The organism is Vibrio misgurnus (genome assembly GCF_029635775.1).
GTDB classification, from domain to species: Bacteria; Pseudomonadota; Gammaproteobacteria; order Enterobacterales; family Vibrionaceae; genus Vibrio; species Vibrio chanodichtyis.
In genome coordinates, this window is record NZ_CP113242.1 from 457,562 (window position 1) to 515,232 (window position 57,671).

Annotated in this window: 45 protein-coding genes, 1 pseudogene and 1 riboswitch (2 of these 47 running past the window's edge); of the genes and pseudogenes, 21 read left to right on the forward strand and 25 right to left on the reverse strand. The window is 47.0% G+C overall.

All coding sequences use genetic code 11. From position 1 onward, the window contains the following. A protein-coding gene (locus OOK74_RS13840) for an ABC transporter ATP-binding protein (RefSeq protein WP_278183321.1) crosses the window boundary here: on the forward strand, positions 1-1,224 show its 3' portion. Its footprint begins 159 nt before the window's first position; the window shows 1,224 of its 1,383 coding nt (coding positions 160-1,383); the start codon falls outside the window, past its left edge; it ends in the stop codon at positions 1,222-1,224. A gap of 83 nt (positions 1,225-1,307) precedes the next feature. Here OOK74_RS13840 and OOK74_RS13845 read toward each other — a convergent pair whose 3' ends face one another. The 8 genes from OOK74_RS13845 to OOK74_RS13880 form a co-directional block, all read right to left on the reverse strand. Further along, complete coding sequence (locus OOK74_RS13845) at positions 1,308-2,684, reverse strand: sensor histidine kinase (RefSeq protein WP_278183611.1); 1,377 nt, start codon at positions 2,682-2,684, stop codon at positions 1,308-1,310. A gap of 61 nt (positions 2,685-2,745) precedes the next feature. After that, positions 2,746-3,402, reverse strand: a complete 657-nt coding sequence (locus OOK74_RS13850) for a response regulator (RefSeq protein WP_278183322.1) — start codon at positions 3,400-3,402, stop codon at positions 2,746-2,748. Positions 3,403-3,425: 23 nt separating this feature from the next. Next, on the reverse strand, positions 3,426-4,055 hold the full coding sequence (locus OOK74_RS13855; RefSeq protein WP_278183323.1) for a tetratricopeptide repeat protein: 630 nt from the start codon (positions 4,053-4,055) through the stop codon (positions 3,426-3,428). 297 nt (positions 4,056-4,352) lie between these two features. Further along, entirely contained in the window at positions 4,353-5,150 is a 798-nt protein-coding gene (locus tag OOK74_RS13860; RefSeq protein WP_278183612.1) for an SDR family oxidoreductase, read from the reverse strand. Positions 5,151-5,171: 21 nt separating this feature from the next. Continuing rightward, complete coding sequence (locus OOK74_RS13865) at positions 5,172-5,843, reverse strand: iron-containing redox enzyme family protein (protein WP_274721654.1); 672 nt, start codon at positions 5,841-5,843, stop codon at positions 5,172-5,174. 10 nt (positions 5,844-5,853) lie between these two features. After that, positions 5,854-7,344: an AMP-binding protein gene (locus tag OOK74_RS13870; RefSeq protein WP_278183613.1), complete on the reverse strand. Its 1,491-nt coding sequence runs from the start codon at positions 7,342-7,344 to the stop codon at positions 5,854-5,856. A gap of 9 nt (positions 7,345-7,353) precedes the next feature. Beyond that, positions 7,354-7,956: a thermostable hemolysin gene (locus OOK74_RS13875; RefSeq protein ID WP_278183324.1), complete on the reverse strand. Its 603-nt coding sequence runs from the start codon at positions 7,954-7,956 to the stop codon at positions 7,354-7,356. Between the two features lie 279 nt (positions 7,957-8,235). Continuing rightward, positions 8,236-10,248, reverse strand: coding sequence for a GNAT family N-acetyltransferase (locus tag OOK74_RS13880; RefSeq protein ID WP_278183325.1), 2,013 nt, complete (start codon positions 10,246-10,248; stop codon positions 8,236-8,238). 218 nt (positions 10,249-10,466) lie between these two features. On the opposite strand from OOK74_RS13880, the gene OOK74_RS13885 reads away from it, so the two are divergent. Then, positions 10,467-11,498 carry an ABC transporter substrate-binding protein gene (locus OOK74_RS13885; protein ID WP_278183326.1) on the forward strand — a complete coding sequence of 344 codons (1,032 nt, stop codon included), beginning with the start codon at positions 10,467-10,469 and terminating at the stop codon, positions 11,496-11,498. Between the two features lie 74 nt (positions 11,499-11,572). On the opposite strand, the gene OOK74_RS13890 is transcribed toward OOK74_RS13885, so the two are convergent. Continuing rightward, entirely contained in the window at positions 11,573-12,544 is a 972-nt protein-coding gene (locus tag OOK74_RS13890; RefSeq protein ID WP_277206407.1) for a ParB/RepB/Spo0J family partition protein, read from the reverse strand. Between the two features lie 7 nt (positions 12,545-12,551). Beyond that, positions 12,552-13,769 (reverse strand): ParA family protein, encoded by a 1,218-nt coding sequence (locus tag OOK74_RS13895; RefSeq protein ID WP_274721659.1) that lies wholly within the window; start codon positions 13,767-13,769, stop codon positions 12,552-12,554. A gap of 768 nt (positions 13,770-14,537) precedes the next feature. On the opposite strand from OOK74_RS13895, the gene OOK74_RS13900 reads away from it, so the two are divergent. The 7 genes from OOK74_RS13900 (at position 14,538) to OOK74_RS13930 (ending at position 20,361) form a co-directional block, all read left to right on the forward strand. After that, positions 14,538-14,735 (forward strand): hypothetical protein, encoded by a 198-nt coding sequence (locus tag OOK74_RS13900; RefSeq protein ID WP_278183327.1) that lies wholly within the window; start codon positions 14,538-14,540, stop codon positions 14,733-14,735. 285 nt (positions 14,736-15,020) lie between these two features. Next, positions 15,021-16,997 carry a replication initiator protein RctB domain-containing protein gene (locus tag OOK74_RS13905; protein ID WP_278183328.1) on the forward strand — a complete coding sequence of 659 codons (1,977 nt, stop codon included), beginning with the start codon at positions 15,021-15,023 and terminating at the stop codon, positions 16,995-16,997. A 481-nt stretch (positions 16,998-17,478) separates the two neighbouring features. Then, a complete protein-coding gene (locus tag OOK74_RS13910; RefSeq protein WP_274721662.1) occupies positions 17,479-17,676 on the forward strand; it encodes a PA3496 family putative envelope integrity protein in 198 nt (65 codons plus the stop codon). Between the two features lie 165 nt (positions 17,677-17,841). After that, positions 17,842-18,051: a DUF3283 family protein gene (locus OOK74_RS13915; protein WP_274721663.1), complete on the forward strand. Its 210-nt coding sequence runs from the start codon at positions 17,842-17,844 to the stop codon at positions 18,049-18,051. Between the two features lie 88 nt (positions 18,052-18,139). Then, positions 18,140-18,859, forward strand: a complete 720-nt coding sequence (locus tag OOK74_RS13920; RefSeq protein WP_166015220.1) for a YebC/PmpR family DNA-binding transcriptional regulator — start codon at positions 18,140-18,142, stop codon at positions 18,857-18,859. A 71-nt stretch (positions 18,860-18,930) separates the two neighbouring features. Next, the gene (locus tag OOK74_RS13925) at positions 18,931-19,791 is read left to right on the forward strand and encodes an NAD(P)-dependent oxidoreductase (protein WP_274721664.1); all 861 of its coding nucleotides are present in this window, start codon (positions 18,931-18,933) and stop codon (positions 19,789-19,791) included. Between the two features lie 213 nt (positions 19,792-20,004). Then, positions 20,005-20,361 (forward strand): YibL family ribosome-associated protein, encoded by a 357-nt coding sequence (locus OOK74_RS13930; RefSeq protein ID WP_278183329.1) that lies wholly within the window; start codon positions 20,005-20,007, stop codon positions 20,359-20,361. Between the two features lie 67 nt (positions 20,362-20,428). Here OOK74_RS13930 and malT read toward each other — a convergent pair whose 3' ends face one another. Next, on the reverse strand, positions 20,429-23,137 hold the full coding sequence (gene malT / locus OOK74_RS13935) for an HTH-type transcriptional regulator MalT (protein ID WP_274721665.1): 2,709 nt from the start codon (positions 23,135-23,137) through the stop codon (positions 20,429-20,431). 579 nt (positions 23,138-23,716) lie between these two features. Here malT and OOK74_RS13940 point away from each other — a divergent pair. From OOK74_RS13940 to glgB, 3 genes are all read left to right on the forward strand, one after another. Then, the gene (locus OOK74_RS13940) at positions 23,717-26,170 is read left to right on the forward strand and encodes a glycogen/starch/alpha-glucan phosphorylase (protein ID WP_277206411.1); all 2,454 of its coding nucleotides are present in this window, start codon (positions 23,717-23,719) and stop codon (positions 26,168-26,170) included. A gap of 88 nt (positions 26,171-26,258) precedes the next feature. Further along, a complete protein-coding gene (gene malQ, locus OOK74_RS13945) occupies positions 26,259-28,439 on the forward strand; it encodes a 4-alpha-glucanotransferase (RefSeq protein WP_166015225.1) in 2,181 nt (726 codons plus the stop codon). A gap of 208 nt (positions 28,440-28,647) precedes the next feature. Further along, positions 28,648-30,837 carry a 1,4-alpha-glucan branching protein GlgB gene (gene glgB, locus OOK74_RS13950; protein ID WP_274721667.1) on the forward strand — a complete coding sequence of 730 codons (2,190 nt, stop codon included), beginning with the start codon at positions 28,648-28,650 and terminating at the stop codon, positions 30,835-30,837. A gap of 113 nt (positions 30,838-30,950) precedes the next feature. Here glgB and OOK74_RS13955 read toward each other — a convergent pair whose 3' ends face one another. Further along, positions 30,951-31,907, reverse strand: a complete 957-nt coding sequence (locus OOK74_RS13955; RefSeq protein ID WP_274721668.1) for an AEC family transporter — start codon at positions 31,905-31,907, stop codon at positions 30,951-30,953. Positions 31,908-32,202: 295 nt separating this feature from the next. Here OOK74_RS13955 and OOK74_RS13960 point away from each other — a divergent pair, with 295 nt between their 5' ends. Further along, positions 32,203-33,594, forward strand: coding sequence for an SLC13 family permease (locus OOK74_RS13960; protein WP_278183332.1), 1,392 nt, complete (start codon positions 32,203-32,205; stop codon positions 33,592-33,594). A gap of 87 nt (positions 33,595-33,681) precedes the next feature. Here OOK74_RS13960 and OOK74_RS13965 read toward each other — a convergent pair whose 3' ends face one another. Beyond that, positions 33,682-34,317 (reverse strand): DUF2057 family protein, encoded by a 636-nt coding sequence (locus OOK74_RS13965; protein WP_274721670.1) that lies wholly within the window; start codon positions 34,315-34,317, stop codon positions 33,682-33,684. A gap of 300 nt (positions 34,318-34,617) precedes the next feature. Then, a riboswitch (FMN riboswitch) is annotated at positions 34,618-34,756 on the forward strand. A gap of 105 nt (positions 34,757-34,861) precedes the next feature. On the opposite strand from OOK74_RS13965, the gene ribB reads away from it, so the two are divergent. Continuing rightward, positions 34,862-35,518 carry a 3,4-dihydroxy-2-butanone-4-phosphate synthase gene (gene ribB / locus OOK74_RS13970; protein ID WP_274721671.1) on the forward strand — a complete coding sequence of 219 codons (657 nt, stop codon included), beginning with the start codon at positions 34,862-34,864 and terminating at the stop codon, positions 35,516-35,518. A gap of 70 nt (positions 35,519-35,588) precedes the next feature. On the opposite strand, the gene trmY is transcribed toward ribB, so the two are convergent. Then, positions 35,589-36,194 carry a tRNA (pseudouridine(54)-N(1))-methyltransferase TrmY gene (gene trmY / locus OOK74_RS13975; protein ID WP_274721672.1) on the reverse strand — a complete coding sequence of 202 codons (606 nt, stop codon included), beginning with the start codon at positions 36,192-36,194 and terminating at the stop codon, positions 35,589-35,591. Positions 36,195-36,266: 72 nt separating this feature from the next. Next, a pseudogene (locus OOK74_RS13980) lies at positions 36,267-36,455 on the reverse strand (LysR substrate-binding domain-containing protein); the annotation flags it as partial. Between the two features lie 251 nt (positions 36,456-36,706). Between OOK74_RS13980 and OOK74_RS13985 the strand changes: the two are divergent. After that, the gene (locus OOK74_RS13985; protein ID WP_274721673.1) at positions 36,707-37,138 is read left to right on the forward strand and encodes a YccF domain-containing protein; all 432 of its coding nucleotides are present in this window, start codon (positions 36,707-36,709) and stop codon (positions 37,136-37,138) included. Positions 37,139-37,303: 165 nt separating this feature from the next. Here OOK74_RS13985 and OOK74_RS13990 read toward each other — a convergent pair whose 3' ends face one another. The 3 genes from OOK74_RS13990 to OOK74_RS14000 all read right to left on the reverse strand — a co-directional run bounded on the left by OOK74_RS13990 (position 37,304) and on the right by OOK74_RS14000 (position 41,138). After that, a complete protein-coding gene (locus OOK74_RS13990; protein WP_274721674.1) occupies positions 37,304-37,834 on the reverse strand; it encodes an MltR family transcriptional regulator in 531 nt (176 codons plus the stop codon). Between the two features lie 98 nt (positions 37,835-37,932). Continuing rightward, a complete protein-coding gene (locus tag OOK74_RS13995) occupies positions 37,933-39,087 on the reverse strand; it encodes a mannitol-1-phosphate 5-dehydrogenase (protein ID WP_278183333.1) in 1,155 nt (384 codons plus the stop codon). 101 nt (positions 39,088-39,188) lie between these two features. Next, positions 39,189-41,138 carry a PTS mannitol transporter subunit IICBA gene (locus OOK74_RS14000; RefSeq protein ID WP_278183334.1) on the reverse strand — a complete coding sequence of 650 codons (1,950 nt, stop codon included), beginning with the start codon at positions 41,136-41,138 and terminating at the stop codon, positions 39,189-39,191. Positions 41,139-41,746: 608 nt separating this feature from the next. Here OOK74_RS14000 and OOK74_RS14005 point away from each other — a divergent pair. Both OOK74_RS14005 and OOK74_RS14010 read left to right on the forward strand, forming a co-directional pair. Then, entirely contained in the window at positions 41,747-42,688 is a 942-nt protein-coding gene (locus OOK74_RS14005; RefSeq protein ID WP_277206421.1) for a M23 family metallopeptidase, read from the forward strand. A gap of 2 nt (positions 42,689-42,690) precedes the next feature. Further along, positions 42,691-42,999 carry a bactofilin family protein gene (locus OOK74_RS14010; RefSeq protein ID WP_319946300.1) on the forward strand — a complete coding sequence of 103 codons (309 nt, stop codon included), beginning with the start codon at positions 42,691-42,693 and terminating at the stop codon, positions 42,997-42,999. Between the two features lie 101 nt (positions 43,000-43,100). Here OOK74_RS14010 and OOK74_RS14015 read toward each other — a convergent pair whose 3' ends face one another. Further along, on the reverse strand, positions 43,101-44,804 hold the full coding sequence (locus OOK74_RS14015) for a phospho-sugar mutase (RefSeq protein WP_278183335.1): 1,704 nt from the start codon (positions 44,802-44,804) through the stop codon (positions 43,101-43,103). 322 nt (positions 44,805-45,126) lie between these two features. Here OOK74_RS14015 and aroG point away from each other — a divergent pair, with 322 nt between their 5' ends. After that, entirely contained in the window at positions 45,127-46,179 is a 1,053-nt protein-coding gene (aroG, locus tag OOK74_RS14020) for a 3-deoxy-7-phosphoheptulonate synthase AroG (protein WP_274721680.1), read from the forward strand. Between the two features lie 400 nt (positions 46,180-46,579). Here the strand turns inward: aroG and lldD are convergent, their stop codons facing one another. Both lldD and OOK74_RS14030 read right to left on the reverse strand, forming a co-directional pair. After that, positions 46,580-47,716: an FMN-dependent L-lactate dehydrogenase LldD gene (gene lldD / locus OOK74_RS14025; RefSeq protein ID WP_274721681.1), complete on the reverse strand. Its 1,137-nt coding sequence runs from the start codon at positions 47,714-47,716 to the stop codon at positions 46,580-46,582. Positions 47,717-47,837: 121 nt separating this feature from the next. Continuing rightward, positions 47,838-49,532 (reverse strand): L-lactate permease, encoded by a 1,695-nt coding sequence (locus tag OOK74_RS14030; RefSeq protein WP_274721682.1) that lies wholly within the window; start codon positions 49,530-49,532, stop codon positions 47,838-47,840. Positions 49,533-49,732: 200 nt separating this feature from the next. Here OOK74_RS14030 and OOK74_RS14035 point away from each other — a divergent pair, with 200 nt between their 5' ends. After that, positions 49,733-50,632, forward strand: a complete 900-nt coding sequence (locus tag OOK74_RS14035; RefSeq protein WP_277206426.1) for a LysR family transcriptional regulator — start codon at positions 49,733-49,735, stop codon at positions 50,630-50,632. A gap of 5 nt (positions 50,633-50,637) precedes the next feature. Here the strand turns inward: OOK74_RS14035 and OOK74_RS14040 are convergent, their stop codons facing one another. Further along, positions 50,638-51,150: a L,D-transpeptidase family protein gene (locus OOK74_RS14040; protein WP_430741982.1), complete on the reverse strand. Its 513-nt coding sequence runs from the start codon at positions 51,148-51,150 to the stop codon at positions 50,638-50,640. A gap of 301 nt (positions 51,151-51,451) precedes the next feature. On the opposite strand from OOK74_RS14040, the gene OOK74_RS14045 reads away from it, so the two are divergent. Beyond that, the gene (locus tag OOK74_RS14045) at positions 51,452-53,524 is read left to right on the forward strand and encodes a sensor domain-containing diguanylate cyclase (protein WP_278183336.1); all 2,073 of its coding nucleotides are present in this window, start codon (positions 51,452-51,454) and stop codon (positions 53,522-53,524) included. A 254-nt stretch (positions 53,525-53,778) separates the two neighbouring features. Then, on the forward strand, positions 53,779-53,991 hold the full coding sequence (gene cspE, locus OOK74_RS14050) for a transcription antiterminator/RNA stability regulator CspE (RefSeq protein WP_166015239.1): 213 nt from the start codon (positions 53,779-53,781) through the stop codon (positions 53,989-53,991). Positions 53,992-54,126: 135 nt separating this feature from the next. Here cspE and OOK74_RS14055 read toward each other — a convergent pair whose 3' ends face one another. The 3 genes from OOK74_RS14055 to OOK74_RS14065 all read right to left on the reverse strand — a co-directional run. After that, positions 54,127-54,843 carry an SIMPL domain-containing protein gene (locus OOK74_RS14055; protein ID WP_274721685.1) on the reverse strand — a complete coding sequence of 239 codons (717 nt, stop codon included), beginning with the start codon at positions 54,841-54,843 and terminating at the stop codon, positions 54,127-54,129. A 139-nt stretch (positions 54,844-54,982) separates the two neighbouring features. Further along, positions 54,983-56,623: a BatD family protein gene (locus OOK74_RS14060; protein WP_278183337.1), complete on the reverse strand. Its 1,641-nt coding sequence runs from the start codon at positions 56,621-56,623 to the stop codon at positions 54,983-54,985. Beyond that, on the reverse strand, positions 56,617-57,671 hold the 3' portion of the coding sequence (locus OOK74_RS14065) for a VWA domain-containing protein (protein ID WP_278183338.1). 877 nt of this gene lie beyond the right edge of the window; the window shows 1,055 of its 1,932 coding nt (coding positions 878-1,932); the start codon falls outside the window, past its right edge — the gene reads right to left on this strand; the stop codon is at positions 56,617-56,619. The genes OOK74_RS14060 and OOK74_RS14065 overlap by 7 nt, the downstream gene beginning before the upstream one ends.

The window sequence follows — 57,671 nt, forward strand, 5'->3', positions numbered from 1 at the left end:
CTACCGGCCGAGCTCAACGGCCAAGGTCAGATCCGGTTATTTGATCAATATCAGCATCAGCGTACACCAGCACAACGTGAAGCGCTATGGGGTAAACAACTGGCGGTACTGCCGCAAGAGCCTTGGCACGCGTTAAATCCGATCATGCCCGCTGGCGAACAAGTTTCAGAAGTGCATCAACTGGTGATGGGCAATCGAACCAGCCATGAAAAACTAACCGCCGAGGCTTTTCAACACGTTGAATTAGAGGGCGATCAGCGTAAATACCCTCATCAGCTTTCCGGTGGTATGGCGCAGCGAGTCGCCTATTTATGTGCCACCCAGACCGCAGCGCCGATTCTGATCGCCGATGAACCGACCAAAGGCTTAGATGCCAGCCGCCGCGATCAAATCATCGCTCTGCTACAAGCGCAGTTGACCCATGGCGCGTTACTTACCATTACCCATGATATCGAAGTGGCAGAAAAACTGGGCGGGACGATCATGGTAATGCGTAAAGGGGTGATCCAAGAACAAGGGCCTGCACATCAAGTATTAAACCATCCGCAATCGGATTACACCAAAGCATTGATTAATGCCGACCCAAGACACTGGCCAAACACGCGATTGACACCAGTTGGCGAACCCTTGCTGAGGGTCGAAAAGCTTGCTATGCAGCGCGGGGATAAACGCTTATTTGATTCACTCAACTTCACTCTGCATGCGGGGGAGATTCTTGGGATTAGTGGCGACAGCGGTTGTGGAAAATCCACCCTTGCCGACCTATTACTTGGGCTCTTCAAACCCAGCGAAGGCGCGGTACATCGCTTAGCCTCAATCCCTACTGGCAAAGCGCTCAAACTGTATCAAGATCCGCCGAGTGCCGTCACCAAAAGTGTTAGCTTACGCACCTTATTGGATGATGTTTGCCAACGCCATCGAGTCGATGACAGCCAAATTCCGTACTTATTGCAGCGCTTAAAACTGTCGCCTGATTTGTTATCCCGTAAGGCCGATCAAGTATCTGGCGGTGAGTTACAACGCTTTAATATTTTGCGTGCGTTGCTCGCTGAGCCGAAAATATTGGTCGCCGATGAACCGACCTCACGACTTGATCCGATCACCGCGGCCAGCACCTTGCAGTTGATTGTCGAATTAACCCAAGAGATTGGTTGTGCTTTGGTTCTGATCAGCCACGAACCAGTAGCACTGGAGAAAAATTGCCATCGGGTGATCACCTTGTAAGCCATATCACCGTGTAAACCATATCATCCGCTAGACCATACCACGCTTCAACACCAACGCCCTTGATCGAGCCCGACGCTTGATCAAGGGTGTTGGATTTGTGGTTTACACTGTAAATGCTGACCTTCAGCAAAACGCACCACAAACTGATTACGCCCTTCAGCTCGTGGCAACAGTATCACTTGCCCATGATGCGCCGCAGCAATATCGCGGCAAATCGACATCCCAAGCCCGGCACCATCGCCTTTTGGTGGGTTGGCCCGATAAAAGTTTTCAAACATTTTGTCACGGGTCACATCATCGATGGGCGGCCCGCTGTCGCTAACCGCAACTTCTATTACCTCCTGTTGCTGAGAGAGTAATACCTCAATCTGGCTAGCTGGACCCGAATAGCGGATCGCGTTGTCGAGCAGGTTTTTAAACAACACTGCGAGTAACAGTTCATCGCCCCATACCCAGAGCGTGGTTCCACTAAAACTGAGTTGTTGCTGCTGTTTAAATGCCATCGGAGCTAAGTCACTCATTACTTGCTTAATCACTCGACTTAAATCAACCGGCTGTTTGACCAAGTTAGTGCTACTTTCCACTTTAGCCAGCATCAATAGTTGCTGGATCAATCTATCCGTGCGTTGAATGCCTTTTAAAATACGCTGTAAATCCTGCTTAAGTTGCTCAGGGCTCGTGCTGGATAACGCATTTTCCGCATTCAGTTTCAGCACCGTTAATGGAGTTTTCAGCTCATGAGCCGCCATACGGGTGAAACGCTGCTCTCGCTGCCAAGCTAACTCTAATTCACCGAGCAGTTGATTGAGGGTTTCAACTAAAGGGGTGAGTTCGAGCGTTGGCTGCTCAACATAAATTCGGTCCAGTTTATGCACACTGCGCAGTGCCAACGCCGATTTGAGATCTTGAATCGGCTGAAAACTACGCTCAATCAGCAGCATGAGTACGCCAATTAAGCAAACAACTAGCATCAGTTGTGGCAGTGCTGTCGACAAGGCAATCTGATTTATCGCTTCATCACGAATACTCTGTTTTTCTGCAACTAAAACATACGCTTTACTGTGATCTTCAATCGGATGGCTCAGTTGAAAAGAGCGCCAGCGAGTCCCCTCTAACCAAAGGTCGGCAAACCCTATCGAATCACGCCCTTTACTCAAAGCCGGCAAATTAATATCGGAGCTAAACAATAGCTGGCCATCACGATAAAACTGAAACAGCAGGTATTGCTCATAAGGATGACCAAACAGGGTGGCAGTATCGTCATCGGCTTTAGCTAAGCGCTGAATATGCAGCATCCATAAATCAAAATATTCACGCTGCTGATGATCAAGCAATGGACTGGCGGGATCTGCGGTGGCCATCAGCAGTAACTTAGCCGATTGTCCAAGACTGGCATCATATACCTCTGCGACTTCATGCCGAGCATTGAAATAGCTCAAACAGAGCGAAACCAGCATCAGCCCAAGACTCATCAACACTGATGTCAAGGTAAGGCGGCGTTTAATTGAAAATACGCGTTTATTTTTCAATCATATACCCCACACCACGCAGGTTTTTAATCACATGTTCTGGTAATTTTTTACGCAGATTATGGATGTGCACTTCCACAACGTTATCGCTGCTGGCTTCATCCCATCCATGTAACGCCTGTTGCAACTGCTCCTTGCTCAGCACTCGCCCAGCTTGGGTAATTAAGCTGGCTAAAATTTTATATTCATTGCGGGTTAATTTTAGCGCCTGCTGCGCATAGTAAATCTCTTGCTTGGAGAGCGACAGACTAAGCCCAGCAACTGAGATCAACGCTTCCGCGTTGCCAGTGCTGCGGCGAATGATCACCCGTAAACGGGCGAGCAACTCTTCCAACGCAAAAGGCTTACCGATGTACTCATCGGCACCACTATCTAAGCCTTTGACTCGGTCGCGAATATCATCACGAGCAGTGAGGATCATCACCGGCAATGTGTAACCCGCACGCCGGATCTGGCGCAGCACGTCTAAGCCATCCATATCCGGCAGGGTGAGATCCAATATAACGGCAATGAATTGCTCAGTTTTCAAGGTGCTGGCGACACCAGCTCCGCGCACTAGCCAATCCACGGTATACCCTTGGCGACTTAACGCAGCTTGCATCGATTCGCCGAGTAGCGTGTCATCTTCCACCAATAATAAACGCATAGGTTATTTTAGGCTGACTAACATTATTTTAGACTGGCTAACAGCTGCGCAATTTCTTGTTGGCGACCCGCATCAGCCACCGCTCGATTAGGTCTCGCGGGGGCTTGCTGTGCTTGTTGCAGATAACGTTTAGCTTCTGCTTCACGCCCCTGCTGGATTAGAAAATCGCCGTAAAAATAGTTAGCATCAATTCCGGTAGGATTAATCGCCAACGCTTGCTTTAATAATTGTTCCGCCTGATCGGTATCCCCAAATGATAGCGGCCAGCCCGGCACTTTATAGTACAAAATACCTAAACTGGTGAAAGCCGAACCGTCTAAAGTATTGGGAGCTTGTTCAATCACCTGTTCTAATAAGCTTTTGGCTTCTTTGACTAACGATAGTGCGCCAAGCCCACTGCTAACGCCAGCCAATGAGGATTGATTGATCGCCAGCCACACTTTCAGCTCCGGATTATTACTGTCGTGAGTCAGCGCTAATTGAGTCTCGGCGATGGTTTGTTCATAACAGCTAACTTGCTGATCGATACTAGGGGTTTGATATCGACATTTGGCCCAATCGGCCTGCACTTGCTCTAACGGTGTCATGGCATACGCACTACTGAGCGGCCCGAACAGCAGCGTGAGACTTATCCATTTGCTTATCGTTTTCATCACTCGATCTCCTGTAACTATGCTATCCCCTTCCGACTTGCAGCGGCAGCGGTGTTGGCGAGGTTGATTCACCCCAATCACATCGTTTGTCTATGCTCATGGGAACTCACTCACTTGCCGCCTACCTGCAACTCCAATTGGTTTGGCTATATAGATGTTGAATATGGGACTTTAAACATCGCGCTTTGAGCTCCGCACTCCAAAACAAGCTACTTAAAGCTTAGATGATTTAACAACTTTGGTGAGCAACCATTTGCGTCCACAATAAAATCGCTGAGCTTGTGATCGTAAATAAACTTAGCGATCTAAAAACGACCATAGGATCGGCTGCTGTTTTTTGATCGCTCGCGATATCAAGCTCGGCCATAGTTGATTTAACCGCACTAACAGCTTCTCCGGCCAGCCCATCCACACGACCGCTTGCTCGCTGTCGATGATGCTGGCGACTTGCTCTGCCACCACGGCGGGCTCATCGCTGTGATTGCCTAAGTTTCGATTTAATTGCTGCACCATCGGACTATTTAAAGCCGTATTGGTCGCCCTTGGCGCAAGGTAGAGCACTTTTATGCCTGAGCCTTGTAGCTCACGATTCATCGCTTCACTAAAGCGGTGCAAACCGGCCTTCGCCGCACAATAAGCCGCGTAACCCGGATAACCAATCGCTGCAAAGCTCGAACCAATATTGATGATCAACTCCGGTTTACTGACCCACTGCAATGCCAGATGAGTGATCTGCATTGGCGTCAACAGATTGAGCATCATTTCATGCTGCCATGATGCCTGCGTGCGCCGTGCAAACAGGCAAAACTGATTGCTGCCCGCATTGTTAATAATCACTCCGATCCGTGGCTGAGATTGGTCTAGTTGCTGGATAAACTGTTGCAATTGCTCAATACCGGTTTGCTCAGTCAAATCGACACTCAATACTCGATGTTTTTCTGAGTTTGGTAGTGATTGATGCAGCCGCTCCAATTTTTGTCGATCGCGAGCCACTAAAATCAACCATGCGCCACGCACCGCTAAGCTATGCGCGATTTGTTCACCAATACCACCGGATGCTCCGGTGAGCAGTACATATTGCTGACCAATATTCATCATGAACTCCTAAGCCGAGATTTACTCAGCCAATCTGGTGAGCTGACGCAACATTTGACCATACAGTTCAAATACGCGATTGGCGGCATCAATGATCGCTTGCTGATCTTGTACTGCGGTGATTTTATCCATCAGCGCAGCAAAAAATCGAATATGGTCCTGATCGAGTTGACTATGGGAAGCGAGATAACTGATGGCATGATCTGGCAGTTTGAGCTGCTGCTTGACTAACTGAGCGATATTGCCGCCCACCGCCACACTCGTGCCTTCCAAGACCCACACCATCCCAAATAGACTCAATGGATTATGCCGATCAATTTGGTGATACAGATAAGCCACCATCAACTCAATCGGAAAGCCAACCTGCCCTTGAGCTTGGTTATGGCGTACCGCTTGCGCATCACCGCCACAGGCCTGAATATCATTGAGGATCCATTCCTGATGCCCTTTTTCTTCATCAATATAGTTTGCAATCGCGGTTCTGACCTCTTCATACTCTGCACTCAAGCGACCACCGCAGGCCATTAACAAGGGTACCGTATGTTTGACATGGTGATAGGCTTGGGTCAGAAAACGAATGTACAGATCAAGGCTAATGTTGCCCTGCGCACAAGCAGCAAACACCGGGGCTTGTAACATCTGCTGCTGGGCAACTTGGGTTTCTTGTTGTAAACGTTGGTAAAATCCACTCATGATCATTCTCCTAACCGTGACTAGGCGTGCCATTCACTGGCAGATACTGCCAATCAACATCGCCACTATTCAAACCGCTGCGCACAGTGCGCGACGCTTGCTCAATCAATCCGCGTTTAGGTCGACCATTGGCGGTTAACCAAGCTTGCCAAACGCTCGCTTGACTCACTAACAGGACACTTTGGATCTGCGCATAATCGGGCAAGTGACGATTAATCTGCTCGATACGCGCGGCTAAATCGGGCAATCGCCGATCAATCACCGCGGTAATGCCCCATTCATCATCCCCTACCACCACGACTCGGCACTCTGGCATCCAAACCTGCGCATGAGATTCAACCCATTCCGGCGCAATGTTGCGCCCAAACGGGGTAATAATGAGATTTTTTTTACGGCCAATAATCGCTAAAAAGCCGTGTTCATCGATCGTCGCAATATCACCGGTAGCCAGCCACTCATCGCTAAACGGCTCACCGATATAGCCTAATGCTTGGTTACCACGCACCAATAACTCACCATCGGCAGCAAATTGGATCTGTAAGTGGCCAAGTGGCTTACCACAACTACCAGGTTGGTTATGCTGCGGAGTATTCATACTCACTACCGAGGCGCATTCAGATAACCCGTAGCCTTCATACGCAGCAATCCCTAACTGACGGGCGGTATTAATCAGCTCACTCGCCACTCGCGCACCACCGACCGCTACCCACTGTAATGAAGCGGCTAAGCTCGGGGTTTGTTGCACCACCCGGATCAGTGCCACAAGCAGAGCAGGCGTTAACACTAAGCTTGCCGGCTGATAGCGCGCCAAAGCCTGAGCCAATTTCACTGGCGAAAATTGGCTCGAGCCCGCTAAACCGACTTCCTCACCAAACACCACCGTGACTGTCGCTCCTAGCAGGAGCGGCACATAAATCCCAGTGACATTTTCCAATAAGGTTGATAATGGCAGCATCACTAAATGCTGCTTAATTTGGCGATTCATCTGCTCAGCAATCGACAGGCTGACTCGCTCTAGATTTTGTTCACTCAAACACACCCCTTTCGGTGTACCGGTTGAGCCAGAAGTAAACGTCACTTTCTGAGTTTGCGCTAAGACCTGACTGGTACTCTCGGCTGGATAATACCAAGCAGAAAAACCCGCCAAACGCAGCGCGGCCAAGCCCAATTCAGGCCAATCGCCAACACACAGTTCAACATGTGCTTGCTTAAGTAAATGCGCAACCTGCTCAGCCGTAAAAAATGTCGGAACCGGCACCATGACTTTGTGTGCCGCCATTGCGGCTAAATCCAACACTACCCAATCGACACTGTTTTCGGCACGCAGGGCAATGCAATCAACCGGCAACTGCTGCAACTGGGAGACGGTTTGCTGCACTCGATCCAATAGTTGTGCGTAACTTAAACTCACCTTTTGCCGTGCGGCATTGTCGCCAACAAAAGCCAACTGATGAGGTTGGTGCTGAGCATTCTGGTGTAGTGCCTGAATAATTCGATTCATCATGCTTACTCATGCTTGTTTTTGCGTCACGGATAATTGATTTAACCGCGCACAACCTTGCAATAAATTACCGGCCAAAATACGAGGGCGATACTGATAGTAAGTGCCCCACACTTGGCTGGCGTTAGGAATACGCTCAGGGGAAGCTTGGGCGATTAAACTGGGTTGCAAGCCAAAGCGCCGCATTAGCGCATGCAGTGGATCGGTCGCGGTAAAAATGCACCACTCAAATCCCATCGCGACTAACTGCTGGGCGATCAGTTGAAAGTGATAGACCGAGAGACCACGCCCAAAAGAAGCAAGATGACCAAATTCAATCAATTTGCTGCGCGGGATTGCACAAGCAAAACGCTGGCTAAGGATTTGATCAGCCAGTTGATCCAGATACTGTTCCAAAAACAGCGGCTCTTGCTGAGCAATCCGAAATCCACATACCGATTTCATCTCATTTTGCTCCAACAGTGCCAAGTAAGCGGGCATATAGCTGGTCAGGTGCGCATCAAAGGCGCGTTGGTAACGCTCATGCACCAGATGAGTGGCCTCATGCCAACGAGCATGGTTAGCCGTGATGAGCTCTAATTGGAAATCAGATAGACAGGGTAAGTGTTTCATTGACGTTTTCCCTTTGCTTACTCGATAACTCAACAGTAAACGGCATAACTTAAGAATCCCTTAAGACCTAACCCAAAGTTTGAAAAAAATTAGTTAGTCGTGACTGCTATGCAACTAAGCATGGCAACGATATGCATAGAAAACAATTTATGTGGCAAGAATTTATGCCGTAATAAGGCATGTAGCGACGATACGTCTATGTCTAGAAACGATGCGTGCACCCACTATCTGCACAGAAGATAATGTGCCAAGTTTACAATTTACGAATAGGGGAAATGCTTATTTACAGTGTAAATTGGCCAGCAAGAGTAACAGTTCACCCCGCAGCGCTTGCTCAACCTGCCGCTTACCACTGAACTGAAATTGTTCAGCACATTCAGCCCAGCTCTTACGTTGTAAAATTTTGCTGATCAATAGCCCAGAAATGGGCAATTGCGCGGCTGGGGCGCAACTCAATAGCCAACTGAATAGCCAAACTGCGACACTTTCGTAATTGGATCCGCCATGCGCATAACACTCAATCAACGCTAAATTAGGCTGGGGATAATGTGTCAACTGACCAGTTGGTAATAGTTGCTGAACGATGGAGGGCTCTAGCGCGCGCAGTGTGTCACTGAGTTCAAAAATCCAATGGGCGCTGAACTGTTGTTGGGCTTGGGCAAGCCAAGTCAGGGATTCACCACGCACCATGAATAACGAATAACAGCCACTGGCTTGATCCCGCTGTGAGCCTAATTTAAGTGGCACGAATTGGTTGGCTAACCAAAATGGTAATAATTCATCGGTGACACCAAAACTGGTCGCGTAGTAATCCGCCTTGTGCTCTGCAATAAACTGACTCAACAGTTGCTGACCAATCCCCTGCCGTTGACCAGCCGGATGAACCGCAATGCGTAAAATTCGCCAGCAAGATTGACGGGCAGCCTCACGAATTCCGAGCTGATTCGCCAAGGTGACAGGCGCTAAATGCCCTTTCGGACGCCGCGTACCAAATTGGATTGCGTCAATTAATCGATCATCTAACTGCCCCTCCTGCACCGCAAGTAAACAACCAACACACTGCTGCTGTTGATACACCACGAACAGCGTCATCGCCTCATCATTGAGTAACGAGAACAGATCATTCGGAGAGGTTTGATAATGCGCGTTGACCAACAGTGAAAAAACTGACGCCAAACGTTGCGGCTGCTGAACGCATTCCGCGCGGGTTAAACGAGTAAAAGTTAACGCGGCACCAGCGTGATCACTGGTTAACTCTGGTAATTCGCTTTGCAACAAAAACGCTTGATTTTGCCACCGCTCAAGCTCATCGCCCATCGCCCAGCGAATCGGCTGATCAAGGTGGAGCGTGCGCATTTGTGGGCGTTGTTCGTGTAGCCATTTTTGAAATTTGAGTGAAAAACCACGCCCACACCCTTCATAACCATGAATGGTTGATGCAAATACCGTGCGGTGATATTGCTCAACCAAGCGTTGCAATAACGGCAATGGCAGCGCTGCTGCCTCATCAACCAAGAGTAGATCGCCCTTGGGGTGGGTGCGCAGCAATTCATCGGGGGCAATAAAACGCAAGCTTGATTGTTGCCACTGCAAATAACCACGTTTGCTCTCCGCCTGCGGCAAATAACGCTGCGCATGCAAAAATAGCGGTTCAACCGCGGCTAAAGCTGAAGCGGTAACCAAAATTTGTATCGGACGCGACTGCATCAATTGAGCTGCCGCCATCCCTAACGCACTGGTTTTGCCCCGTCCGCGATCGGCGGTCAGCAGCAAAGGCCGTTTACGGTGCCCAGTCACCACTTTGATAATTTGCTCAATGGCTAACGTTTGCTGTGGATAGCCACAGGTGGAGACTTGGGGCGGCAGCTTAGGTAAAGCAGGAACCGTATCTGGAGTGATCACCAATAAGCGATGGCACGCCTGCTCTAACCAAGCTCGCGCGGCACAATTGAGTGATGTAGCCTCGCCAATCATCACCAGTAAACCACCACCGACCAGCGTACCCAACGCCGCATTAAAGCTATTGGCATCCCAACCTTGCGATAAATCGACGATCAGCAGTTGGCACTCTTGTCCTAACCATTGCTGACCTTGCCGATAGTCGACCGCCATCACACCCTCTAGCTCAGTATCGCCTAACATCAAAATGGATGCGCCTGCAAACTGACCGACCAATGCCCCCAGTAAATGCTGTTGCCATTGGCGATCGCCACGTAGCCAACATCCAAAGCGAGTATGTGCTTGAGTGGCGAGTTGATGAAGTTGCAGTAAATAGGTAATTGGCTGAGTCATAACACGTGCGATCCCAAAATGATGCGCCATGTTAGCACAAGCCCTGCCAAACCACGTAACCTCTAAAACCCCCTGATTCAGCGAGGTAACTGATGTTGGCTAAAGGCAAAATATTTTTTCTTAACGACAAATTATATTTGCTTTATCCAGGTAAAAAATTCACTAATTATGCACTCTAACCTCAGCATTCGGCTGAACTTAAAAGGAATTAAAATGCAATGAAGACTTTGATTAAAGGATGGATATTTTCTGCCGTAATGGCTTGTAGTCAGGCCTATGCACAGCCAGTGCTGAACGTATATGCATGGGGTGGCTATTTACCAGAGCAGTCACTAACAGCGTTTCAGCAACAAGAAGGGGTGACTATTAACTATTCAACCTTTGAGAATAATGAGTCAATGTACACCAAACTCAAACTGCTCAAAGGCACAGGTTACGATGTGGTGTTTGCCTCTGCGTATTTTATCGAAAAAATGGCACGTGAAGGGCTACTGGCCAAAATCGATCATACGCAAATTCCGCATATGCAAGATACCTTACCAGCGTTACTGGGTCTGGCTCACGATCCCGACAACACCTATTCATTGCCCTACATTTGGGGAATTACCGCTCTTTACTACAATTCGGCCATGCTGCCGAATGGCATTACTCGGTGGGCTGATTTGTGGGATAAGCAATATCAACAACAAGTGATGCTGATTGATGATATGCGCGATGTGTTTGGGATGGCGTTAAAGCTCAATGGCTTTAGTGTCAATAGCCGCAATGAAGCAGAGATCGAACAAGCCTATCAATCACTGCTCGCGCTGAGAAATAATATACTGCTGTATAACTCAGATGCGCCACATGTGCCTTATGTCTCTGGTGAAGCAACGCTTGGTATGCAGTGGAACGGTAATGCTTACCAAGGCCAAGTAGAGATGCCGGAGCTCAAATTCGTGATGCCAGAAGAAGGTGCCGTGTTATGGATGGATAACTTCACCATCCCTGCTGGCAGCAAAAATATCCCATTGGCACACAAGTTTATCAACTTCATGTACCAACCGGAAAACCAAGCAGAAATCGTAAAAAGCCTAGGCTACGCTTCAGCAACCAAGGCTGGCCGAGCGCTGTTGCCACCAGAGTTACGTGATAATCCAACCATCTTCCCATCGGGCGCTGAGATGCAGAAAGGCGAATTTACTAATGATGTCGGCCCAGAAACTCTAGCGATCTACGAAAAATATTGGCAGCGGCTCAGAAATCAATAAAACCGCGTTAATCAATCCAAACGCTAATACGCATCAAGCCCGCATTACGCGGGCTTGATGGTTAACAACAGCGATTAATTCAGTTTGTGCTGCACAAAATCGAGAATTTCTTGCATCAGTTGATCATCCACTTTCTTCAAATTCAGCACTAAATTACTGCCTTTACGTGCATAGCTTGCACGGCCTTTAATCAACTCGACTTTCGGTGTTTCACTACGTTTCGGTGGTAACACATCTTGAATCCAACTCTCGATGGTTTCCGTCACCTCTTTGGTAATACGTGCCACCCCTTGTGCTTGTGAACGCTGCCAAACAAAACCATTTTCTTGATGGCATTTCGCCAGCAATTGTTGACGTTGGTTCTGATCCAACTCATTAAATTGCTTGTGCAATTTCACAATAGTAGGACGGCCTAACTCCACGACACTCGGGTAAGCTTGCAAAAGCTCCAGCGGTAATACTGCCGCTTTGAGTGCACCACTGACTAACGCTTCGCTGCACTGAAACATTTTGGCTAACGCTTTTTGATCTTCCGCTTCACCACTATCGAGTTTGGCCTGCATCTCTTTGCCTTTCTCGTAAAGTGACAAAGGCTTATGGGCATTGGCAACATCCGATAAAAATTTGGCATGTTCGGTATTAATGTTGTCGGCCACATAAATCAAAAACTCTTTGCCAGCCAAAATACAAGACATACGGCGACGGCTACCATCAAGCACTTCAATTTTGCCTTGCGCCGTTTTACGGCCTACCGCTGGATACTGCTGGCCTCGCTCACGCAAGGTGGTTAATACATCGGAAAGCGCATGTTCGGTCAAAAAGGCTTGTTCACGGGCATTTTGCGCAAATACCACGGTCTGATCCGCCACTTGGTCGGCGGCAATCCGCATTAATTCAAATGTGACCACCTCTTCTCCAGCCACCGCCAGCTCAATCAACTGAGCTTGTGCTTTAGCGGCCGATTGCGCTTCAGCCGGTGTAGTCGCTCGGCGTTTATCCGCTTTCCCAAACAGTTTTGCGTTCAGTTCAGAAGTTTTAATTGCCATTCGTTAGTTACCCCTGATTAAGTGAAGTCCAATGGGAATGAAGTACTCGCTCTAGCTCTAAAGCGCTTTTTTGCACCGCATCCTGCGCGGTGGCTAAGGTTTTTTTTCCGCCTTCAAAATCATTCACCGTCAAATCAAACACCGTGCTGTAGGTATCGGCACAAGTCTCAAATGCCCGGCTACGTGGAATGGTTGCCATCATCACCTGATCACCCAACAAATAGTTCATTTCGGTCAGGACCGAGACCTGCTTTTTGTTGTCATCTTCGAACATGGTCGGCATTAAACGGACAAACTCCAGCCCCTTCCAATCTTCAGGAAACATTTCATACACGGTCGGTAAATGCTGGAAGAAATTGACGGTCGATGCCCAATCGAGTCGTTTCGCAGCGCACGGGATCAATAACGCATTAGAGGCGTACATCGCGTTCCATACCAAGGGATCAACGTGTGGACCGGTATCGATCATGATGATGTCAAAATCATCCGCGATCTTATCGATCAGCTTCTCTTTCAATAGACGCACAATGTCTAGCGATTGATTTTGTGATAGGTATTGCCACGCTTCTGCGTTAAACATTGCATCTTCAGGAAACGCAGAAATGGTTTTCAAATTGGGATATTGAGTCGGCAACATGACATTTTTGCGTAGGAATTCGGCATCCACTTGCACACCCTCTGGCACGTTATCCAGCATAATGTCCACCGCAGAATAGATATTGGTATGCTCAGCCAAACTGATTTGTGGATTAAGAAATAGGCGCAATGAGCCTTGCGGATCCAAGTCAATCAGGCAAATTCGGTAGCGTTTATCCAAGTTCAGCGCTAAACAGGCCGCTAAATGTACCGCGGTCATTGACTTACCTGTACCACCTTTTTGGTTCTGTACATTAATCACCCACGGCTTGCTGTCATGGTTAATTTTGCGCTGATGAAATTTCGCCACTCCTGCCGCATCCATTAGCATATGCGCTTCAGAGAGAGTGATAGAGTAGTGGTTGGCATTATTTTTAGTAAATTGATGCCCCGCCTGTTCCACCTTCGCGATCGCTTCATCAAGCTTACGTCGAGTTAAGCCAGAACGTGTCTCCATCAGCGCTTTCGACATCGGCGGAAAATGCTCATCGCGGCGTTCCTCTAATACAATCTCAATCCGATCCGCTTGCACTTGCTGGGTTAGCTGTGCCAGTTGGTAGAGATTGTCTATCGTCTGTTCTCTTTTCATTGCCAATTTCCGTTTTTAGGGCTTAAAACCAATTGTACAGCACTAACAAACAAATACAATAAAAAGGTGAACATTGGATGATTAATCAAAATACTGCAAATATTACGATTAACAGAAAATTGATCACTAAGTGGCGATACCCAACCCAATTGAGCCGGAAGGGGATAAACCTTGAGCAAAATGAATCTTTTTCTAGACTGTAGGATTGCTCTAACAAAACCAAATATTAAAAATATTACAACGTCACTTATTTACAGTGTAAAACCAATCACCAAGCTTAACAGCGTTATCATACTACGGAACGATTAAATAACGCCGCTAACTTACGGTAAGTGCTGTTTTAACTACCCTCGACATCAGATCAGCGCTGAATCGCATAAAAATGCCCCTCGGCCGTTTCTGCTATCGATTACCGAAACGATGATCAAGAGCAGTATCATGATCATGCTTCCAAGGCTAATCGAGTCGATAGGAAACATGATCAAGAGGCTCATAGCGCTCAAATTGAATTGAAAAAGATCATCAATACAAGATCCTTTCATGGATCAATGATCAAGAGAGAGAGACCATCGGAAGCATGTAAAACTAAGATTAGTTTACGGTAGATGTCAGATAGAATAAGGCTTTGACCGGTGACAAGGGAAAATTTACGGATTTAACTGACCAACCACATCAAACGGATACTCAAACCAACAACCATGATCATGCTTTCAAGTACTGCTCTCACTACAGCGACATCGCGAATCAGCCAGATTACTGGTCAATCGAATGTTTAATTTCACCAATTGGGTCAAATTGGGTAAAATATTCAGCCACCTTGATCATCTTTCCGTGGCTAAAAACGCCGAATTTTCAGCAGAAGGTCAATCCATCACCGAGCATTCGATCCACACTGTGGATAAACTGTGTAGCGGCCTTGATCATGCTTGGCAGACTGCATTGATCATTGATACGACATCACGTTGATCATGCTTTAAGCATTAAATGATCATGCTTTCGATCTTACATTGATCATCCTTTCATAACCCTGATGATCATGCTTCTTGAAGTGAAAAAATAACTTATTTAAATAACAATGGGTTGCGTAAAAAATAGCAGCCGGATCATTAGATCACTCTAATCATAATTAATCATTTAAATCAAAAAGATCAGTTATTTAAAAACAATAAATTTTTCTTTATTTATGATCTTTTTTTCTTTATCCTCTTGGAACTATAGTGATATTACGGTAAGTGTGATACGGATCTAATCATGAGCTCAGAACAAAAACGCTTGATCAAATTGCCAAGAACTCACAAAGATGGCCATCTTTTTGAAGTTTCTGAAGCCGCAATTGACTGGATCGAACAGTATCAACACTTTAAAGGTGTCACCAAAAGTATCGTGGAATTATTAAACCTGATTTCACTGCGTGGCTTACGTAGCAAAGATGGTTTAGTGTCAACCACTGAATTGATTGATGCAACCGATGGACAATTAACCCGCGCTGCCATTCAGCAACGTTTAAGAGCCGCTGTCGCGATTGGGTTGTTTAAACAGATCCCAGTCCGTTTTGAAGAGGGATTAGCAGGCAAAACCATGCTGCATCGCTTTATCAATCCTAATCAATTGATCTCGGTATTAGGCTCGACCAGTTTAGTCACGGAAACCGTTAAGCAAAACGAAAAACAAAAACGCTCTAAGGCGTTAGCGCAAACTCAAGTTAACCAACGCTTACTGCACGAACATGGGCTTAATACGCCACCAGCCATGAAAGATGAAGCGGATCAATTTGTCGTATCACCGACCAACTGGGCCGGGATCATTGATCAAGCATTAGCGCCACCGCGTACTCGTAAAAGTTACCAAAAATCGATGGTCTCCATTTCAGGCACCCGCGCGGTGATTGAAACCCGATCGTCAAAAAACATTATGACCGTCGACGATATGATGACCTTGTTTGCTCTGTTTACTTTAACGGTGCAATATCATGATCATCACCAAGATGATTACCATTTCAGTGCTAAACAAGCGCCGAATAAAACCCCGCTTTATATCACTGACATTCTCGCTTTGCGCGGCAAAAAGGACAGTGGCCCTGCGCGTGACTCGATCCGCGATAGCATTGATCGGATCGAATTTACCGATTTTCAATTACATGAACTGACTGGGCGTTGGTTGAGTGAAAACATGCCTGAAGGGTTCAAAAGTGATCGTTTTCGCTTTCTCGCGCGCACCATTACCGCTTCTGAAGAAGCGCCCGTTGAAGGCAGTGATGGTGAGATCCGCATCAAGCCCAATCTCTATATCTTGGTTTGGGAGCCATCATTTTTTGAAGAGTTGCTGACTAGGGATTACTTCTTCCTGTTTCCACCGGAAATCTTGAAACAACACACGCTAGTGTTCCAACTCTATTCGTATTTTCGTAGCCGTATGTCACGTCGTCACTCGGATGTCATGCTGCTCAGCGAATTAAACCAAAAATTGGCCAGAAATATTGAGTGGCGTCGTTTCTCGATGGATCTGATCCGTGAATTGCGCCGTCTTTCCGAAGGGAAGGGGAGTGAGGATCTGTTTGTGGTCAACTTATGGGGTTATCACTTAACCGTCACAAGTGTCGCAGAGAAAGGCAAACTGATCGATTATCAAGTGGATATCAAGTGTGATGTGGAAGAGGTGCTGCGCTATTCACGAGCCAAAACTACCAATGCAGGCAAACGTAATATGGCGCCAACGTTACCGAACCCACTGCGTAATGAGCTGGTTTCCAAACAAAAATTGGCTGAACTGTCGAGTATTATTGATGGTGAGTTTGAGCCGATCCAGCGCAAAGCTCCCTCACCAAGAGGTCGCTTGGGGCGGCGGGTCAAACTGCGTAAACATCTGGTGGAGATCAATGCTGATGAGATTACTATTACCCTATCGCGCTATACCTCACCAGAAGCGCTAGAACGCAGTATAACCGCTTTAGCCGCGATGACTGGACATGCACCTTCATCAATCAAAGAAGAGTGCGTAGAGCTGATTGACAAGCTCGATTGGCTGCGAGTTGAAAACGAGGTGATCCAATATACGACCTTGAGCAAATTGTTGGAGTTGTATAATAGCCAGAATGAGCATAAGCACCTGTCGATTGAAAAGCTAATTGCCGGGTTAGCTGTACGGCGTAAAGTGTGTAAAGCCGTACAAGAAGGGCATCTCGATCCGACCCTTTTCCGTGCTTTGGATGAGATGGCGGCGGAAGTTTGAGTGATGATCAGCTGTGCTAATGCTGATTTTGTGACCAAACGCTGACAAAAGATTGACATCTCACTCCAGTGGCATGAATAAACTGCTTAACGAATAGACAACCTTTTGCCCATCCGACGGATTATCGATTGGCTTAACTATCTTAGTTTTAGCGAGTTTTAATAACTCGCTATTTTTTTTGTCTATCATCTGGCTCGCCGCGAGATTTCAGTGCGATTGCGGCAGATCCGTTTTGCGATCATCCCTTGATCATGGTTCCAGCTAGCCAGCTCGTGATTGCCATCGGGTATGTGTCAATCATCCAGCGACCTGGTCAAGTTGAGCGTGACAAAACAATCCCCCGGGTTGGGTCCGACCAGCGTTTGATCAAGCAAATGGCTCAACTCGTGCCATAATCACAATACCGATGAAATTGACTTAACAAAGCCAAGCTCCTTTGTTACAGATAAGGGGCTGTTAGCATGGTTTTTCGGAGGTATTTATGTCGATCAATTCAATTGACCATGATGATATGACCCATATTGCCAATCAATGGGATCCCAGTGAAGAGATGGAGTTACTGCGCCCAAGCAAAAATGTGAAGTCGGCACAGGCTCGTCGCCGTATCGAAACGTTGCGTGAAATCCGCGAAAGTGGGCTGACAATTGAGGAAGCCAAACAACTAGGACTGCTGCATTAGCCTCATCGCTCCAAGCTATCGATTCAGGGTGGCCTTAAGTCACCCTGGGTTATTTTTTTGTCGCTTCTGTTGATTTTGCGCAGCCAAAGCTACATTTTGACTCTTAATTTTCCGCGTTCCTATGTTATATTTCATCTCACGATTTTATTGATTGTAGGCTTACTAATGTCTTTCAACCTTGCATTACTGACTGCAGAAGAAAAAAACAAAGTAGAACTTGATAAACAAGCTTCTTTCCTTGTTTGGCGACTTAAGCAGGTAAAATCAGGACCGGAAGAGATCACTAAGCAGATAGCCAAGCTTACTGCGGAAAGCGAAAAGCAGTGGTTTCAACAGTCGATAGACAAGTACAAAAGAGTGATGGGCGTTGCGTAGCGCCTCGTGCTCAGTAGGTGGCAAATTGCAAACCGCAAGCCTTCTGCTAAAATCCGTCGCAACAAATTGAATTAGAGAGAACATCCCAATGGGAAGAAGTTTTGAAGTGCGCAAAGCCTCAATGGCGAAAACTCAAGGCGCAAAAATTAAAGTTTACTCAAAATACGGTAAAGAGATTTACGTTTGTGCGAAAAACGGTGGTACTGATCCGGATATGAACTTATCGCTGCGTCATCTGATCACCAAAGCCAAAAAAGACCAAGTACCGGCACACGTGATTGAAAAAGCGCTGGATAAAGCCAGCGGTGGTGCCGGCGAAGATTACCAACCAGCGCGTTATGAAGGTTTTGGTCCTGGCGGTGCAAGTGTGATTGTTGACTGTTTATCAGATAACGGTAACCGTACTTACCAAGATGTGCGCCAATGTTTTGTTAAAACCGGCGCGAAAATTGGTACACCGGGTGTGGTTGCGCACATGTTTGACCACCAAGCAGTTTTCCAATTCCAAGGCGATGATGAGGAAGCGATCCTCGAAGCGCTAATGATGGCGGATGCGGAAGTTACCGACATTGAGCTGGAAGAGGGTGTGATCACCGTGTTTGCACCGAACACTGAGTTCTTCAAAGTCAAAACTGCCTTGAATGAAGCATTCCCAGATCTGACGCTGGATGTGGAAGAGATCACTTTCGTGCCACAAACGCGCACTGTGGTGAGTGGTGAAGATGCAGAAAAATTCCAGAAATTTCTTGATATGCTGGATGACTGCGACGATGTACAGCAAGTCTACCACAACGCGGATATCGAATAAGCGTTACTCAAAAAGCCGAGCGAAAGCTCGGTTTTTTCTTTTAGGATCAAAAAAACAATAAGGATAACAAGATGAAAGTCAGTTTTATTGGTTTGGGGGTGATGGGCTATCCGATGGCTGGTCATCTGCAAAAGGCCGGATTTGAGGTCACGGTGTTTAACCGTAATACAGCCAAAGCCGTGGAGTGGAGCAAACAATTTGCTGGCCAGTATGCAACCAGTATTGCGCAGTGTGTGGCGGATGCCGATGTGGTGCTGACTTGTGTGGGCAATGATGACGATGTGCGCAGTGTGACCACGGCGGCCAGTGGTGCGTTAGCCGCGATGAAAGCCGGTGCGGTGTTGATTGATCACACCACAACTTCGGCTACGCTGGCACAAGAGTTAGCCACCGCTTGTCAGCAAGCGGATGTGCGCTTTATGGATGCGCCGGTTTCTGGTGGGCAAGCGGGGGCGGAAAATGGCGTGCTGACCATTATGTGTGGTGGTGAGCCGGCACTGTTTGAGCAAATGCAGCCGATTTTTGCCGCTTACGGACGTTCTTCGGTTTTGATGGGAGCCGCAGGGCAGGGGCAGCGCGCTAAGATGGTCAACCAGATTTGTATTGCTGGGGTACTTAATGGCTTATCAGAAGGGCTGATCTTAGCCGAGCAAGCCGGGCTGGATATCCCCAATCTGGTCGCTTGTTTGAAAAATGGCGCCGCGGGCTCTTGGCAAATGGAAAACCGTGCGGTGACTATGAGCCAAGACAAATTTGATTTTGGGTTTGCGATTGATTGGATGATCAAAGATTTGGGCTTTTGTATTGATGAAGCGGCACAACTGGGCGTGAAGTTACCGATGACTGAAAGTACGCTCGCTGCTTATCAACAACTTTCCCAGCAAGGACTAGGGCGGATGGATACCTCAGTGCTGATTAAGGCCAGCCAATAGTCAGCGAATTTACACTGTAAACAATCGCAACTCTTCGTGGTGTGCGCTATTTATTCTGTGACATTTGGCCAGTTTGATACTGTGGAAGGGCTTGATAGGGTAATCTGCCGCGCCAATAAGCCAGATTATGTTGGCTAGGTGGAAAGTTGTCGGAGTATAACTCACAACTGCGTGCTATACTCTGCGCCCTTTCTGTTCGATAGAGCGACCATCATGAACCTTAAAACTGATATTCAACAACTTAACAATCGCATCGATACTTGCCGCCGTAAGCTGGATGCCGCAAAAACTCGTGCCGATTCGGAGATGGTCAGCAAGTTCACCGACGAATTAGAAACCTTAACCAAACGACTCAACAGCGTTAAAGGTAAGCAAGATTACGATCTCAATAAGATGCGTAAGGCGATTGCCGATATGCCGTTTTCACGTGAGCTGACTAAGCTTGAGCAAGCGGATCTTGGTAAGCTGAAAAAATCGGTTAAAGGTTTGGTGATTGTTCACCCGACCACCAAAATTGGTAAAGCGTTACAAGTGGCGGTGATGACCGGTTTTGCTCCTAAGCCGTTCTAAGCCTGCGGTTTTTTTTTGAATTTAAAGCGCCAGCATTTGCTGGCGCTTTGCTATTGGGCTTACCGGCTCAGTAACCCATTAATTGCAGCAGTTGCTCTGCGGTTTGCACCGCCTCTTTACGATTGGCGATATTGAGCTTTTGATACAAGTTACGAATGTGGGTTTTAATCGTGGTGCCAGCTACATCTAGTTCATGAGCGATCTGTTCATTGCTGAAACCGGAGTAGATCAGACCGAGTACTTGCCATTCACGCTGGGTGAGTGGGCTAGTGCGCACCAGTTCCGGAATGTTCGGGTGATTAACCAGATTCTCGACAAACTCCTCATCAAAATGTACCGAACGACTACGCTGAGTGGTGGAAATCTCTTTGAGTAGCAGATGGGCACGATGGCGTTCTAAATCACCCAATTCGCCTTTCTGAACCAGTTTTTCCAGCAAATGGCCAATTTGGGCACCATCGATCAGAAAATTGCCAATCATACCGGTCTGATTGGTGAGGCGTAGCGCTTGTTTTAGCTTGTCGCAAGCGAGTGGGTTATCGCCTTGAGTGCTGGCCAGTAAGGCTTGCACAATCAAGTTACGGTTCATATCGGTGACCAATTGATACTGTTCAGCTTGTTCTTGAATAAAGCTGAGAGTGGTATGTGCCTCGTTGAGTTCACCGAGTTGAATCTGTGCGCGAGCGATATTGCGCCACTGCAACTGAGAAAAATGGTTGCAGGCTTGTGCTGGGCGAATACTGGATTGTAGCCATTGGCGGATTTCGCTGTGGTTCTCTTTGGCTTGCCAATAGAGCAGTAAAGAGAGCGATGCGTTGGCTGTCCAATCAACATGATAAGTAGATTGTTTCAGCAGATGTTGGATTTGCTCAATAAACCGTCCTGCTTTGTCCAGCTCACCACGGCCAATCGCAATTCTGGCTAGCATCGAATAGCTGTGTAGGTGCTTACTTTGCGCGTGGTTATCTAGCACAGTGAGTCCTTGATAAGCAGCTTGTTCCGCCTCCTCTAAGCGGTTCCAACACCATAAAATTTGTGCGCGGATGCGTAATAAAAACTCATGCAGTGGTACTTGGTGCAGTTGCTGCTCTTCAATCAATTTAAACGCGTTATCTTGCACTTCATAAGCGGCTTGTACATAACCTTGTGCCAGCAAAATTTCGCTTTGTTGCAACAAAGCCCACAATGCCTGGTGATAAACTTGATATTGACGCGCCAGTTTTTCGGTCTGCTGCATCATGGAAAGCGCCCGGCTCAAATGGCCCAACACATGATTCACTTCACCGACCACTGAAGTGGCCACAATACGGCTACGATAGGTGGTGTGATCCAGTTGGCTCAAAGCCAGCTCGGCCAATTCTAATGCTTTTTCCGGCTCATTTTGGTTGATCGCCACTTGTGCGCGCAGTGCGTTAAACTCGCCTTGTTCTTTGGTGGAAAGTTTGACATTAAGCGCGGTCATCTCATTGGCGGCTTTCGCCAATAAAGCTCCTACATCATTATAACGGTGCTGACTTTGGGCGAGCCAAGCTTGCAGCATGCACAGTTTCGGCTCCCGATACAGCTGGCTTGGGGAGAGTTGATTAATGGCGGATTCCAGCACTTCTAGCTCGCCTTGGTTAAACATCTTCCAACCAAATTGGCTCAAAATACTGGCCAATAGTTCGCTATCTTGTGCTAAATGCGCATGACGCAAAGCTTGATGAGGGGTAGCTGCGTTTAACCAAGCTTTGGCCGCCGCGCGTTGTAAATCTTGCTCTTGCTGCGGAACGCGAGCTTGGCGTTGATGGGCCAAAAATTCGGCAAATAAGTTATGGAAGCGATACCAGTTGTTTTCTCCCTCTAAGGGCGAAATAAACAAGCCAAAGCGATTGAGTGATTCAATCATCGCCAGCGCATCATCACGTCCGGTGAGGCTACTCACCAAGGCATCGTCGAAGTGATCTAGGACGGAGCATTGCATTAAGAAATAGCGGGTTTCGTCATCGAGCAGATCGAACACTTCTTCGACCAAATAATCCCACAAATGAGAGTGATTAAAGTGTGCCACTGATTCAACAGTTTGCGCGAGCGTGCGCTGTTGGTGCTGAGCTTGGAGCGCGATTAATTGAAGTGCCGATGGCCAGCCTTCTACGTAGTCACGCAGATGGGTGGCTGTCAGTGTATCAATCCCATCGGCCACGCGTTGATTGAAAAAGCGCGTGGTTTCTTCGGTATCAAAGGCCAACAGTTCATTGCCAATCTCAATCATTAAGTCGCGTACGCGCAGATTGGCAGTGCCTAGCGGTGGAGTGGAACGGCTAGTAACCACGAGCGTTAAATTATCGGGCATGTGCTTGAGGAAAAAGCGCATCGCTTCATGAATGGTTTCATCACTGATTAAGTGATAGTCATCCAGCACTACATAACATTCATTGTGGTAATCGGCCAGTTCGGAAAACACTTCACTAAACAGTGAATGCAGCGAGGAGAATTGACGTTTCTCGGCTAATTTTTGGGCATTGGGGCAGGCATTATGGCTAGCTTTGTTGATTGCTTGCAGCAGATAGTTGATAAATCGAAACGGGTCGTTATCACTCTCATCAATGCTGTACCAACCGACATTCGGTTTATCCGACAACCACTGCGCGGCCATGGTGGTCTTGCCATAACCGGCTGGGGAGCGAAATAGCACTAATTTATAGCAGGTAGCGTGTTGCAATAAGTCCAGAACACGGGGGCGAACGATCGCATTATGCAAGCGTCCTGGGCGAGTTAACTTCGAAGGGATCCACATCTTCTTTCTCTCGTCTATTTACTACCAGAGCTTCATGCTCTTGGGGCAGATCATGTTCAGTGATCTGCGGGTGGGAGAGGTGAGTACGCGAGGCATATCACACTCAGATAGAGCGATGTTACTTGAAGTTATTCGGTGCGTTGATTGAGCCATGCTGAGTTTTTCGTGTTGTTCACGTTTTAGAGTTAACTACGCCCTAGATTTGTGAGTGTTATCACTAATTATACTTATCTGGCATCCGATTATTGGCTCATCCCCTACCTAATCTGCTGAAAAAATCGGTAATAACGAAGAGTTTATTGCGATCTATTTCACATAGTGAGTAATTGTTCAACAATCGAACAGCCAAACTTTTATTAAGCCTAACTATGGTTAATCAGTTGGAGGTGTGATCCGAATCACCGCTAGCGGTGATTCAGTTGCCGATTGATGCGATTCAGATCACTCACCACAGAAGACTGCGCCTCTACGCCTTGTTATCTCCTCCTAATTGGCCAGAAAAATAGGAGGATGTTTTGTGTACGTCATCAAGGCAGGATAGGGATCAGATGAATTAGAACCATAACCTGAGATTTCACAATGAAACCTACTCAACAGAAACAGTTTGACAAGAAGTTGTTCCAAGCCAACGTGAAGCGCCATTTGAGCGCGACTTACGCGACAACCGTGGAGCAGGCTTCTGCACGTGCTTGGTACTTAGCCATGGGACGCGCTTTGGCTGAATTTACTACCTTTGATCTGCTACAAACCGAGCAAGATCCACGCATCCTCAACAGCAAAGGTCTTAACTACCTATCGTTAGAATTTTTGATTGGCCGCTTAACCGGTAATAATTTGATCAGTATGGGCGTGTATGAAGCCGTGACCGAAGCGATGGGCGAGCTGGGACAAAACCTGACCGATCTACTGGAAGAAGAGCGCGATCCTTCTTTGGGTAATGGTGGCTTAGGCCGTCTGGCGGCCTGTTTTATGGACTCTTGCGCTGCGCAAGAGTACCCGACCGTGGGTTATGGTTTGCATTATGAATATGGTCTGTTTAAGCAGTCATTTGAACAGGGCCATCAGCAAGAAGCACCGGATGCTTGGTGTGGTGTGGAAGGCTACCCTTGGGAAGTCGCTCGCCCAGAATTAAAGCAAGAAATTGGTTTTTATGGTCACGTAGAAGTGATCAATCACAATGGTAAAGAGCAGCGCCGCTGGGTACCGGGCATGTTAGTACAAGCCATGCCATGGGATTTACCGATTGTTGGTTACCAAAGTAATACGGTTTATCCGCTGCGTTTATGGGAATGTCGTGCGATTGCACCGTTCTCGCTGGCCAGCTTTAACAATGGTGATTATTTTGAAGCGCAGCACGCATTGATCGATGCTGGTAACATCACCAAAGTGTTGTATCCGAATGATAACCATGAAAAAGGCAAAACTCTGCGTTTGATGCAGCAGTATTTCCACAGTGCCGCTTCGATCCACGATATTTTGCGTCGCCATGAGGCCGCAGGTCATGCGTTGGTTGATCTGCCTAAATATCAAACCATCCAGTTGAATGATACTCACCCGACCATCTCGATCCCTGAGTTGATGCGTATTTTGATTGATGAAAAGCAATTATCGTGGGAAGCCGCGTGGGCAATCTGTTCCAAAACCTTCGCTTACACCAACCACACCTTGTTGCCTGAAGCCTTAGAAACATGGAGTGAGTCGCTGATCCAACGTCTATTGCCACGGCATATGGAGATCATTTACGAGATCAACCATCGCTTCTTGCAAGATGTGCGCGCTAAGTGGCCGGGTGATGTCGCGAAACAGCAAAAGCTGTCGATCATTGAAGAAGGTTTCCATCGCATGGTGCGCATGGCCAACTTATGTGTGGTGGGATCCTATGCGGTCAATGGCGTAGCGGCACTGCACTCTGAATTGGTCAAGCGTGATCTGTTCCCTGAATTTGTCGATCTGTATCCGGGTAAAATTCAAAATGTGACCAACGGTATTACCCCTCGCCGCTGGCTGAAGTTCTGTAACCCAGGCTTATCTGCGCTGATTTCGGAAAAAATTGGCCATGAGTGGCCAGCTAAATTGGATCAATTGAGCAAAGTGGCGCAGTACGCGGAAGATGCCGCATTCCAGAAACGCTTTATGGAAGTGAAAAAAGCCAATAAGGTGCGTCTGGCAGAGTGGGTGAAAGATCACATGGATATCGAACTCGATACGAATGCGATCTTCGATGTACAAATCAAACGTCTGCATGAGTACAAACGTCAGCACCTCAATATGCTGCATATCCTGTCGCTCTATCATCGTTTGATCAATGATCCAAGCTTCGATATGCATCCACGCGTGGTGTTCTTCGCCGCGAAAGCAGCGCCGGGTTACCACCTTGCCAAAGAGATCATTTACGCGCTCAACATGATCGCGCACAAAGTGAATAACGATCCGCGAATTGGCAACAAACTCAAAGTGGTGTTCATTCCGGATTATCGAGTAAGCATGGCCGAAATCATTATTCCGGCGGCGGATGTTTCGGAGCAAATCTCGACAGCAGGTAAAGAAGCATCGGGTACCGGCAACATGAAGATGGCGCTTAATGGGGCGTTAACCATCGGTACTATGGATGGTGCAAACGTTGAGATCCGTGAAGAAGTCGGTGATGACAACATCTATATCTTTGGTCTGGAAGTCGATGGTGTAGAAGCGCTGAAAGCGCGTGGTTATAACCCATTTGATTTCTACCATGCTGATCCATTGCTCAAAGCCTCGGTTGATTTACTGCTTGGTGATGAGTTCACTCCTGGCGAGCCTGGTAAGCTGCGTGCAACTTATGACAGCTTACTCAATGGTGGCGATCCTTATTTGGTACTGGCGGATTTTGCTTCTTACGTGACTGCGCAGACGGCAATTGATAAACAGTATCGTGATCAAGCTGGCTGGGCTAAGAAAGCGATTCTGAATACCGCGCTAGTCGGTAAATTCAGCTCCGACCGTAGTATCCGCGATTATGTGAATAACATTTGGCAATTGAACGCCGTCGCGCGTTAAGCCCTTTGGGTGGGGCTGGTTTTTACAGTCCCACCTTTTATTACCTTACCCTACATGGAAGTGGAAAGTTGTCCCTTCGGAGAGAGCGATGAATCAAGACAATGTATTAAAACAAGTCGCTGCAATGGCAAATATTGCCGATCGATATGTCAGCGCTTGGGGCAGTGAAGCCCAAGTTGAAGACGACACTATCCGTCGTCTTTTGGCGTCTCTTGGCTATGACACCAGTAGTGATCAAGCTTTGCTGCAATCGGCAGAGAAGAAACACAAAAAAGATGTATTGGATCCGGTACTCGTGGTGCACCAAGGTGCGGTGATTGAAGTGCCGCTCTATCTTGGCGTGAGTGCCCGTGAAAGTGAATTTGATTGGTGTTTGCAGACTGAGCAAGGCGAGGTGTTAGAAGGCTATCTGCAATCACAAATTGTGCGTGATGAGCGTGCCCAAGGTGGGCCTTTGGTGTTTATGTTACCCACTGATTTACCGTTGGGTTATCACCAATTATTGATTGCTCGTAAGCGCCGTAAAGTTCCGTACCAAATGACGCTGATTGTTACGCCATCGGCCTGTTATAAGCAGCCAGCTTTAAGCCAAGGCAAAAAGCTATGGGGACCGAGCGTCCAACTGTATACCTTGCGTACTCAGCACAACTGGGGGATGGGCGACTTTGGCGATTTGAAACAGTTGGTGGCGGATATTGCGTCTCGCGGTGGTGATTTTGTCGGTTTAAACCCGATCCACGCTCTGTTTCCGGCCAATCCTGAAGGGGCTAGCCCCTATAGCCCATCATCGCGTCGTTGGCTCAATATTTTGTATATTGATGTCAGTTCCGTGCCTGAGTTTGCATTAAGTGCCCAAGCACAACAAAAGGTTGGTAGCGCTGATTTTCAGTTGCGACTACAAAAAGTGCGTGACGCACACTGGGTTAATTACACTGAAGTGGCAGAGCTAAAAATGAGCGTATTGCCACTGCTGTTTGCCGAGTTTAAAACCCGCCATCTGGATAAACAGACCGAACGCGCGCGCGCTTTCTTGAGTTTTGTGGCTGAAGGTGGTGACAGTTTATTACACCAAGCGGCATTCGATGCGCTGCATGCCCAATTACATGCGGCAGATAGTTCGGTATGGGGCTGGCCTGTTTTCCCTGAAAAATATCGTCGTTTTGATAGCAGTGCCGTTCAGAAATTTATTGAAGATCATCAAGATCAGGTAAATATCTACCTGTACCTACAGTGGGTAGCCGATACACAGATCCACGAAGTCCAGTCATTAGCGGAAGAAAAAGGCATGGCGGTGGGTTTGTATCGTGACCTTGCGGTTGGCGTGGCGGATTCGGGCAGTGAAACCTGGGCGGATCATGGTAATTTGCTGCAAGATGTCAGCATTGGCGCACCGCCGGATGTGCTCGGGCCTTTGGGGCAAAACTGGGGCTTACCACCACTTAACCCACAAGTTTTGCAAGCCACAGCCTATGATGCGTACATCAAACTGCTGCGGGCTAATATGAAGCATTGCGGTGCACTGCGGATTGACCATGTGCTGGGTTTGCTGCGTTTATGGTGGATCCCGAAAGGGGAAAATGCTACCAAAGGTGCGTATATCTACTATCCGGTCAAAGATATGTTGGCGATTTTGGCGCTGGAATCGCACCGTCATCAGTGCAGCGTGATTGGTGAAGATTTGGGCACGGTACCGGATGAAATCGTCGAGTTGCTGCGTGATGCAGGGGTTCACTCGTACAAAGTCTTCTTCTTTGAAACCTCAAAGCAAGATGGTGGTTATGTTTCACCTGCCCATTACGCCGAGCAATCGATGGCGGCACTTTGTACTCATGATATGCCGACTTTGCGTGGTTTTTGGCACTGTGATGATCTGAAAATGGGCCGTGAAATTGGCCTCTATCCAGATGAGGATCAGTTGCAAGGTTTGTTTGCCGATCGTTTAAAATCGAAACAAGGCATTCTCGATTCTGTAGCTTGGCACGGTTATTTACCTGCGGGAATTGGCCGTGATGCCACGTTAGTGCCGATGGATCGCTATTTGAGTGAAGCATTGCAACTGCATCTCGCGGCTGGCTCATCAGCCTTGCTCAGTGTGCAGTTAGAAGATTGGTTAGAGATGGATAAACCAGTCAATATTCCGGGTACGGTCAATGAATATCCCAACTGGCGTCGTAAATTATCGATGAATCTAGACGAGATCTTCGCCCGTGAAGAAGTGAATCGGATCGCGACACGTTTAACCGAGGTGCGCAGTAAAGCCAGTCAATAAAGCGTTTAGTGACCAATTGCTTAACAATCACCGAAAGAAGTTTCGGATTGGTCACTCTTTCCTGCCCGATAAGTCCGGTAAGATGGAGACACGCTTGGCCCGCGATTTGCGGGCTTTGTTTTATACCCCAATAACTTGAAGGCGCTGATCCAATATTCCGCTTTTTAAGCCACAAGGGATATCTCGTGAGTTAGGTTAGGAGTTAGCTTTGAAGAGCACGAAAAATCCATCATCGATCCCAGCAATATATGATCAGTTAGCGCGAGCGGCGTTCGCCGATCCTTTTTCATTTTTAGGTCCTTATCTTACTGAGCAACAAAGTAGATTACGAGTTTGGATGCCAGAGGCGGATAAAGTCGAGTTAGTGGTGGAGGGGCAGCCGCGTATTGAATTAGAGCGTGAAAGCCCTGGCGGTTTTATACTCAACGATTGCCATAACTTGCGCGACACTCACTACCAGTTGGCGGTAGATTGGGCGGGGATCGAGCAGCTGATTGATGATCCATACCAATATCATGCGATTTATGCTGAATATGAAGATTTACATACCCCAAAGCAGATGTATCACCAGTTAGGGGCGCAGTTTGTCACTTTATCCCGTGCTGGTAAAACGGTGTCTGGCGTGCGTTTTCTGGTTTATGCACCACATGCCACTGCGTGTAGTTTAATTGGGGCATTTAACCATTGGGACGGTCGTCGTCATCCGATGCAGCGCCTAGACTACGGGATATGGGGGATTTTTATTCCTGGTTTGAGCGAAGGCGTGCAGTACAAATTTGAACTCAAAGGCCCACAGGGTGAAGGTTTACCGCATAAAGCCGATCCGTGGGGCTGCTATGCCGAGCAGTACCCTTCTTTTGCTTCGGTGACTTACGATCATCGTCGCTATCAGTGGCAAGACCATGCATGGCAACAGCGTCCTGTAACCGAAAAACGTAAGCAAGCGCTCTCGTTTTATGAGCTGCATGTCGGCTCATGGAAGCGGGGCGAACACGGCGAATTGTTGAACTATCGTCAATTAGCCGATCAATTAGTGCCTTATCTGCTTGAGATGGGTTACACCCATGTTGAACTGATGCCTGTGGCGGAACATCCGTTTTATGGTTCTTGGGGTTACCAGCCGATTGGTTTGTTTGCACCAACCAGTCGTTATGGCTCGCCTGATGACTTTAAATATCTGGTCGATAGCTGCCACCAAGCAGGAATTGGCGTGGTGCTCGATTGGGTTCCGGCGCATTTTCCCTCCGACTCTCATGGTCTGGCCAATTTTGATGGCACACCGCTGTACCATGACCCCGATCCGCGCCGTGGTTGGCACCAAGACTGGAATTCTTATATCTACGATTTAGGCCGTGAACATGTACGCCGTTTGTTGGTCTCGAATGCGCTGTATTGGTTTGAGATGTTCCATATTGACGGGATCCGCGTTGATGCGGTGGCTTCAATGCTGTACCTGGACTATTCGCGTAGCCATGATCAATGGATCCCGAATATTGATGGTGGCCGTGAAAATTACGATGCAATCGCCACCTTTAAGTGGATGAATGAAGAGGTGTACAAGCATTTCCCGAATGCGATGACGATTGCCGAAGAGTCAACCGCCTTTCCCGGTGTTTCTGCGCCGACATTTGTTGGCGGTTTAGGCTTTGGTTTCAAATGGAATATGGGCTGGATGCACGATAGCTTATCCTACATCAAGCAAGATCCAGTACATCGCAAATACCACCACAATACGTTAACTTTCCCGCTGATTTATGCGTTTAGTGAAAACTATGTGCTCTCTTTGTCACACGATGAGGTGGTGTATGGTAAGGGCTCACTGATCTATAAAATGCCGGGTGATGAGTGGCAACAAACCGCCAACTTACGCGCATATTTAGGTTATATGTATGGTCAGCCGGGTAAAAAGCTCAACTTTATGGGCACTGAGCTTGGACAAACCGCAGAGTGGGATCACGATGGACAGTTACAATGGTTCCTGACTCAGTTTGAGCGTCATGCTGGGATCCAACGCTTAGTGCGTGATTTAAACCATCTGTATCAGGCGCAGAGTGCACTACATCAGTTGGATTGTGATCCACGTGGTTTTGAGTGGCGCTTGCAAGATGATGCGGATCTTAGCGTGATCGCTCATGAACGAATGGATGAAACTGGTCAGCGTGTGTTAGTCATTACTAACTTCACTCCCGTTCCACAGCAAGCATTTAGGCTTGGTGTCCCACAGGGTGGGCGCTATCAATTGCTGCTGAATACCGATGCCAAGCAGTATCATGGCAGCGATTACTCGGTATTGCAGCAAGTCAGCACGGCAAGCGTGGTCAGCCAAGGTTTAGATCAATCCCTGTTACTGCATTTGCCACCCCTAGCGACGCTGTTCTATCTGTGGGTCGCTGAATAGCTGGTATTACCGCTCAAGCGCAAAAATTTAACCCGCTACGGCGGGTTGATTTTTGGCCGATCTTAGGCGATCGACAGCAAAGTTAATGGGTCACCATGACTTAGGATGCGTGATCAGATCATGCCAAAGCTGGTAAGCAGAAAAATCCCGAGCGTACAAGTTAACAGCGATACCACGGTGGTCAGGGCCACAATATTGGCGGCTAATAAAGCATTACCGCCCATTGCGCGTGCCATCACATAACTGGCAGCAGAAGTGGGTGCGCAACTCATTAAAAACAGCAGCCCGAGATCTAAGCTACGAAAGCCAAACATCCACGCTCCGCCCGTGATCAGTAAAGGAGAGAGCACCAGCTTATAGCCGGTGGCCAACCAAGCGCTGTGGCTATCTTGCTTTAAGGCATCCAGATTGAGTGATCCACCTGCACACAGCAGAGCTAGCGGTAAGGTCATGTTGGCGAAATAGTGGCCAGCATCGGTGACCATTTTCGGCATAGGTAGACCTGAGAGATAGCACACTAAGCCCAGTGCGATCGAGATGATTAACGGGTTTTTGGTTAATGTCTTCACCATGAATTTGCCCACTTGCCAACCATTACTCTCGCCGCGTGGGGTTAGAGCAATCACCGCCTGAATATTAAACAGGATCGAGGTGGCGGCAACATAAATGGCAGCTAGCGCGACACCGGCACTACCATACATATTGGCGACATAAGCCAAACCGATGATCGCGGTATTGGCTCGAAAGCTGCCTTGGGTGACCACGCCGCAATCATTGGTTTTGTTGATTAATTTTCTAACGCTAAACAGGGTAAAGATAAAAAACAGCGCATTGGCGATTAAGCTATACAGCACCAACGAGAGGCTGGAAGAGAAATCATGCTTCGAGCTAACAATGCTTAAAAATAGCATGGTTGGTAGTGTCACCTGAAACACAATACGTGAAGCAACTTCAATAAAATTTTCGTTGATCAGATTGATGCGTTTGAACCATACCCCCAAGCCGAGCATTAAGCAGATGGGGCCAGTAATGGCGGCGGAAAATTGCAGCTGAGCGAGAATATTATTCATATCAATCCATTGAATACACTTTTAATCCGTGCATTTTTCCACAGATTGATGCGCAGGAAAATCGGATTTTGGCGCAATTTTTTGTGAGCCATGTGCGGTAAATCATGAATCGCTTGGGTGGTCTACCTTATTTATGGGAGGAAAACCAATGACAATCAGTTATGCAACTATTTGATTATGTTACATGTTGTAAGTGCAGTGCTGGCTTGGTTAACAATTTTGCAATGATAATCATTTTTTGGTTTCAATCTGTGGGATCATGGCGCGGAATTCAGCCCCAATAAGGAAAATAATAATGAATAGAAACGACACTGTCCCGTTACCCACCAATACCCGCGAATGGTTTCTCCACCGTAATAGCTTGATCATTTTGGCCGATATTGCCCTGTTTCTCGCTCTTTACCATTGGCTGCCTTATGGATCCAATGTGGTACTAGGGCTCAGTATGCTGGTCTTTATCGCGGTACTTTGGTTAACCGAAGCACTGCATGTTACCGTGACCGCAATTTTGGTTCCGGTGCTGGCAGTGCTGCTAGGTATTTTTGATACTCAAGCTGCATTGAATAATTTTGCTAACCCGATCATTTTCCTATTCTTGGGTGGCTTTGCCTTGGCTGCCACCATGCACCATCAAGGATTGGATAAGGTGATTGCGGAAAAGGTGCTCACACTGGCATATGGTAAAATGAATGTGGCAGTTTTTATGCTGTTTGGAGTTACAGCGCTGCTTTCGATGTGGATTAGTAATACCGCTACTGCAGCGATGATGCTGCCACTTGCCTTAGGTGTCTTGAGTAAAGTTGATGCGGATAAGCAGCGCAATACTTATGTCTTTGTATTGTTGGGTATTGCTTATAGTGCCAATATTGGTGGCATAGCTACCTTAGTTGGCAGCCCACCGAATGCGATTGCGGCAGCTGAAGTTGGACTCTCTTTTACCGAGTGGATGAAATTTGGTTTGCCCACCGCGCTGCTGATGCTACCGATCGCGATTGGCTTGTTGTTTCTCCTGCTCAAGCCAAATTTAAGTGGTAGTTTTGCCTTACAACATGCGCCCATTGATTGGGATAAAGGTAAAGTGGTCACCCTAGCTATCTTTGGTTTAACGGTGCTGCTATGGATTTTCAGTACCCCAGTCAACGCGCTGCTTGGTGGTTTTAATAGCTTTGATACCTTGGTGGCATTAGGTGCGATTTTGATGGTCAGCTTTGCCCGTGTGGTGCATTGGAAGGAGATCCAGAAAACGGCAGATTGGGGCGTATTACTGTTGTTTGGTGGTGGTTTGTGCTTAAGTAATGTACTCAAACAGACTGGAACCAGTGTATTTTTAGCTAATACTCTCAGTGAACTTGTTGCCGATATGGGCATTTTTGTGGTGGTGCTAGCGATTGCGATATTTGTAGTTTTTTTAACGGAATTTGCCAGTAATACGGCCAGTGCCGCACTATTGATCCCTGTCTTTGCCACTGTTGCTGAAGTGTTTGGGATGTCGCCTGTGCTGCTGTCAGTATTAATTGCGATTGCCGCATCGTGTGCCTTTATGTTGCCTGTTGCCACACCACCGAATGCGATCGTGTTTGCCTCAGGACATATTAAGCAGAGTGTAATGATGCGAGTTGGGCTTTACTTGAATATCGCATGTATTGGTTTATTAACCATGATTGCCATGTTGTTTTGGCAACCATGAGCACATCGTCAGTGGATCAAAAATGAGGCCTGTATGGCCTCATTTTTGATCGTCGTTTTGCAACCAAGATTTATGGTGATGCATGAATTATTGCTGATTAACGAAGGTCTTAAAACGTGTTTTGGTTTCTGGATCGGCTTTTTGATACCAAAAATGCAGCATCTCTTCTGCGGTAGAAGCGGGTATCACTGTGCTGTCACTCACGCTGGCTGGCACTTGAGTTTCAACCCGATGATTGAGCGCGGCAATCCCACCGGTGCGGTTGTATTCCGAGGCTTCAAATTCAAAATTACGGCCAATTTGCATTCCCGGTTTAATCAATCGATCTTGACGCAGTTGTAGCGCTTGGCCTTGTTGATCAACCAATTGCCACTGCATGGTTTTGATAGATTTGTTGGCTTGGTTCGCATCACGATATTGCGGCAAAGCGAATGAAAGCTGCTGATTGGCGGCATCAAAAGTGGCGATCACCACTTCGCTCTCGACCATGATCCGATCACTACCTTGGTTAAAATAAGGTGCATAGCGGAACACGATTTGCTGTTCACCATCATTCAGCTCCAGTTTTTTATTGGCACTAAAAAAACCGCCCGATAGCTGCGGACTCGCGCCATTGACCACCAATAAATCGATGGTTTCGGGGATCTCGATAGTAACAGTGGCATGGGCTGAGGCCGCAAGGCAGAGCGCCAGTAAAGCAGACAGACGCGGCATAAATTTCATAGCAGATCCTTTGTGATATTTGTTGGTATGACGAGTGGGTTAAAGGGTGCGCTGTGAGGCCATAAAAGGCAAGCTTTACACTGGATAAAGTTAAGCAAATTCACTGAAATTTAACCGCTTCGTGGAGAGAGGTGAACAAGCCAAAACCAAAACCAAAACATTAGGGATTCCGGTCGGCAAAAAAATGCTTGGCTTGCTCAGCGATTATGTACTGTAAGCATTCCGTGGATCAGTAACGCTTTTCAGCGTCGATTGAAGTGATTACACTAAGCGGCGTTGCCGAAAGTGTCGGTAACTGCACAATATTCTCAGGGCGGGGTGCAATTCCCCACCGGTGGTATGCCGTAAGGTGAGCCCACGAGCGCTCGAGGTTTCGAGGTCAGCAGATCTGGTGAAAAGCCAGAGCCGACGGTAATAGTCCGGATGAGAGAGAATGACCAACACACTGCTGCTCGCTGTGGCTTTGCCATAGCGAGAGTGGTGCTTGGTGGTAAATTCAGATCCCTCTTACGCCCTGATTCTGGTCATTTTTTGGAGTATTACCATGAATCAGTCCTCATTACTTGCCGAATTTGGCGACCCAATCACTCGCGTGGATAACGCACTGCAAGCCTTGCGTGAAGGGCGCGGTGTATTATTGCTCGATGATGAAGATCGGGAAAACGAAGGCGATATTATCTACGCGGTTGAATCACTGACTAACGCACAGATGGCGTTGATGATCCGTGAATGTAGTGGAATTGTCTGCTTGTGTTTGACCGAAGCACAGGCCGATCGCTTAGCCCTGCCACCGATGGTGGTCAACAATAACAGCGCTAACCAAACCGCGTTTACCGTATCGATTGAAGCCAAACACGGTGTTACGACTGGCGTGTCAGCTCAAGATCGGGTGACCACGATTAAAACAGCGGCGAATCCACAAGCGAAAGCGGAGGATTTAGCGCGTCCGGGTCATGTATTCCCACTGCGTGCTCGCGCTGGTGGCGTGTTAGCGCGGCGTGGTCATACCGAAGGCACGGTCGATTTGATGCAGATGGCCGGTTTACAGCCCGCTGGTGTGCTGTGTGAACTGACCAACCCAGATGGCAGCATGGCTAAAACGCCAGAAATCATCGAATTTGGCAAGCTGCACAATATGCCGGTATTGACCATTGAAGATATGGTGCAATACCGCATTCAGTTTGATTTGAAATTGGCGTAAGCGTGCAAAAATTAGCCCTGATCGATGTGCTCAGGGCTGATTATTGCATGCTGCAGGATTGGAGTGACGATTACCAGCCGGCTTGCTGATGATCGATTTCGTTATGGATCAGTGTCACACACTGCGAAGCGAATAGCATTTTGGGACCAAGGCTGATTTTTTCGACGCCAAGCCGCTTCATCGAATTACCGCTTTTCTTGGGCATCGGGATGTGGTCGGTCAAAATAAAACACGGATTGGGGCCAATCTCAATCTCACGGATTGAATCGCCTTTTTTATCCATCATGTACAGCGAATGCTGCTCCGCCAATTCACCGAGTAGCGCTTCAAAGCTGATGGTGCGCACGGTCAATCCTGGCTGCACTACACGAGTTTGTTCTTTACCCATCCCCACTGACGCGTCGAGCGCTTTGACCAGCAGTGCCAGCAAGGCCGCTTCATGAAAGCCCCCGACATCACTGATGTGATTCGATTCAACCGTGATGGTGCGTGAATAATCGTGGGTGCTTTCCAGCACCAGATGGATCACCACATCTTCACGATGTGACTGAGCAGTAAACAGGCTGTTCATCATGCAGTGAGCCAAAATTTCGCTATGGCATTTGCCACCCACTTCTGCCAATAGGCGTTGGCTGTCGGTAGGGGCAGAGCGCGCTCGGAGGATAAAACTGCGCATGGGATTTCTCATTCGATGGTCATTCAAGGTCGAGTATTGTCGCTAAGCCGCTCGCGGTTGACCAGTGTTTTCTTATGGCCAAAGTAGGTCGGTTTGCCAGTGTTGAGCCAGAAAATCAATAAACTGTCTGACTAAAGGGGTTTGGTAGCTGCGTGATAAATAGACCGCCCAAATCGCGCTGCTGGGCAAAGGGTAATCTGGCAGCAGGGCTTGCAACTGGCCGGAGTGTAACAATGGATTAGCCAAATCACAGGGCAAGCGATGATTGATGAACTGGAGAATGGTCAGCATCCCCGCCAGCGGATTGGGGTTGCATACTGATATTGTTCAGGGGGCATTGCCCCCTATTCATTTGATGGTCATTCCTAAACTACGGCTTTGAACTACGATGGTGTTGGACGGTAAGCGGCCAGTGTCTTGTCACCAAGATTATTGGGTGTTGTCTGCCTCTGGCTTGTGGCACACTGAGCATCGTCCATTAGTGGACAGCGTTGCAAGCGTAGGGGAGCACAATGTTAAGAACACTTGGTAACATTATTTGGTTTTTATGTGGTGGGCTGGTCATGGGTTTAGCTTGGTGGCTATTTGGCGTGCTGGCCTTCATTAGCATCATTGGTATTCCGTGGGGGCGCGCCTGTTTTGTGATCGGCAATTTTTCATTCTGGCCATTTGGTTATCAAGCGATTGCCCGTGATGAATTGACAAATCAAACCGATATTGGCACCAGCGGATTTGGTGTGGTCGGTAATATTATTTGGTTTATCTTGGCCGGTTTTTGGCTGGCGATAGGGCATATTCTTTCTGCGGTGGCCTGTTTTGTGACCATCATCGGTATTCCGTTTGCATTGCAGCATTTAAAGCTGGCGATCATCTCTTTGGCACCGATCGGTAAAACCATCGTATCTAATCAAGACGCGGCGCGCGCTCGCTATGGGGTGCGGTAATTCAGATGATGAATGGCTCTTTCAACACGATCAGAGCGATTGTATTAGTGAGCCAGGCTGCTTAAGGTTGACAGCATAAGCGGCCAATTCGAAATATTTGGATGAGATATGCGTTGGGTACTCGCTTGTTGTGCGACAGATAGTTATGGTGAGACATCTTGCGTTTCAAAATGGGCTGTCTCTATTGAGTATATTGCAAATCTGAATGATGGCTAAAGAGAGCCCTGACTTGATGATTTGCTGTTGGCGTTGTAACTGTAGATGGTAAAAGCTGGGGTCAATATTATCGTCGGGCTCTACGACATTTAACTGCAACATGCCGATTTTTTTTACCAAATTAAGTGCTTGGATTGGTGCGAGTATTTGTGAATCGGTGAATAGATATTCTGTTGCATCGTGATTGAGTTGGTTACGCAGTTTAATTAGCTGCTCAATATCGTGAAAAACTTCATCAGGAATGACACCTAGCCCAAACAGAAGCTTAAGGCGAACGGAAAGATCGCCCAGTGGACCAGTATCGTGTAATAACGGTTCCACAACCGATTGCACCGCAAAATTATCTTTGCGGAAAATGCGTTGCATCAGTGCAGCAATGGCTTCGGTTAACACATCAACGGTGGTAATGAAGAACCCGCGTACCGTGTGGGTCTGATTCAAGCGCTCTAGTAGGTCGGATTCGTTAATTTTTTCTGCCATAAACTGATCTGTTGTTGGGTTAAGTCGAGAGAAACAAGTCTCTCTCGACATTGCAAGGCTTCTGATAACACTATTTTTCAATCGGTTATGCTGAGGCTTTAATCCATTTGGTTATAGAGCGTTTCAATTTGCTGCGCTTCAACACTGTCTGCTGCCAATCTTGTGTAGCGGGCAAGTGTAGAGCGAACCCCTTCTTTTTCAATAGCTTGTTGTAATTCGACGGCTTGTGGGTCACTGCTATTGCGGTATTTTAGCGCTGCGGCAATCCCTTTCAGTAACATGTCATTTGGCACTCCGTATTCAATTGTACCGAGTAAGGGTTTGATTAATCTATCATTTTCTCCAAGTTTTCTTAGTGGCTGACGAGCAACGCGATCCACTTCATCCACCAGATAAGGATTAGCAAAACGAGTCAGGATTTTCTCGATATAGGCCGTGTGCAGTGCACGATCAAAACCATAACGACGGATCAGCACTTCACCGCTTTCTTGCATCGCTTGTTTAACTTGTGCGTGTATTTGCGGATCTTGAATCGCTTCACGAATAGTACGGTGTCCCTTCAAGCCACCTAGATAAGCGGTAATGCAGTGGCCGGTATTTAAGGTAAATAGTTTGCGTTCGACAAACGCCATCAGATTGTCGGTTTTTTCCATCCCTGCAATCGATGGGATTTCGCCTTTGAACTGTTGTTTATCGACAATCCATTCATTAAAACTTTCTACTGTCACTTCTAGCGGATCATCGTTGGCGGCTTGTAGCGGTGGCACAATCCGGTCAACTGCAGAATCGACAAATCCTACTAAAGCATCGGCTTGTTGCTGCTCGTCTGGGTCCAGGCATTGGTACACTTGCTGCTTAAGATGGGTGGTACCACGTACCATATTTTCACAGGCGATGATATTCAGGGGTTGAGTATTGCCAGCCGCAAATCGAGCACTCAAGCCTTTGGCAATGGTTTTGGCAATAATATCCAGAACGGTTGGACCTACTGCAGTGGTGACTAAATCCGTTTTGATGATTCGCTCAATCAAAGCTTCGCTGTTACTGTTGACGGCGGTAACATGGCTAACGGTTTCCATTTTACATTCATTACCCACTACTTTGACGGTGTATTTTTGTTGATGACTCAACTGATCCACCAAAGGTTCGTTTACATCGGCGAAGGTAACGGCGATATCTGCATCAGACAGAAGTTTGCCAATAAAACCGCGGCCAATATTGCCAGCACCAAAATGAACTGCATTCTTTTTCATGTTTTACCTACCTAAATATTGAATTTTTACCTTATTGCTAGAGGCGAGATCAGCCACATAGGGGGCGTAACTGACCTCGATTTATCTCTGGAGCTAATACGTTATGCTGCTTGATTGGCGGTCAAAATGCTCAACACATCACTCACATCTTTGGTTGAGGTAAGTTTGTCGAGAGCGCTTGGGTCATCAAGAGCATTGGTAATGGTGGTAATGACTTGAATATGCTCATCATTTTTTGCTGCAATACCGATAACAAGTTTAGCAATATCGCTATTATCCTCGCCAAAGACCACTCCTTGTGGGTATTGGCAAATTACGATACCGGTTTTGATCACCCGATCTTTGGCATCCACAGTGCCATGAGGTACCGCAATCGATTCACCGAGATAGGTAGAAACCAGTTGTTCCCGTGCAAACATCGCATCGACATATTCGGGATGCACGTAGCCTAATTCGACTAATTTATTACCCGCAAAGCGAATCGCTTCTTCTTTATTCTTGGCATTCAAGCCAAGATGAATATTCTCTTTTTGTAGTTGAAAAATACTCGGAGGTTGGACGTCATAGCTGTCATCATTGGCGGCTAAGATGGAAGGTTTGAGCAACTGACTATCATTGGCCGCGTGGCGCTTAGCGGCGAGAAGTTGAGTCACTAATTGGTTGTACAGCGCACTGTCTAAGAAATTATTCAGTGAAATATGTTCGGCGTTTGGCGCGTGCTGGCGGGCACGGTCAGTCAAATCTTGGTGGGTGATGACAATATCGACATCCGCAGGCAGGGCATTGATTGCCATATTGATGACAGTGATTGGTAATCCGACTTCCCCCACTTTTTTACGCAGCATACTAGCGCCCATGGCACTTGACCCCATGCCCGCATCACAAGCGACGATGATGCTTTGTACGTTTGCCATGTCGATTTTCTTATTCTGTACTGTGGTTGGTGTCATTTGACCTTTGGAGCCGGCTTTCATCTCTTGCATCTTGGATGTGGCTTTTACCAATGCGTCTTTATCACCATCCTGCTCTGTGGAAGTTTGAGCCTTGATTAGTACAGCTGCGACGATGAAGGAGACGGCGGCAGCGGCAAAAATAGAACATATCACACCCAATATGGATCCTTTGTTGGCCATCAAAAGTATGGCAAAAATAGAACCCGGAGAAGCCGGTGAAACTAAGCCTGAGTTGAAAATAGTCAGTGTGAACACACCAGTCATACCTCCCGCGATCGCGGCCAGAATTAGGCGAGGATTCATCAAGATGTAGGGGAAGTAGATTTCATGGATACCACCGAAGAAGTGAATGATACTTGCACCGCCAGCGGTTTGGCGAGCGGTACCTTTACCAAACACCATGTACGCCAGCAAAATGCCGAGACCTGGACCTGGGTTGGCTTCAATCAGGAAGAAAATAGATTGGCCAGTTTCGTTGGCTTGTTGGATACCTAGTGGTGAGAAAATGCCGTGGTTAATCGCGTTGTTGAGGAATAGGATTTTGGCTGGTTCAACAAAGATCGATGTGAGAGGGAGTAAGTGGGCCGTAACAAGAAAATTAACCCCTGCCGCCAAAGCAGCCGATAACACCTTCACTAATGGGCCGATCAAGAAGAACGCGATGATGGCACATAGCATGCCGATAATGCCGGCAGAAAAGTTATTGACCAACATTTCAAAGCCACTGCGCACTTTGCCATCGATTTTTTTATCAAAAGCTTTGATTGCCCAGCCGCCCATTGGGCCGACGATCATCGCGCCCATGAACATTGGAATGTCAGTGCCAACGATCACACCCATAGTGGTAATCGCACCGACTACTGCTCCACGTTCGCCACCTGCCAGTTTACCGCCGGTATAGCCGATCAACAGCGGTAATAAATACGTAATCATTGGTCCAACCAAAGAGGCTAACGTCTCATTGGGTACCCAACCTGTTGGAATGAACAGCGCAGTAATAAAGCCCCACGCAATAAAAGCGCCGATATTCGGCATAACCATGTTTGATAAGAAACGGCCAAAATTTTGTATCTTGACCTTGGCGTCTGATGATATCATCTCGTCCCCCGTTGGATGTTCCATTTGAATTTGATCGTAGTAACGGTTCGACAAAAACCGTTGATTGCTTAGTACACAATCACTCTACCACACAAATTTCGAATGGAATTGCCAACGGGTTTTTTGTGACTTTTGTGGCAAAAATGTTAAGGGTGAAAGGGGTTGTTAGTGATCGCTTTCAAGTTTTTGTTATGTAATATAAGTACATTTTGGCCAAATCAAACTTGTCAATTAATATTTATTGTTCGATGTCACGTATTCATATTTTTAAGTTTGAAATTAATAGTGATAAATATCACGAATTTTCATTATTCTCTGACTAAAAATAAGTCTCCTAGTGACGGTTGTCGCAATTTATTCTATTTGGTAGCTCTAAGACCTATATCTTTTTTCAATTATTGCTTGATTTGTAATTTAGCTACGGAATCTGTCTCCAATCTTCTGCTTAGTGGCATTTAGCGAGCGGGAAAAATGGCTTGGCGTCATTCACAAATACCGCTTAAGGTTGTGAGTTAGCTTCAATCGTCTCATGCAAAAGGTTTAGGTAACGCCAGTTCCTTGCTATTATTCGCCGCACTTTATTATCCAGATGCAGCATATAGAACCCTATGAAAGAACGTGTGATTGTTTCGGTTTCCTCGATTCATGGAACCCAACATTTTCATTTGGATAAATTTTTTCGATTATTCCTTAAGAGCTTAGGTTATATCCTTTTAGTGAGTGTACTCGCGGTGGGCGGGGTTATTTATTATCTAAAGCACCAGATGGATTTTGCCAAGCTCAAGCAGCAAGAATTAGAGACTCATTCAATGTCATTGCTTGAGGAGATCTCTTCACTGCGTGAGTTAAAAGAGAGCCTAGAAAATGATTTGACGGTGCGCGAAGAGAAAATTCAGCTGGTTTCCGATCGATTGGGTGATTTAGAGAAAGTGCTCGGTGTGGATGAGAGTGGTGCCGAGCTGGAGTCGCGTTTGGATGCGGCCGCGATCACTTCTTCAGTTCGTACGCTGATGTTGACGCAAATTCCTAGTGGTTCGCCAACGCCAGGCGCGCGGATTTCCTCCGGCTATGGAAAACGGGTGCATCCGGTGACCAAGGAGGCCAAATTGCATCGCGGGCAAGATTTTGCGGTCAATATCGGCACGCCAATTTATGCGCCTGCCGATGGGGTGGTTGAAGTGACCCGCGCCAGTAATGTTGGCTCCGGCAATTTTATTCGCTTACAGCATGCTTACGGTTTTAGTAGCTCTTATTCACATCTGCAGAAATTTGCGGTGAAAAGTGGTGAATTTGTACAAAAAGGTGATTTATTAGGCTATTCCGGGAATAGTGGGCTTTCATCTGGTCCACATTTACATTATGAAATTCGTTTTATCGGTCGTTCGTTAGACCCACGACCTTTTGTCGATTGGGGAGTGAATGATTTTGAAACCCTATTCACTAAAGTAAGAGGTATACGATGGGAATCTTTAGTAAACAAAGTCGAGCAAAGAGTCAGCTCTCAGCTACAACTCTCATCGCAAAAGGTAGCCATATCTCCGGAGAGTTGAAGATTGAGAGCAGTATTCAGATTGATGGCCTGGTGGAAGGCAAACTGCAGGTTGATAAAATGCTGGTGATCAGCGAAAGCGGGGTGGTCTATGGCGAAATCTTTGCCGATCATCTGATCATCAATGGTCAATTTGAAGGGACGGGTCACGCTGCAAAAATTGAGATCCTAAACAAAGGGCGGGTTAACGGTACTTTGTTTAGTGATGATCTTAGTATTGAACAGGGTGGTCGTTTTACCGGTAATACCCATGCGGCTCCAGAGCATCAAGTAGTTGATTTTCAAGAGGCTAAAGCGGTCGCTGAAAGTTAAGTCACCGCGGTCAGGGGAGTTAAAGAGAGGGATTTTCCCTCTCTTTGGGATGAGCGAATTAAGGTACTTATCGCTATGTATGGCGATGGGTTTGCTGGAGCTTATAAACTCGCTTGATGCTCTGTGATCAGTGTTGCCATTTGTTGCTCTGCTCGTTGCTGAGCATTGGCAAAACTTTCGCTTGCGGCTAAGTGAGTGATCACTTCGTAATAACACTTGAGTTTAGGCTCGGTACCCGATGGGCGCACAATCACCCGAGCACCACCTTCCAGATGGTAGATTAGTACATCACTGGTTGGTAGGGTGATCGTTTCGGTTTTTCCATCGGCAAAGGTGCGTCGCGCTTGTTTAAAATCTTCCACAATTAACACGTTACGTCCGCCAATCTCGGTAGGTGGCGTTGCACGCAATTTATCACCGATGGGGGGCGAGTTAGGCGCCAGTGCTATGCTGCGCTGCGCGTTAAGGTGCAGACCATGCTGGCGATACAGCGTTTCAAGCTGATCCCATACCGTTTTACCCTGTGCGTTAAGCTCTGCGGCGAGTTGAGCAAAAGCAACCAGTGCTGAAAGGCCATCTTTGTCCCATACACTGCTACCAATGGTATAACCCAGCGCTTCTTCATAGGCGAACAGAAATTGCTGCTGTTCGGTTTGCTGTTGCATGGCTACGTTGGTTAGCCATTTAAAACCGGTTAAGGTCTGATAGTAATGTGCACCATGTGCTGCGGCGATTTTACTCAGCAGGCTGGAAGAGACGATCGTGTTACCGACTAATTTGCGGTCAGCATCGGTTTGTGACAGCAGGTAGTGACCAAACAGAGAACCCACTTGATCGCCAGTCAGCATTTGGTATTCACCATCGGCTTTTCGGGCCGCTACGGCAAAGCGATCTGCATCGGGATCATTGGCACAGGCAAGCTGAGCGCCAGTTTGCTTGGCGAGTGCTATCACCATATCCATCGCGCCTGCTTCCTCAGGGTTGGGAAAATTAACGGTAGGGAAGGTGCCATCTGGCTCGCGCTGCTCTGATACGTTGTGGACATCGGTAAAGCCAGCATCCGCCAGTAAGGCTTCCGCCATTTTTGCTCCGACGCCGTGCATTGCAGTGTAAGCTAAGCGCAGTGCTTGCGGCTGGGTATGGTGCTGCAGCAATGGGCTTGCGCCAATAGTATTACGGTAGGTTTGGTAATACTCATCGCACAGCCAATGCAGCAGCCCTTGTTGCTCGGCCTGTTCAAGAGCGAGATAAGGAATTGCTTGCTGCGCAGCTTGGTCGATACAAGCGGCAATGCCAGCATCGTGGGGCGGAATAATTTGTGCGCCATTTTCCCAATACACTTTAAAGCCGTTGTACTCTGGCGGGTTGTGGCTGGCGGTCACCACCACTGCCGCGGCAGCGTTGAAATAACGTACACCGAAAGCCACTATCGGGGTCGCCGCCACTTGGTGAGTCAAATAAGTCTTGATGCCAAGGGAAGTGAGCACGCTGGCGGTATCGTGCGCAAATTGTCGAGAATCGAGCCGCCCATCATAGCCGATCACCACCCCGCGCCGCTGCGCGTCTGGTACTTGAGCCAGCAGATAATGCCCGAGTCCGGCGGCGGTTTCTTGAATGACCAAACGGTTCATCCGATTTGGACCACAGCCCACTTTGCCGCGTAGTCCGGCGGTGCCAAATTCTAGCCGAGCTTGAAAGCATTCGGCAATTTGTGCTTCCTGCTGAGCATCGATCAGCTGTTGCAGTTCATGACGGGTCTTTGGATCGGGATCTCTGGCCAACCACTGGGTGACGGTTAAATTCATAGTGTCTCTTCTCGGTATTGAGCTGTGAAGTTGCAGTTTATGTAATCTCTATGCTCTAAAACATCGCCGCAATCGCTAAACTGGACTTGTTGGCATATTGCTATTGAGAGTTTAGTCGATGATAAGTTGATGGGTGTAACTTATTTTTTACATATGGATTGATTGATAAAGAAAAGCACAATCTTGCCTTTATTTTAAAATAGTGCTTGCGATATTGTGTTGGTGTCGATAAGTTACTCGAACAAACGATAGATGCAGTGATTATCAAGGCTACAGGCATCGAGCTGACTAGCCAGAAAATAAAGTTAAGGATGATGTAAAGATGTTGCAAACCGATGATGTAAAAATTAAAAAAATCAAACAATTACTACCGCCGATTGCGGTATTAGAAAAATTTCCTGCTACCGAAACTGCAGCGTCCACTACGTTCCAAGCGCGCAATGCGATTCACAACATGTTGCAAGATCAAGATGATCGCCTGTTAGTGGTGATTGGTCCTTGTTCTATACATGATCCTGAAGCGGCGATGGAATATGGCCAGCGTTTAAAAGTATTACGTGATGAGCTCAGCGAACAGCTGGAAATTGTAATGCGAGTCTATTTTGAAAAGCCACGCACCACGGTAGGCTGGAAAGGCTTAATCAATGATCCGTATCTTAATGATACCTATGAAATTAATCATGGTTTGCGCATGGCGCGGAAACTGTTGCTTGATCTGACTGATATCGGTATGCCCACCGCCAGTGAGTTTCTTGATATGATCACCCCACAATACGTGGCGGATTTGATCAGTTGGGGCGCAATTGGCGCACGTACCACGGAGTCGCAAGTACACCGAGAATTAGCTTCTGGGTTGTCATGCCCAGTTGGTTTTAAAAACGGTACTGATGGCAATATTAAAATTGCTGCTGATGCGATTCGTTCTGCTGGTGCATCACACCACTTCTTATCGGTGACTAAATTTGGCCACTCGGCGATTGTTGAAACCGCAGGTAACCCTGATTGCCACATTATTTTGCGTGGTGGTAAACAGCCAAACTATAGTGCGGAGCATGTCAACAATATTAAACAAGAGCTGGAAGTCGCTGGCTTACCACAAAAAGTGATGATCGACTTTAGTCATGCCAATAGCTCTAAGCAGTATCAGCGGCAAATGGTGGTGGCACAAGATGTGGCGGCGCAGATTGCCCAAGGTGAACATGCCATCTTTGGGGTGATGATTGAATCGCACTTGGTGGAAGGTCGTCAAGATTTGACCCCTGAGGGGTGTTTGACTTACGGTCAATCGATCACCGATGCCTGCATTGGTTGGCCAGAGACTGAAACGGTGTTGCGTCAATTGGCTGCCGCGATTGAAGCGCGTCGTCAGCAATAAATGAACAAGAATTAACATGGGAGTTTTACGTCCCTGTTCTTTTCCCTAGTTAGTTGGTTGGGTACGTGTTTTTACACGTACTCGCTAGGTTTTGCTCTACATGGTAGTGAATCGTCGGTTAAGGTGAAGTATTGAATCGGAAGCGGCTTGATTCGATAAGTTGGCTCCTGCTGTGCTAAAGCTAAAATGAATGCCAAGTTTGGCACTGCTCTTAATAGCGAAATCACTTCATTGAGTGTTTTGAGGTTCTGTGGATCAATTCGGCTTGCTAAAATTTGCTCGAACAGCAATTAGAGGAGGTCAGTGAGTTAATTATATGCTTCTTAGTGTTCACCGTACTCTTTTATGATTTGAAGTTGCAGCATGATTGCCTGCAACTTCAAATTAGGGGAAGTTTTCTTTACCTTTGGACTAATGAGTCGCTTGATAGTTTGCTAAGGTCTTTGGCGCCTGTCAGAATCATGGCAACCCTCATCTCTTTTTCATAAAGGTCGAGCAGATTTTCTACCCCAGCGCGTCCTTGTGCTGCTAAAGCATAAATAAACGAACGGCCGAGCATAGTGCAATCTGCGCCAAGTGCCAACATACGAATCACGTCTAAGCCAGTACGGATACCAGAGTCGACCAGAATTTTCAGGTCGCCCTTTACTGCATCCACAACTGCGGGTAGTGCTTGCACGGTAGAGGGCACGCCATCTAACTGGCGACCACCGTGATTGGAAACTACAATGCCGTCTGCACCAAAGCGCACTGCGTCTTTTGCATCTTGGGTATCCAAAATGCCTTTGATGATCATTGGACCATCCCAGAAGTCCCGGATCCACTCTAAGTCTTTCCATGAGATGGAAGGATCAAAGTTCGTACTTAGCCAGCCTATGTAGTCTTCTAGTTTAGTCGGTGTTCCTCGGTATTTGGATATGTTACCCAAATCGTGCGGCTTACCAAGCAAGCCCACATCCCATGCCCAGCTTGGGTGTACCATAGCTTGTAATACACGGCGCATCGCAGCATTAGGGCCGCTCATGCCGGAATGCATATCTCGATAACGAGCGCCCGGTACTGGCATATCGACGGTGAACACGAGATTTTTCACGCCAGCGGCCTTAGCACGTTCCAACACGTTTTTCATAAAACCGCGATCTTTTAAAACGTAAAGCTGGAACCAGATTGGACGCTGAATCGAAGGTGCCACTTCTTCAATCGGGCAGACTGAAACCGTAGAAAGGGTAAAAGGAATACCTTTCGTTTCAGCCGCTTGCGCGGTTTGCACTTCGCCGCGGCGGGCATACATGCCGGTTAAGCCCACAGGAGAGAGGGCGATCGGCAGCGCCATTTTTTCGCCAAACAGTTCGGTTTCTAAACTCAACTCAGACATATCACTCAGTACACGTTGGCGCAGTGCAATGTCGGCCAAATCATCGGTGTTGCGTCTGAGCGTATGTTCTCCATATGAGCCGCCATCAATGTAGTGGAACAAAAAGGGCGGGAGTTTAGCTTTGGCTGCAGCGCGGTAATCGGTTGAAGCTGAAATGATCATAATTCAATCCTATTCTGGGCTTATTCTGTGAATGTTCCTTTTTTGCTCAAGCTCATAGAGGTACAACGATGAGCTTGAGCGATGAGAGCGAGATACTAGCTCTCGGTACTGATTAAAAGGTTTAGCGATTCATTAAAGCATCGGTCATGTTGAATCCGTAAATCACGGTCATGCCGATGATGCCGGTCAAAACAAGATAGTAGAGGGTTGGCAACACGGTTTTGCGCAGTGTCGCACCTTCACGACCGAGCAGGCCAACTGTTGCGGATGCAGCTACCACGTTGTGGATGGCAATCATGTTACCGGCTGCTGCCCCAACGGCTTGTAGAGCGATGATCACCACGCTAGAGATGGTCAGCGTTTGTGCCACTTCAAATTGGAATTGGCTGAACATCATGTTGGACACTGTGTTAGAACCGGCAATGAAAGCGCCCAGTGCACCGACAGTCGCACTTAGCATCGGGAAAGCTTCACCCACTAAACCCGCAGCAAAGTTGGCGGTAGTTACTGGCATACTGGCTAAATCAGCACTGTTAATTCCAGAATTGATAAAGATCCGAACCATAGGAATGGTAAATATCAGTACGAATCCCGCACCAATTAAGGTTTTGGTGGACTCACCAAATGCTTTGCCGATGGGAGTTACGCTGCGTGTTTGAGTGAATACGGCAATCAGTGCTACGAAAATGAGAATCCCTCCAGGTAAATAAAGAGGCTCGATTGATGTATTAATACCTGTCTCTCCCAAGATATTACTGAAGGAGACTTTGACGCTGAGGAGGAGTGCTTTGAAATCTGAGTTTACACGGCTAGCCACGAGAATAATGGCAAGTAGCACATAGGGGGCCCATGCCAGAATAAGACTCATTGGCTTGGCTTTGATCTCATTTAGATCCATTTTAAGTGAGCCTAACCATTCAGTTGGCCACTCATTTTCAGGGCTAAAATCCCATTGAGTTTTGGGTACTAAGAACCCTTTTTTAGCTGCTGTCACCACAATCGTAAGACCGATGAGTCCACCGATCAATGATGGGAATTCAGGGCCGAGGAATGCTCCGGTCAGTGCGTAAGGAATAGTGAAGGACAAACCTGCAAAAATTGCGAAAGGTAGAATGTCTAATCCTTCCGTCCAGCTACGATGTTTGCCAAAGAAACGAGTCAACATCATGGCCATTAATACTGGCATAAATGTTCCTACTGAGGCGTGAATTAGAGCGACACTGGTCGTTATCTGTTGTAAATACATATCCCAGTTTGAACTGTTGGCAATTAATGTTTCCGTGATGTTATAGGTATCAAGCCCTCGATTGACACCTACAATAATCGGAGTACCGACTGCACCAAAAGATACAGGAGTTGATTGGATCATCATTCCCATAAGTACAGCTGCAAGTGCAGGAAATCCAATGGCAACGAGAAGTGGTGCGACAATTGCTGCGGGTGTCCCCCAACCGGAAGCTCCTTCGATAAAAGAGCCAAAACACCAAGCAATAATAATGGCTTGTATACGTCGATCTGGTGAAATTTCAGTGAAGCCATTACGAATCGTAGTAATAGCACCAGTATGTTTTAGTATGTTGAGTAAGAAAATTGCGCCAAAAACAATCCATAATACGGAGAGCGTGATACCTAATCCCTCTAAGATTGAAGCTAGTACTCGATTACTGGACATATCCCAAAATGTCAAAGCAATTATTACAGTTAGCGCAAAAGCGATTGGCATTGCTCTCTTGGCTGGCCAATTTAATCCAATCAGTAAAATAGCAGCAACCACAATTGGTGAAAACGCTACTAAAGCGAGCATTGTTTGATTCATGAAGTACTTCCTTATTTTTAACTCTTTATCAATCAATAAGATGAGCTAGCAAATCAGTAGGACATCATCAATCGTTCAGAGTCCTGTTATTGTTTTTATAGTTGTGGCTGACTTATTAAGCGGTTGTGAATTTACTGCTTTATTTTTGATGAATATAGAGAAATAATGAAATTGATTATTTCCTAAAATGACATAACGGCATGCGTTCTGATGATTTAATTTTGTTTTATCAAGTGATGCAAATGGGCAGTTTTAGTAAGGCTGCTGAAAAAAATAGACTTACAAATTCGGTGGTTAGCAAAAGATTGGCGCGTTTAGAAAAAGAGCTTGGCGTACAACTATTATACCGAACGACGCGAAAATTGACTTTAACGGAGGCTGGAAAAGTATTGCTACACGGTGCCAAAAATGTGAAGGAAGCCACTCAAGAGGCACTTGATGCAGTAGTTGGGTTTGGTGAAAACATTAGTGGTCATATTAAAATGTCGGTTCCGACTATTTCGGGCGATTTGATTTTGGCTGATGCTGTTGCTGAGTTCTGTAACCTTCATCCAGGATTGACAGTGGATATGTCTCTTGATAACCGTTTTGTTGATTTAGTTGCAGGTGGCTACGATCTAGTAATTCGTACGGGGTACTTGGAGGATTCGAGCTTAATTGCAAGGCATATTTTAGATTCTCAGTGGGTGGTTTGTGCTTCTCCTGCTTACATTAGCCGAAACGGTAAACCCTTAATGCCTCTAGACTTAGTTAAACACAATTGCTTGCAGTATGCCTATCAAACAACAGGTGCGACTGATTGGGAATTTAAAGGGATGAAGGGTAGTTATATTGTTAGAGTGTCGGGTTCTTTTTCAACCGATAACGCAACTGCGCTACGTAAAGCAGCACTTGGTGGACACGGTATTGCGTATGTTCCACGATGTTTGGTATATCACGATCTACGTAATGGAGAATTAATCGATATTTTTCCTGATCAGGTAGGTAAGAAACTGGGGGTTTATGCAGTTTATCCTTTTACACGTCAACCACCGAATAAAGTTCGTTTGTTGATTGAACATATTCGTACTCGTTATTTGGCAATATCCCACTATTTTTAAAATCTCTACCATTCAATGGTGATGGGAGTTCCCGGCTTAACTAAGTTTAGAAACTCATCCATTTCTTGATTGGTTAGGGCAATGCAGCCATTGGTCCAGTCAAAGCTTTGTATGAAAGCGGGATCTCTGGCATCGCCATTCTTCAAACCATGAATTTTAATATCTCCGCCAGGGTCAATACCCCGTAATTGGGCTTGCGCCAAATCTTGCTGATTCGGATAACTAATGTGTATCGAGCGATAAAAACTCGATTCTTCGATAATGAAATCCAAAAAATAATCGCCTTCCGGTGTGCGTTGATCACCTTCTTGTTGCTTATGACCGTGCGGCTTTTGACCCAGTGCGATCCGATATTCACGGATCACTTCGCCATTTTGCAGTAGATACATACGCCGTTTCGATTTATCGACATGTACTAAGTCAACTTCAATTGAGTCAATTTTAACCAAGTCAACGGCAGCTAAGCAGGCATTGGCTAGCATCAGTAGGGTTAACCATGCAATACACAAAAAACGCATAAAATGTCCATAGTAAATGCCATTGGCACGAAGCAGAGCGTGGCTCAATAATGAGAAATTATTTAAAAAGTTTGGTTCATCATTGGTATAAATGGAAACAACTTCGCAAAAATGCTGCTTGTGCCGAGGATGTGTTTCATTATTAACCAAAAATGCGGCGCACTTAACAGCCGGTTAGATCGCCAATTGATTGCCCGATAAACAATCGGCGATTATCCACAATAAAACTATTATCAATGTCAGGCTGCGCATGTTTTCTCAAACTTTATTGAAAAGAGTGACTTCAAGTCGAAATTATCGAATGTTGGCAGAGACGAATTTCGAATATTTAATTACTTATTTACAGTCACAAGCGGCGGCCATTGTGCGCGCACCATCACAATTTTCTACGGCAGAAGTTCTATTCTCCGATGGCGATTTTGTCGGGCTAGAAGATTATCCGGAAGTCTTTTGGGTATGGGCTGCCCAATTTGATACCTCTGACGGTGTTATCCCTTTTGCGATCAATACCTGTCGTTGGGATTATCTGCCGATTATGGGCGGTGAATCTTTTATTTTGATGCTCGATAACCACCCACAACATCGTACTTATTTGATCATTCAAGCGGTGTGCGCAGAGCAAGTGCATTTGTGTACTCAATCTGGAGAACTGGATTTTTTGCAGTTGATCGCGGCCAAATGGCAGTGTTTACGTGCTGAAATTGAGGCATCCAAAGAGTTTAAAAATCGTGATTTGCGTGAAGCGAAGTATTTGAGCGAGATCCGTCAGCGTGAACAGTTTATTGATAATATGAAACTGGTTCATCAGGTGGCGGTCGAGCTGTCTAACCCAGCCAGTTTGGATGAACTGCACCGAGCTGCGGTGGAAGCAATGCGTAATCGGCTCGGTTTTGATCGCGCGGCATTTTTGCTGCTTGATTTGAAAAAGCGTTGCTTCAGTGGGACTTATGGTACCGATGAATCGGGCAACACGATTGATGAGCATCATACCCAATATGACTTGCATCAAGTTGAGCGCCAATATCTTGAAGCGTTATCCAATGACGAATGTAACTTAATGGTCGTTGAGGCTGCCCCGTTGTATACCGCGGGTCAGGTGGTCGGACAGGGTTGGAATGGGATGCTGATCTTACGTGATGGCAATGAAACTATTGGTTGGATCGCAATTGACAACTATATCCATCGTCAACCGATCACTGAATACCAAAAACAGATGCTGGAGTCGTTCAGTTCACTACTGGCGCAAATCTATATTCGTATGCGTCAAGAGCAAAATGTGCGGATGTTGCATGCCAGTATGGTCGAGCTTTCCCGCTGTATGACAGTCAGTCAAGTGTGTAAATCCGCAGTGAACTTTGCGATCAATCGAATGGGCATTGACCGCATGGCCATCTTTTTAACCGATGAAGCTTGCTCATACCTACAAGGAACGTGGGGCACTGATATGCAAGGTAATATCGTGGATGAATCGTATTTTCGCGGCTCAACTCATGAAAATCATGTAGTCGATCTTGCCAAACTCCAGCCGAATCAAGTGGTGTTTAAAGAGAATGTGCCGATTTACCATGATTGCAAAATTGTCGGTTATGGCTGGACGGCAATGACCATGCTGACCGATAAAGGTACTCCGATCGCTTTCATCTCGGTGGATAATTTGATCCGTCGCACGGTGCTGACTTCCCAATTGCGTGAAGTGATCCGTATGTTTGCTTCAAATTTGACCGAGGTTTTGATGCGAGCGAAAGCGCAAGAAGCGATCTCGGTTCTTAATGCAACCTTGGAGCTTGAGGTACGTAATCGCACTCGTGATTTACATAAGGCCAATCAGCAACTGGATCTTATGGCAAAATTGGATCCTCTGACGCGGTTAGGTAACCGACGCATGCTCGATCATTTACTGGAACAAACCTGCGAGCAAGCGACAAGCGAAGCGGTCAATTATGGGGTGATTTTGCTCGATCTGGATCACTTTGGATTATTCAATAATTGTTATGGCCATTTGGAAGGTGATATCGCGCTGATGCGGATCGGCAATATCTTAAGCCAACATGCCCAGTCTGAGCGTGAGCTGTTTTGCCGGATTGGAGGCGAGGAGTTTTTGTTACTGATTGCTCATCGTAGCGTTGAGGAGATCCAATCACTCGCGGAAAGCATTCGCTATAGTATTGCCGCTGAGCGCATTCTACACCAGCAAAATCCTGATGGTGAGCTACTCACGGTATCAATTGGTTATGCGGTTTCGCGCTATAAGCCGTGTGAAGTACAGTTTGATCAACTGTATGCAGAAGCAGATAAAGCCTTGTATCAAGCTAAAAGTCAGGGACGCAATCAGGTGGTGGGAGTGATGGTTGAAAATATCGACCCAATGGCGTAGCAAAAGTAGCCTTATTCAATAAATTTCGCATCACGCAGTAAATAATACAAATAAGTGTAGCGTTTCGATGAAATCGGTGTATAGTTCATCTCGGCTCTTAGGTAAGAGTTGTTAATGTTAAATTCAGTGAAAGTTCTATCTCAGATCGTTATCGATATCTCGTTAAACCTGCGTCAACTTTGTCTTGATATACCATTCAATAGCTTTCGTTATCAGCCAAATAAACTCATAGCAAATATATATTAGAGGTTACTATGTCTCAGAAAATGACTGGTTCAGTAAAATGGTTCAACGAAACTAAAGGTTTTGGTTTCATTTCTCAAGACAACGGTGGTCAAGATGTGTTCGTACACTTCAAATCTATCGTTTCTGAAGGCTTCAAAACTCTGGCTGAAGGTCAGCGTGTAAGCTTCATCGTTGAGCAAGGCAAAAAAGGCCCACAAGCTGCTCAAGTAACTGCGCTGTAATTAGCACAGAATAAATTTTAAAGGGGCGTGGTGTAAACCACGCCCCTTTTTGCATTTCATCTCTTATGTAATGGATAGTCACTTACTGACCACCAGCGATAAAGTGGTTGTCAACTATCGCCATCCACTAGCCTCTTAATCAGATAGATAATATTCCACGGTGGTGACGACGCGGATATTCTTGATGTAAGGGGTATTGTTATCCCGATCGGTAATCGAAAATTGACCCTGTGATGCAGTTTTGATTTTACCTAACGTGCTTTGAGAATCTTTGGCAAACTTCTGGGCAACTTCGCGAGCTTGCTTAGTCGCTTGTTCAATCATATCGGGCTTAATTTCATTCAGGGCTGAGAAACTAAATTCAACCCGATTGTTATAAGGATCTTGGTTAAATACCACTCCCTGTTTTCCTAATTGACCAATATCGCTGACGATGTTGCGTACTTTTTCAACTTGCTTACTGTAAACGGTGATCGTTTGAGTGGCTAAATAACGAAACTCGGCGCGATCTTCACCATATTGTTGGGCTTTTTTATCGATCACGGCGGGTGCAGAAAGAGAGATCGCATTACGGTCGATGCCTTGTTGCACTAAATATTGAGTGATGAGCTGAGTTTGTTGATCGACGGTGTTAAACAGTGTCGCTAGCTGATTATCAGCCACACTAAACTGAATTGGCCAAATCACGGTATCGGCCAACACTTCACGTTCCGAGAGCCCTTTGACCGTGACCACTCGTTCATATTCTTTAAATTTAACCGCCATTTGTTGCACCAAGAAGCCAAGCGTGGCTAGCCCGATGATCAGGCTTAGGCCAAGCACACTCGCTGCTTTGGTATTGAGATTAGTCATGCTTTCCTCCGAGTGATGTTCTGTTATCCACCGACTGCTACTGGTCGTGGCACGATTGATTCACCTCAGTATAGCAGCCTAACCGCCAGCATGGTCGCTAGCGGTAGGTCGTTAGGTTAGGCCGTTAGCCAGCGCGTTTTCATAATTGAGCGAGTTTACTGGCGGTCGGCTTAACGCTGCTGAGTTGTTGCTTATGCTGAAGCTTAACCCAGCGTTGCAACGGCTTGAAATCGGGCTGTTGTGATTGTTTGCCATAACAAGCTTGCTGTAGCGTATCGAGTAATTGATGCAGCGTTTGCTGCTCGTTGCTTGGCAAGGTTATTTCGGTTTGCCAAATACGAATCGCTTGGCTGATGGCTAACAGATCTTGCTGCTCAATCGCTTCAATTAGCGTGCGATAAGTCGATGAGGTTGCCAGATCGTGGTTGATACTGGGCTGAGAGACCACTCGGCTACCACGCCACATCAGCAAGGCTAATAGAGTAGTGGCGAGCCAAAGCAGTGCAAACAGTAAGGTCAAATATGGCCAATAACCGGTATCACTCACAGGTTGGCTAGTGGGCAGATCAGGCACGGTTGGCATGTTGAACAACGGCGCTTCATCACTCGCTTTAACTTGTAGCGTTAAACCAGCCAACTGGCTGGTTTGCGCCATGTGAGTCTGGGTATTCCACCAATTGAGGGTGACATCTGGCAAGGTGATCTCGCCCGCATGACGTGGGATCAGCACTTGTTTCAGCGTCATTAAGGTATCGCCATTTTCAAGCGTGCTAAATTGCGGCTTTTCTGGATAGAGGCTAATGCTGTCTGGATACTGAATATGCAATGTTGGTATCTGCTGTTGAGTCAGACCTCGCACTTGCAAGCGAATTTCGCGGGTGATGCTGCGTCCAACCTCGGTCTGGTATTGGCTGGCTTCGCTTAATCTCTGTTGTCCATCGAGCCAGCTTTGGCTCAAGCTTAGGTGGGCGCTAGGTAGCCAAGCACCTTGATAATTAGCCGGTTGGGCCAGCACTTGAATGGGGTAACTTTTCGGTTGGGTAAGCAGCGGGATCAAACGCGTACCACTATATTGGTTGCCGTATAATAAGTTCGCTTTCAGCATCGGTTCACGTAGGCTAAAACGTCCCGCTTGTTGTGCGGTGATCCGAAACGATTGTTCAACGATTGTCACTTCCACACCATTGAGCAGAGAAGGTGATTGCTTGGGCTCACTGGCCGCTTCAATCTGCATACCATCCACTTGTGGTGGCGTTATTTGTGGATCGCGTAGACGGCGGATATCTTGCTTGATGATCAACTGAGCATGAAACAAGGTACTTTCACCGGGATAAAGCTGAGTCTGCTCTAATTGGCTGCGCACCTCTGCGAGCTCTTGTGGCTCGGGTTGCTGCTCATCTTCGCTCACTTGGATAGCAATTGCAGCTGAGTGGGCGCTACCGATTTGAAAGCTTGGGATGGTGAGAATGCCGGAGCGTTGTGGCGCGATCGCCACCGTCCACTCACTGCGCTGCGAGTAATTACCATTGATGATGTTGGTGGAAGAGGCAAAACTGGGTTGACCAACAAAAAAATCAGGCTCTAGTTGAGAAAAATCAACCGCCTCCGCAGTCAGCTTACTGCTGCTGACAATTCGCAACTGAATCACTTCATTATTCACCACGCTATTTTTGCTGACACTGGCGACCAGATCCGCCGCTTGGCTGGGCAGTGCGCATAAGCTCAGCAACAGCGAGAGCCAGAAACATGTGCGTTGATAGACGGATTGCAGTTTTACCATGGCTGATCGGTGTCCGTAGGTTGAGGTTTACGTTGAGCTTGCAAAATAAATTGTGCCCGTAGCAGCGCGCTTGGATCGCGCGCACTTTCCACTTGCTCTAATTTACGCAGCATAGGATCGAGTGATGAGTTGGCTTGCTTTGCGCTGTTTGCTAGTTCTTGTTGCTGGCTTGTCTTGTCAGCGGTTGGTGCTTGGTTTGATTCCGTTGGTGTTTGCACTGTGGAAGAGGCAGGCATCGCATTATCGACTGAATCCATGTCAGCTGGGCCTTGATCAGTTTCAGAGGACTGACTGGCCGATGGGTTTGGCTCATCGCTCGATTCTGAGTGAGATCCCGTATGCGGTTCCGATGCTGGTTGCTGGTTGGGATCCGACGGTTCACCGGTCGATGTTGCTTGCGCTTGACTCGCTGGATCCGAAGATTGATCCTGCTGTTGCTGTTGCTGTTGCTGTTGCTGTTGCTGTTGCTGTTGCTGTTGCTGTTGCTGTTGCTGTTGCTGTTGCTGTTGCTGTTGCTGTTGCTGTTGCTGTTGCTGTTGCTGTTGCTGTTGCTGTTGCTGTTGCTGTTGCTGTTGCTGTTGTTGTTGCTGTTGCTGTGCCGCTTTAACCACAGCCAGATTGTGCAACGCATCTTGATGATTCGGCTGCTGCGCTAAAATTTGCTCGTAGCGTTGGCGGGCTTGTGCTAAATCCCCAGCTTGCGCATAAGCATTGGCTAAGTTGTATTGAGTGGCTAAATCGGGATTGGCGATCTGTGCGTAAGCGTCAATCGCCCCTTGGTAGTCATTGGCATAATAGCGCGCGGCACCTTGCCACCGTGGGTCAGTAAATTGCTCAGCCGCTTGTGCATAATGCTCGGCTTGAAAAGCTTGCAGCGCTTGCTGATCTGGATTGAGCCAAGCGGATGCCCAAGCTTGCTGCTGAGGTAGGCTAAGCAAAAGAGTGAACAGTAGGCTAAACAGCACGCCACGGCGAAACATCCCTAGGGCTGCAAACAGTAAGGGGAGCATGAGCCAGTAACCGTTATTGATCCGTTGACTGACCGCGG

Excerpts from the sequence above, each read along its gene's own strand:
- OOK74_RS13845 (WP_278183611.1), bottom strand. The coding sequence starts at position 2,684 with ATGCTGGTTTCGCTCTGTTTGAGCTATTTCAATGCTCGGCATGAAGTC.
- OOK74_RS14055 (WP_274721685.1), bottom strand. The coding sequence starts at position 54,843 with ATGACTAATCTCAATACCAAAGCAGCGAGTGTGCTTGGCCTAAGCCTG.
- OOK74_RS13900 (WP_278183327.1), top strand. The coding sequence starts at position 14,538 with ATGTTTAATTTCACCAATTGGGTCAAATTGGGTAAAATATTCAGCCAC.
- OOK74_RS13860 (WP_278183612.1), bottom strand. The coding sequence starts at position 5,150 with ATGAATATTGGTCAGCAATATGTACTGCTCACCGGAGCATCCGGTGGT.
- OOK74_RS13930 (WP_278183329.1), top strand. The coding sequence starts at position 20,005 with ATGAACCTTAAAACTGATATTCAACAACTTAACAATCGCATCGATACT.
- OOK74_RS13995 (WP_278183333.1), bottom strand. The coding sequence starts at position 39,087 with ATGAAAAAGAATGCAGTTCATTTTGGTGCTGGCAATATTGGCCGCGGT.
- malT (WP_274721665.1), bottom strand. The coding sequence starts at position 23,137 with ATGTGGATCCCTTCGAAGTTAACTCGCCCAGGACGCTTGCATAATGCG.
- OOK74_RS13870 (WP_278183613.1), bottom strand. The coding sequence starts at position 7,344 with ATGAATCGAATTATTCAGGCACTACACCAGAATGCTCAGCACCAACCT.
- OOK74_RS14045 (WP_278183336.1), top strand. The coding sequence starts at position 51,452 with ATGTTGGCAGAGACGAATTTCGAATATTTAATTACTTATTTACAGTCA.
- OOK74_RS13885 (WP_278183326.1), top strand. The coding sequence starts at position 10,467 with ATGAAGACTTTGATTAAAGGATGGATATTTTCTGCCGTAATGGCTTGT.
- OOK74_RS13850 (WP_278183322.1), bottom strand. The coding sequence starts at position 3,402 with ATGCGTTTATTATTGGTGGAAGATGACACGCTACTCGGCGAATCGATG.
- ribB (WP_274721671.1), top strand. The coding sequence starts at position 34,862 with ATGAATCAGTCCTCATTACTTGCCGAATTTGGCGACCCAATCACTCGC.
- OOK74_RS14040 (WP_430741982.1), bottom strand. The coding sequence starts at position 51,150 with ATGCGTTTTTTGTGTATTGCATGGTTAACCCTACTGATGCTAGCCAAT.
- lldD (WP_274721681.1), bottom strand. The coding sequence starts at position 47,716 with ATGATCATTTCAGCTTCAACCGATTACCGCGCTGCAGCCAAAGCTAAA.
- OOK74_RS13905 (WP_278183328.1), top strand. The coding sequence starts at position 15,021 with ATGAGCTCAGAACAAAAACGCTTGATCAAATTGCCAAGAACTCACAAA.
- aroG (WP_274721680.1), top strand. The coding sequence starts at position 45,127 with ATGTTGCAAACCGATGATGTAAAAATTAAAAAAATCAAACAATTACTA.
- OOK74_RS13985 (WP_274721673.1), top strand. The coding sequence starts at position 36,707 with ATGTTAAGAACACTTGGTAACATTATTTGGTTTTTATGTGGTGGGCTG.
- OOK74_RS13990 (WP_274721674.1), bottom strand. The coding sequence starts at position 37,834 with ATGGCAGAAAAAATTAACGAATCCGACCTACTAGAGCGCTTGAATCAG.
- OOK74_RS13940 (WP_277206411.1), top strand. The coding sequence starts at position 23,717 with ATGAAACCTACTCAACAGAAACAGTTTGACAAGAAGTTGTTCCAAGCC.
- OOK74_RS13865 (WP_274721654.1), bottom strand. The coding sequence starts at position 5,843 with ATGAGTGGATTTTACCAACGTTTACAACAAGAAACCCAAGTTGCCCAG.
- OOK74_RS14005 (WP_277206421.1), top strand. The coding sequence starts at position 41,747 with ATGAAAGAACGTGTGATTGTTTCGGTTTCCTCGATTCATGGAACCCAA.
- cspE (WP_166015239.1), top strand. The coding sequence starts at position 53,779 with ATGTCTCAGAAAATGACTGGTTCAGTAAAATGGTTCAACGAAACTAAA.
- OOK74_RS14030 (WP_274721682.1), bottom strand. The coding sequence starts at position 49,532 with ATGAATCAAACAATGCTCGCTTTAGTAGCGTTTTCACCAATTGTGGTT.
- OOK74_RS13960 (WP_278183332.1), top strand. The coding sequence starts at position 32,203 with ATGAATAGAAACGACACTGTCCCGTTACCCACCAATACCCGCGAATGG.
- OOK74_RS13880 (WP_278183325.1), bottom strand. The coding sequence starts at position 10,248 with ATGACTCAGCCAATTACCTATTTACTGCAACTTCATCAACTCGCCACT.
- OOK74_RS14000 (WP_278183334.1), bottom strand. The coding sequence starts at position 41,138 with ATGATATCATCAGACGCCAAGGTCAAGATACAAAATTTTGGCCGTTTC.
- OOK74_RS13920 (WP_166015220.1), top strand. The coding sequence starts at position 18,140 with ATGGGAAGAAGTTTTGAAGTGCGCAAAGCCTCAATGGCGAAAACTCAA.
- OOK74_RS13890 (WP_277206407.1), bottom strand. The coding sequence starts at position 12,544 with ATGGCAATTAAAACTTCTGAACTGAACGCAAAACTGTTTGGGAAAGCG.
- malQ (WP_166015225.1), top strand. The coding sequence starts at position 26,259 with ATGAATCAAGACAATGTATTAAAACAAGTCGCTGCAATGGCAAATATT.
- OOK74_RS13855 (WP_278183323.1), bottom strand. The coding sequence starts at position 4,055 with ATGAAAACGATAAGCAAATGGATAAGTCTCACGCTGCTGTTCGGGCCG.
- OOK74_RS13910 (WP_274721662.1), top strand. The coding sequence starts at position 17,479 with ATGTCGATCAATTCAATTGACCATGATGATATGACCCATATTGCCAAT.
- OOK74_RS14015 (WP_278183335.1), bottom strand. The coding sequence starts at position 44,804 with ATGAATTTAACCGTCACCCAGTGGTTGGCCAGAGATCCCGATCCAAAG.
- OOK74_RS13965 (WP_274721670.1), bottom strand. The coding sequence starts at position 34,317 with ATGAAATTTATGCCGCGTCTGTCTGCTTTACTGGCGCTCTGCCTTGCG.
- OOK74_RS13915 (WP_274721663.1), top strand. The coding sequence starts at position 17,842 with ATGTCTTTCAACCTTGCATTACTGACTGCAGAAGAAAAAAACAAAGTA.
- OOK74_RS13875 (WP_278183324.1), bottom strand. The coding sequence starts at position 7,956 with ATGAAACACTTACCCTGTCTATCTGATTTCCAATTAGAGCTCATCACG.
- trmY (WP_274721672.1), bottom strand. The coding sequence starts at position 36,194 with ATGCGCAGTTTTATCCTCCGAGCGCGCTCTGCCCCTACCGACAGCCAA.
- OOK74_RS14060 (WP_278183337.1), bottom strand. The coding sequence starts at position 56,623 with ATGGTAAAACTGCAATCCGTCTATCAACGCACATGTTTCTGGCTCTCG.
- OOK74_RS13925 (WP_274721664.1), top strand. The coding sequence starts at position 18,931 with ATGAAAGTCAGTTTTATTGGTTTGGGGGTGATGGGCTATCCGATGGCT.
- OOK74_RS14035 (WP_277206426.1), top strand. The coding sequence starts at position 49,733 with ATGCGTTCTGATGATTTAATTTTGTTTTATCAAGTGATGCAAATGGGC.
- OOK74_RS13895 (WP_274721659.1), bottom strand. The coding sequence starts at position 13,769 with ATGAAAAGAGAACAGACGATAGACAATCTCTACCAACTGGCACAGCTA.
- OOK74_RS13955 (WP_274721668.1), bottom strand. The coding sequence starts at position 31,907 with ATGAATAATATTCTCGCTCAGCTGCAATTTTCCGCCGCCATTACTGGC.